Genomic DNA, 53,904 nt, shown 5'->3' on the forward strand with positions numbered 1-53,904 from the left:
TCAATTCCGCCACGGTGAATTTCAGCTTCAGATACCATTTTATTTCTGACGTAATTTTCATTTAAATAATCTAAAACGAAATATCCGTCAGTTTTCAAAACATCAGAAACAGATTTAAATACTTTTCGGTCATCGTCTTCAGAATCAAAATATCCAAAACTTGTAAACAGATTAAAAACAGCATCTACAGGCTGATGGTTTACTTTGTCACGCATATCGTGAACAGCGAACTGGAGGTTTTCATTTTCAAACTGTCTGTTGTGTGCAATACTTTTTTTAGAAAGATCAAGACCCAAAACTCTGTAACCCAATTTGTTTAAGAAAACAGAATGTCTTCCCTTTCCACAGGCGAGATCAATAATTTCTGAATTTTTTGGGAGTTGCAGCTCGGCAGTCAGCTGAGTGATAAAATTTTCTGCTTCAGTATAATCTCTGTTGCTGTAGAGAATATGATAATAAGGTGTGTCAAACCAAGATTCAAACCATTCCATCGTGCAAAAATAAGGATTTTTGTTGGATGCGGGATGTAAGATGCCAGATGTTTATTTACCAGTATTAAAATTATAAATAATCTGTTGGTGATGAAATATGTTCTGAGATTACACATTTTTTATTTTCATCCCGCATCAAACATCCAACACCCAGCAAAAATTACCTATTTTTGCAAAATGAATACAGAAAATTTAAAAATACAGATAAAAACTTTTTTCGGACTTGAGCAGGTGCTTTTTGAGGAGATCAAAAAACTTGGCGGTGCCAATGTTGAGCTTAAAAACCGGGCTGTAAACTGCGAAGGAGATCTTGGATTTTTATATAAAATAAATTATTCTGCCCGTACAGCCCTGAAAATTCTGGTGCCGATTTATGAATTTAAAGCCTTTAATCAACATCAGTTTTATAACAAACTTTCGCAGTTTCCATGGGAAGATTTCCTGGATGTAGACCAGACTTTTGCGATCGATTCTACTGTGAATTCTGAAACATTCAAACATTCTCAGTTCGTTACTCTGAAGATGAAGGATGCGATTGTAGATTATTTTCAGGAAAAATTTAAGAAAAGACCCAATATCGAAACCAGAAGTCCGGAAATCAAATTTCACCTGCACATCGACAGAGAACTGGTGACGATATCAATGGATTCATCGGGTGATGCTCTGTTTAAAAGAGGTTACAGAAGAGAGCAGGGCGAAGCGCCCATCAATGAAGTTTTGGCAAGTGGAATGTTACAGTTGGCTGGCTGGGACGGAAAAGGAAATTTTCTTGATCCGATGTGTGGTTCGGGAACTATTCTTATTGAGGCGGCAATGATTGCACTCGATCTTCCGGCTCAGATTTTCAGAAAGAGATTTGCTTTCCAGAACTGGAATAATTATGATGCCGATTTGTTCGCAAAAATAAAAGAGGTCAGAATCAACCGTGTGAGAGAATTTACCGGAAAGATTGTTGGTTACGATTTAGACGGACGAATGCTGAATGCCGCAAGAACAAACATAGAATCTGCCGAAATGGAAGACATCATCGATGTGAGAAGACAGGATTTCTTTGAGTCCAAGAAAGATTTATTCCCATTGCTGATGGTTTTCAATCCGCCTTATGATGAGAGAATTTCGATTAATGATGATGATTTCTATAAAAAAATTGGTGATACATTTAAAAGCAGCTATCCTAATACGTTAGCATGGCTGATCTCTTCAGATTTGGATGCTCCAAAGAAAATCGGATTAAGACCTTCAAGAAAAATCAAATTGTTCAACGGTAAACTGGAAACGAGATTTTTGCAGTACGAAATGTATGAAGGGACGAAGAAGGTGCATAAACTGGAAAATAGAGAAGAATAAATATGCCTTTTGATTTCTTTGATGGTTTAGGTTTTCTTGCAGATTTATTGAGTGTAGATTTGTCTTTTAAATCTTCTTTAAATACTGAAAAGAACAGTAAATATTCAGAAAAATCAAAATATACTACAGAAATATGGAGTGGAAGCTTTCTTGTGATGGCTTCCGTTTTCTATTTTATTGTTTTTAAAAATCCTATGCCTGAAGAAAATACACAGACTTTGCTAATCTGTATTCTCGCTAGCTTTTTGCTTTCTTTTATTGTGTTTTTCTGCCTTTATCATCTTGGGCTTTTTTATTTTAAGAATTTGTCTAAACTTTTATTATTCAGCATCTCTTTAATTTTACTTAATATCTCAATCGTTTTAATTGTTTATTTTAAACTTATTCTATCTGACAATTAAAAGCACAAATTATTCAAAAATACATTGAGATTTCTTTTCAAATCTTTAATTTTGAAAAATGTTCAGTCAAAAACCCACACTTTCCATTATTGTCGCCATTTTTAACCGAAAAGACGAGCTTTTCGAGCTTCTCAATTCTTTAAATGCACAGACTGATAAAGATTTTGAAGTCATTATCGTAGACGACGGTTCTTTGATTGATCTGAAACCGACAGTTCATCAGTTTGAAGATATTTTAACGGTGAAATATTTTAGAAAGGACAATTCGGGACCTGGGCTGTCGAGAAATTACGGCTCAAAAAGAGCTTCTAACGAATGGTTGGTTTTTGTAGACAGTGATGTGATTGTAGAATCAGATTACATTGAAAGTATTAAAAAAAGTATTGCAGAAATTCCGTGTGATGCTTTTGGTGGTGCAGACAAAGCGCATAAAGGTTTCAACCTTATGCAGAAGGCCATTTCTTATTCTATGACTTCCATTTTTACGACTGGCGGAATCAGAGGGAATAAAAAAGCGGTTTCAAAGTTTCAACCCAGAAGCTTTAATATGGGTGTGAAGAAAGAAGTTTTCGTAAAAGTGGGCGGTTTTTCTGAAATGAGAATCGGTGAAGATCCGGACTTGTCGATGACACTTTGGGAAAACGGTTTTACCACTGCTTTTTTTGATAATATTGCTGTTTATCATAAAAGGAGAGTTGACTTTGGTAAATTCTCAAAACAGGTGTATCAGTTTGGTTGTGCGAGACCAATTCTGAATCAGAGACATCCAAAATATGTGAAAATATCGTTTGCATTTCCGACGCTGTTCTTTTTGGGATATATTTTAGGTGTTGTAGAAAATTTTGTTTTGGGCAGAGGGATTATTCTTGCTTTCTATGGCATCTATACTTTTATGGTTTTAATTCATGCACTGATTGTCACAAAAAATATTGCTATCGCCGGAATGGCGGTTATTTCTACCTACATACAGATGTTCTCGTACGGTTACGGATTTTTAAAATCATGGATTTTACTTAATATTTTAAAGAAGAAACCTGAAGACGCTTTCCCGAAGCATTTCCATAAAAATTAAACGAGAATTCCATTTTTAGATGTAATCGGATCCGGAAGTTCAGTTTCGCCTGTCATTTGAAGAAGGTCAATCTCAATAGTTCTGCAAATAGAAAGCATCGGAATATCAAACATCAGTCCTTCAAACGGGTTTTCAGAATAGTCTCCTACGAGCTCCATAATAATATAAATCCATCCGATTGTGATACAAAATGGGATGGAAGCCCAGATTCCCCAGTCTCCCAATTTTGAAAATTCACTTACCAATCCCAAAGGAAGAAGCATGATAAAAATGATGTTGAAGATAAATGCGGTGCTGGCAAACTGCCTTGGAAGCGGGAATTTTTTGATTCTTTCCGCCTGTCCCTGCAACGTGTAAAACTCAGTGAGACAATCCTGCAACTGCATCTGATTGAAGTCTGAAATTGCATTCATGTTTTTAAGTTCATTAATATCTTTTCCCTGTTGAGAGACAAGATAAGTAGCAAAATTTTTGTAGTGAGACTGCAGTTCACATTCTTCTTCAGACAAATATTTGTTTAGAAAAATCGGTGTTCTGCCATAATCTGAAAATCCTGCCCTGATCAATCTGTTTCTCTTCAGATCCGTATTTTTGATCTTGTCTTCTTCGTCTTTGATGTGTTCCCATTCTGCAGGGATAAGACTTTGTTCACGGAAAGCATACAGCCAAGCAATATGACGGTACACAATTTTTTTTCTGCGTTCTTCCAGATCAAATTTTCCTACCTCTTCATTATTGGTATCAAAAGCGTAGACCATCGCGGCAAAAGATCTGCTTGTATTGACGATACCTCCCCATATTTTTCTCGCTTCCCAAAGTCTGTCGTAAGCCTGATTGTTTTTAAAACCAACCAGAAAAGCCTCTGCTGTACCAATTAATGCCACAGGAACCCATGGAATAATCATCCAGTCCCAATGATACACGTGAAAAAGTATAGCGATTAATGTACACCAGCAGGAAATGATGATTAAATGAAATCCTGATAGGTTGAGAACCTTTTTGTAGTTGACGTATTTTGTCGTGATCATTTGTATATCGTAGTTTGTACAGCCAAGTTAACAAAAACCGTACAAAAAAACCTCTAAAAATAATTCAGAGGTTTTAATTTTTAATATTTCAACATTTCGTCGATTTTCTTGGTAAGCTTTTCAGCATTGGGAAGCATTTCTTTTTCTAAAATTAAATTAATCGGAACTGCCGGAGTATCCAGCGATCCCATCGTTTCAACCGGAGCGTCAAGATATTTGAAACAGTTCTTAGAAATACGGTGTGCGAAGGCTTCAGCAAATGAATTATTGAGTTGTTCTTCAGTTAAAACAATACATTTTCCATGTGCTTTTACTCTTTCAAAAATCAGTTCTTCATCCAGAGGAATGATGGTTCTCAAATCGATTACTTCCACTTTTCCACCGAAGTTTTTCACGGCTTCTTTTGCCCAGTAAACTCCCATTCCGTAAGTGATTACGACAACCGTGTTTCCTTTTTTTATTTCATTTTCGTCAGCTTCAATTACGATTTTTCCTTTTCCGAAAGGTAAAATATAATCTTCAGCCGGCTCGATGGTTTTTGCATCTTCAGTTCCGGGAACTTTGCTCCAGTAAAGACCTTTATGCTCCAGCATCACAACTGGATTTGGATCGTAATAAGCTGCTTTCAGTAAACCTTTAAAATCGGCTGCGTTGCTTGGATAAGCGATTTTTATTCCTTTAATATTGGCTAAAATACTTTCAACACTTCCGCTGTGGTAAGGTCCGCCACCGCCATAAGCTCCAATCGGAACTCTGATAATATTGCTGACAGGAAATTTCCCGTTGCTTAAATAATTTGATTTTGAAATCTCAGTAATCAACTGATTGATCCCCGGATAAATATAATCGGCAAACTGAACTTCAACAATTGGCTTTAAACCAACTGCACTCATTCCCGTCGTAGAACCGATGATATATGCTTCCTGAATTGCTGTATTGAAAACTCTTTTGCTTCCAAATTTCTTCCCTAAAGTCACTGTCTCACGGAAAACACCGCCAATTCTTTCGCCAACATCCTGTCCGTACAGTAGTGCTTCGGGATGTTTCCACATAATCTCCTGAATGGCATGAATGGCTGCGTCCACCATTACGATTTTCTCGCCTCCTTCCGGTTCGCGGGTTCCCACTTCTTCCATAATCGGAGTCGGTGCGAAAATATGCTGCATTACGGTTTCAGGCTTTGGATCTTCGGCTTTTTGAGCTCTTTCGAAGGCTTCCTCAGCTTCCAGTCTTGCTTTTTTGGTAATCTGCTTTAATAATTCTTCGTCTGTACCAGATTCCAGTAACTGATTTCTCAGAATTTCTCCCGGATCTTTTGCTCTGTGTTTGGTCAAATCTTCCTCGTCTCTGTAGAATTCTCTTCGAACTCCGGAAGTATGGTGACCAATTAAAACGGTTTTTGCACAAACTACCAAAGGCTTTCTCTCAGTTCTTACAAAGTCGACCGCTTTTTTCATTACTTCAAAACTTTGAGTAAAATCGGTTCCGTCAACTCTCATTCTTCCCAAACCTTCAAAACCTGCCACAAAATCATAGGCATCTACAGTTCTCGCTTCTTCTTTGGTCACAGAAATTCCCCATTCATTATCCTGAACCAGGAAAATAATTGGCAATTGGTGTAACGCTGCAAACTGAAGTGCTTCACTCACTTCTCCTTCCGTCACAGAATTGTCTCCCAAACTGCAGACAACGACAGGATTATTTTCAAATTCCTCCAGTTTAAAATCCTCAATATATTTGATTCCCTGCGCAACTCCTGTTGTAGGAATGGTCTGCATTCCGGTTGCTGAACTCTGGTGAATCATCTTCGGCATATTTTCGTTTCTGCTCGAAGGATGGGAATAATACGATCTTCCACCCGAAAAAGGGTCTTCGGCTTTTGCCAACAATTGAAGCATCAACTGATAAGGCTCAAAACCAATTCCCAACAAAATACTTTCGTCTCTGTAGTATGGAGAAACCCAGTCTTCTTTTTTCAACTGATAAGCCGTCGCCAACTGAATGGCTTCATGACCTCTCGAAGTACTGTGTACATATTTGCAAACATTTCTGTTTTCCTCATAGATATCTGCCATTGCTTTGGCAAGCATCATGTGGTTGTAAGCTTTAAGTAAAATATCCTGTGAAACTTTTTCGTGAAGTGTATTTTCCATAGAAGACAAAGATAAACATATTTTAGATTTTTGAAAATTATTGCCTAACAATTGATAGGTTGATTGTGTTAGAGCCTGTTTAAATTTCATCAAAATTAATTTCCCAGATCCTAAAGGGAGTTAATTTTGATGAAATTTTTAAGGCATTTTTCCACCCTTAGGGTTGGGGAAAAGAAAAATGCCTTGAAAATTTGTTTTTTAATCATTTTTAGACAGGTTCTAATACTTTAAAAAATGTTAATAAAAGTTTTCACAAAAAAATTGACAAAGCTCAAAAATTGCAGTCAAATTTTATCTACCTACGATTTTAGCAGCAATTATGGTTGGTTGTCTAAAAAATACATTCTTATATTTTCTAAATGTTTTCGAAGCAAATAAAATTATAAAAGATAATTTTTTTAATATTTAAAAATAACAATTCTTAGCTCTCAATGTTAGTAAATCACCGAAGATTCCCAAACCCGAAATTGTGAAAAAGACCAAAATTTACACTAACTTTACATTCTTTTTTAAATAAAAGTCAGACAGAATTTATGTATTTAGTTTTTGACACAGAAACCACAGGTTTACCAAAAAATTTCAACGCACCGCTTTCAGATTCAGATAACTGGCCAAGAATGGTTCAGATTGCATGGCAGTTGCATGATGATAACGGGCAGTTAATTGAAAACCAGGATTATATAATTAAACCGGAAGGTTACGATATCCCATTTAATGCTGCAAGAATTCACGGAATTACAACGAAGATTGCCAATGAAGAAGGTCGTGATTTGCAGGAAATATTAGAGGAATTTTCTAAAGTTTTAGCAAGAGTACGGGTTGTATCCGGGCACAATGTGGAGTTTGATTACAACATTGTAGGCGCAGAATTTTTCAGAAAAAATATTCAGGATAATCTTCAGGTAAAGCCAAAAGCAGATACGATGATTCTGGGAACAGATTATTGTCAGCTTGGCGGTGGCAAAGGTGGAAGATATAAGTCTCCGAAACTGGAAGAGTTATATGAAAAATTATACGGTCATAAATTTGATGAAGCCCACAACGCTGCAGCCGACGTGAATGCCACGGCTCAGGTTTTTTTCGAAATGATGCGTATCGGAATTATTCCGGCTGAGGTATTAAAAACTTCGGAAGATCAGTTAGCGTATTTTAAAACTTTACATCCGAATCCGATCAAACCTTTTGGAATCATTATCAGAAGGCAGGTTGCAGATTTCAACAACAAGAAAAAGCAGTCTGATGTCGGAAGTATTGATGACATTGAATTAGGAAGATATTTTAATTTCGATAACAAAAGTGTTTTCTCAACACTTACGGCGACTTCCAGCATTAATGATTTAATTAAAAAAGCAACAGACGAAAATTTTCCTGCGGTCGGTATAGTCGATTTGGGGAATATGATGGGCGCTTTTAAATTTGTTTCCGCTGTTGAATCTGCCAATTCGGACCGTTCAAAAAAACATAAAGAGTTTTTAGCCAAAAAACAGGAAGCAGAAGAAAATGGGACGGAGTTTAATGAAACGGAACCGGTTTCAGAACCTTTAATTCCAGTTGTGGGATGTGAATTTTATATTTCAGACCGATACGAACAGAAGCAGTTTACCAAAGATGATCCCGACAGAAGAACGCAGGTGGTTTTGCTGGCAAAAGATTTTAATGGGTATAAAAATTTAGCTAAACTTTCCAGTATTGGTTTCCTCAAAGGATTTTATTTCGGTGTTCCAAGGATCAGCCGTGAAGTGATTGCTGAATATAAAGAAGGATTAATCGCTCTGACTTCCGGGATCAACGGAGATATTCCCGATGCAATTTTAAATACGGGAGAACAGAAAGGGGAGGAGCTTTTCAGATGGTGGAAAGAAACTTTCGAAGATGATTTTTATGTTCAGATTCAGAATCATAAACTGCCTGAAGAAGAGCACTTGAATGATGTTTTACTGCATTTCGCAGATAAATATGACGTGAAGATCTTGGCACAAAATCAAACCTACTACACCAATAAAGACGACTCCAATATTCAGGATATTGTAAGCTGTATTAAAGACGGTGAAAAACTTACAACGCCAGTCGGAAAAGGTTTTGGGAAACGGAGAGGATTGGCTGCGGGAGAATATTATATTAAAAATGCCCACGAAATCAAGGAAGCTTTTCTGAACTATCCTGATGCGTTTGATGCTTACGAAGAGTTTACAGGAAAATTCAGTCCTTATACCTTAAAAAGAGATGTTCTTCTTCCAAAATTTGATATTCCGGAACAGTTTATTCACGCTGAGGACGAAATTGATGGCGGAAAACGCGGTGAAATGGCTTATCTCACTCACTTAACGTATGAAGGAGCCAAAAAAAGATATGTTGAAACGGGAATTACTCCTGAAATCAAAGAACGCCTGGACTTCGAACTTGAAGTCGTTGCCAACACCGGTTATCCCGGCTACTTCCTGATTGTGCAGGATTTCTGTAACGAAGCCCGAAAAATGGGCGTTTGGGTTGGTCCGGGCCGTGGTTCTGCGGCAGGTTCTGCTGTTGCCTACTGTACTGGAATTACCAACGTTGACCCAATCAAATACGACTTACTTTTCGAGAGATTCCTGAATCCTGAAAGGGTTTCCATGCCTGATATTGATATCGATTTTGATGATGAAGGCCGTGATAAAATCATTAAATGGGTAGTTGAAAAGTACGGTAAAAATCAGGTAGCGCAGATTATCACGTACTCTGTTTTGGGTGGAAAATCGGCTATTAAAGATGCCGGAAGGGTTTTAGATTTACCGATTCCGGATACCAACAATATTGCGAAATTAATTCCTCCAAGTCCGGGAATGAATATTGCTAAAGCTCTATCGAAATATGATAAACTGAAGCCTGAAGATCAGCAGCTCGTCGACGAGATGAAATATGTTCTGAATACACCGGATGATGCACGCCACGATGTTTTGGCGAGTGCTAAAAAGATGGAAGGCTGTATCAGGAATACCGGAATTCACGCCTGTGGTGTAATTATTACGCCTGAAGATGTGAGTAACATTATTCCGGTGACGATTGCTGCAAAAGATGCTGATATTTTGGTGTCGCAGTTCGATAACTCGGTGGCGGAAAGTGCAGGTCTTCTGAAAATGGACTTTTTAGGTTTGAGAACTTTAACAATCATAAAAGATGCTTTAAAAATAGTTAAAGCGAGACATGGAATTGATATTGATCCGGATTTAATTCCACTCGAAGATGCTAAAACTTATCAGTTATTTAAAGAAGGACGCACGGTTGGGATTTTCCAGTATGAAAGTCCGGGAATGCAGAAGTACATGCGTGAACTGAAGCCTACGGTTTTTGCCGATTTGATTGCCATGAACGCCCTGTACAGACCGGGACCGATTAAATATATTCCAAACTTTATCAACAGAAAACACGGAATCGAAGAAATTGTTTACGATTTACCAGAAACCGAAGAATATTTAAAGGAAACCTACGGAATTACCGTTTATCAGGAGCAGGTAATGCTTTTATCTCAAAAATTAGCCAATTTCACAAAAGGTGAAGCCGATACTTTGAGAAAAGCGATGGGTAAGAAGCAGATTGAAGTTCTGAATAAAATGTACCCGAAGTTCATCGAAGGCGGACGGAAAAACAATCTTGATGAAGGTCCGCTGGAAAAAATCTGGAACGACTGGAAAGCATTTGCTGAATATGCTTTCAACAAATCTCACTCCACCTGTTATGCGTTTATTGCGTATCAGACAGCGTATTTGAAAGCGAATTATCCCGCCGAATATATGGCAAGTGTGATGAGCAATAACATCAACAATACAGAATCGATCACGATGTTCATGGAAGACTGTAAAAGTATGGGTGTTGATGTTTTGGGGCCTGATGTCAACGAATCTCATTACAAATTTTCAGTAAACGAAAAAGGTCAGATCCGTTTTGGTCTTGGAGCTATTAAAGGAATAGGCGAGGGGCCAAGTGAAGGAATTACGAAGGAAAGAGCCAATGGAAGATTTAAAAATATTTACGATTTCTTCGAAAGAATTCTGCCTTCTCAGATGAATAAAAGAGTTGCAGAAAGTTTGGTTGTGGCAGGAGCTTTTGATGAACTGGATTCTTTCCACAGAGGTCAGTATTTTGACATTGATATGGCCGGAAGAACGAATCTTGAAAGATTAATAAGATATGGACAAAGCTTTCAGGAAAGCAAAAACGAGATGGAAAACTCTCTTTTTGCAGATTTTGCTGAGGAAGTTCAGATTGAACAGCCCAAGCTGGCGCCATGTCCGGAATGGCCGAATATGCATAAACTGAACAAGGAAAAAGAAACCATTGGCTTCTATCTTTCTGCGCATCCGCTGGATGAGTTTAAATTTCAGTATCAGTTTATGCAGGGAAGTTTATCTAAAAAAGCTGTCCTGGAAAAAGACGAAGAAGCAAAAGTAGTTACTGATGAAGTTCCTATTCTTGAAAAAGATTCCGTGGATGAGGTGGCAGATTTAATTGAAATTGTTTCTGACGATATTGTAGCCGGTGAAGAGGAAGAAATCATTGAGGAAGTAACAAAAAAAGCAGAGCCAAAAGGAGTTTTTGGATTTTTAAATCTGGATGAGGTAGATGCTTACAAAGAGATCGCTTTTGCCAATAAACAGGAAGAACTGTTTGAAGAGAAGAAAAAAGACTGGAAAACCATTCAGAAAGAACGGGAAAACGGTGGTGGAGGAAAAGAGTACACGGTTGCCGGTCTGATAACGGAGTATGTTGTAAAAGATGGTTTCCGAAGTGGTGAAAAAGTAGCCTTCCTTACTTTGGAAGATTATTCAGGATCTTACTCGTTCCGATTAGGCGACCGGGATTATATGAAACTGAAAGAAAAGCTCGAAGTTCAGCGTTTTGTGATTTTAAAAATAAAATTTGCCCAGGTAAAAGACGGAAGAGTATTTGTAAATGTAAATGATGTAATTGAACTGCAGGAAGCATTTGAAAAGTTTGCAAAGAGCATTTCTTTGGTCATGGATGTGATGGATTTCCGGCCTGAGGATTTAAGTTTTTTCAGAAATATTCTTGAACGTAATCCAGGAAGTCAAAAATTAAAGTTTTATATCAAGGATGTGGATGATGATCTTCAGGTGCAGCATATTGAAGTGCAGTCGGCAAGACATCAGGTCAATTTAAACGGTGATTTAATAAAAAATATTCAGCTTATGAATAAATACGAATTTTATCTTAATTAATTGGGAGGAATATGATGATTATAAAGTGGCTTTTGGTCACTTTTTTTTATTTTTTAATGTTTGGTTACCATTATCTTATAATTTTTTTTGGAAAATAATTTTATTCCTGATCGGAATTTGTTTAATGGAATGGTTAATTAGTATAATGATTTAATAGACTAATAAACAAGATGTTAGAGAAGGTAAATTAAAAATTAACAATTTGTTAAATTAAATGTTTGTTTGAGTATAGATAAAAATAACCTTTATATTATGTTAAATAGTTAAATAATTAAAATAATTTAACAGATATTAATAAAAAAAAATTAGATTTACAGAATGTTTTTTAAATAATTAAAGTATGAAAAAAATTTTATCAACGTGTCTCATATTGCTCTGGGGAGTGATTTCAGCACAGATTGTTGTAAATGAAAGTTTTGAAGGAACTTCGCTTCCTTCTGGCTGGTCTTCAAGTTCCTCAGCCTACCAGACTTTTGGTACGAACGCAGGAGCTGTTTGTGCCGGAGCGAAATCTCTCAACTACAACCTATGGTCGTCGGCGACAACATGGAATGTTACTTATTCCTCATCAACGCCTAGTAATGGAGAATTAACTTATTCTTTTAAGTATTTATCTAAACCTTTTGATGCAAGTACATCAATCAGTGGAAATGTGTCGGCTGATTATTCTGTCAATGGAGGTACGACTTGGGTTACAATAATGCCGGCAGTAACTATTAGTGGAACATCAGCGATTCCATGCACTACTGTATCTGGGACAATTCCTGCTGGGACAATTCCTGCTGGTTCTAATTTTAGATTTCGTCTAAAAGCCGCTCGTACTTCACCTGGTGACTTTTTTGTAGGATTTGATGATGTTCAGTTATCTCAACCTATTACAGCAGCTCCTTCTTGTACCACTGTTTCAGCACCTGTAGCTAATGCTACCGGAGTCTCATTGACGCCTACTTTTACATGGGCAGCAGCCGGAGGTGCAAATAGTTATGTCTTAAGTTTAGGTACCAGCCCTGGAGCATCTGATATTATCAGTAATTTAAATGTTGGTAATGTTACATCATATCCTGTTTCTGCATCTTCTCCACTGTCATATCAAACTCAATATTATTTGAAAGTTACTCCGCAAAATAATATTGGTTCTGCTTCTGGCTGTACAGAGACTGCCTTCACTACTCTAAATATCCCTTGTCCTTCTGTCAGCTTACCCTCTTCTACTGCGACAGCGGTGTCTACCTTACCTACTTTTTCTTGGTCGGCGGTCGCTGGGGCGTCTGGATATAGAATTTCTTTAGGTACTACTTCTGGCGGGACTGATGTTTTGAGCAATGTTGATTTAGGTAATGTAACTGAGTATACCTATAGTGGGCCTGCTTTGAATGTGAGTACAATTTATTATTATACGATTACATCATATAATCCGTCAGTTTCTTCAACCGGCTGTACGGTGAGGTCGTTTACGACTGCGTCTGTAGGAGCTCCAAATAATGATAATTGTTCAGGTGCTGTACTGCTAACAGTAAATCCTGGCTTCACTTGTACAAGTACAACAGCTGGAAACACTCTAGGAGCATCTCAATCTATGGCTGCTGGTGCTTGTAGTGGTACTCCTGATGATGATGTTTGGTACTCTTTTACTGCAACAGCATCTTCGCATATTATATCTCTTACTAATACTGTTTCTACTGGAACGACTAGCAGTACAGATATGTATTTTCAGGTTTTAAGTGGGGCATGTGGCTCTCAAACAAGTTTGCTATGCTCAGATCCTGACTCTAATTTGGTTTCTGGATTAACGCCGGGAATAATGTATTATATTAGAGTTTATTCGTATTATGGAAGTGGATACAATCAAAGTTTTAATATTTGCGTGCTTACAGTCCCTTCTCCACCGGCTAATGATAACTGCGCAAATGCAGCTACTTTAACCATAAATGCGGATATGAATTGTGGAACTGTAACATCCGGAACTACTTTAGGTGCTACAAGCTCGGGAGTTGCTTTAGGATCTTGTTCAGGAACTGCTGATGATGATGTATGGTACAAATTCGTTGCAACTTCAACGGCTCATACTATCCAGCTTAAAAATATTGTTTCAGTTGGAACAGCGTCTTCAACATCGTTATATGCTCAGGTATTTAGCGGTGACTGTGCAACTTTAACAAGCACAAGATGTATTTCCTCTAATACCAACTTTACCTATTTAAGTGGTTTGGTTGCTGGTCAGACTTACTACGTACGAGTTTATAATTCTGAGTCAAATTCAGGAGCAAGTATCTATTCAAATACGTTTGATATATGTATGGGGACTTTACCATCTGCTCCCGCAAATGATGATTGTGCTGCTCCTGTAAACTTAGCTGTTAATGGAACACTTACATGTGCTTCACCTACGTCAGGAACTACTTTTGGAGCAACAAACTCTTCAGTAGCTTTAGGTTCTTGTACAGGAACTCCTGATGATGATGTATGGTATACCTTTACTGCTGTTGGACCTGATCATACAGTACTTCTCTCGAATGTAACTTCTGTAGGTTCATCATCGTCTACAAGTTTATATACTCAGGTATTTAGTGGTGTTTGCGGAACATTAACCAGTATTAAGTGTGGAACTACAAATACAACAGTAGCAAATGGTCTTACTCCAGGAGCTTTGTATTATGTGAGAGTTTATAATTCTACTGCAAATACAGCTACTGCTTTGTATGCAAATACATTTAATATCTGTATAGGAACGCCGCCGCCACCGCCAGCTAACGACAATATTGCTGGAGCTTTAACTTTAACGGTTAACCCAGATTATGCTTGTGGTACTGTAACGCCAGGCACAACAGAATCTGCAACAGCATCTACACCTGCTCCATCATGTACAGCAGCAGGAGCTAATGATGATGTTTGGTTCAAGTTTATTGCTGTCAACGCTGCTCATAGAGTTAGCTTAGCTAATACTTCAGGATCATCAGATATGAATATGGTTATATATGGTGCAGATGGAACAACCGAGCTTACATCTGCAATGGGAGGTGCATGTGCTAATGTAAGTACTAAGAATTTAACAGGATTAACAGTAGGTAATACTTATTTTGTAAGAGTTTATACTAATAGTTCTTCATCAACAACTATTTCAAGTTTTACTGTTTGCGTAGGAACGCCACCGCCACCGCCTGTTAATGACAATATTGCAAGTGCAATAAACCTTGCGCCGAGTGCTACAGGAATTTGTTCTTCATCAGTAACAGGAACAACGACTTCTGCTACACAAAGTACTGGACAAACAGCTCCTGCCTGTTCTGCAACTGGAATTAATGATGATGTTTGGTACTCATTTACCGCAACATCGACCACTCATTTAGTAAATGTAGACTATTCGGATAATGCTACTACTACTCAGGTATATTCTGGTGCCTCCGGAAGTCTTGTTTCTGTAGGTTGTTTTGATGGGGGACAAGGAAATTCCAATGTACTCCTAAATTCACTTACCGTAGGTAATACGTATTATGTAAGAATTTACTCTACAACAAACACAGTAACAACAAGTTCAAATTTCCAGATTTGTATCTCTACACCAGTGGTTCCTGTTAATGATCTTCGAGCGGGAGCGATAGCACTTAATGCATGTGCCGGAACAACTTTGAACGGAAACAATGCCCTTGCAACTGATGAAACCTTACCAGCTTCAACCTGTGGAGAGACGGGTTCTACTGCAAACTATAAAGGGGTATGGTTTACTGTAACTCCTGCTGTAAATGGAGCGGTTGCTGTTGAAACTTGTGGCAGTAAGTATGATACATACTTAAGAATATATACAGATAATTCAGGTACTTTAACTTGTTTTTCTAATACAAGCGGTGTCGGATATGATGACGATTCATGTGCTGAGTCTCTTTATGGTTCATCTAAACTTACATTTAATGGTGTAGCAGGAACAACATATTACGTGTTGCTAACAGGTTATAACGCTTCGCGTATTGGTGAGTATTCAATTAAAGCAACCCAAAATTGCTCTTCTTTAGCAACAAGCGAGATTGTTAGTAATAAAACTACGGAAATAAAAGCTTATCCAAATCCATTCGCTGATATATTAAACATTTCAGATATCAAAGATGTGAAATCTATCATGATTTCAGATATGTCTGGTAAAATTGTGAGAACAATTGTGAAACCAGAATCTTCACTTCGTTTAAGAGACCTTAATGCAGGAATGTATTTGGTGATTTTAAATATGAATGATGGTTCAAGACAGACAATCAAAGCAATTAAAAAATAGACCTTAATAATCTATTTATATTCAAGGCAGCAACTGATTTTTCAGTTGCTGCTTTTTTTTATTAAAGATTAAAAAATATTTAACAATGTGACTTATTTTTTATTAATTTTATTAAACAAAATATTTAAAATTATTTATATGAAAAAATTTTTACTTTCATGCTTTTTGATTTTAAGCATGAGCTTTTCTGCTCAGATTACATTGGGCGGAAGCAGTACAGATGTGGGCGTGGCCCCGATAAGTACGTATTATGGGTATTCCTATGTGCAGCAAATTTTCACCAAACAGGAAATTAATGCTAATGCTGCTGGGAATATAACCGGTCTGAAATTTTATCTTGATCCAAATAATTCTATATCAAGCTCCTCGCAATGGGTAGTTTATTTAGGTCAAACATCAAAAACATCTTTTACTTCAGATTCTGATTGGATTCCATCAACGCAGCTTGTGCAGGTTTTTTCTGGTACGGTGTCTAATGTAAATGGTGTTGTTAACATTGTTTTCCCGACACCTTTTGCGTATGATAATATATCAAATTTGGTAGTAGCGGCCGAAGAAAATTCCGCAGGTTATGATAATAATGCTAATGAAGAGGCTATGTTTGTTTATGCTGGAGCTCAGAATTCATCTATTTACTACAGGGATGATAATGTTGATCCTGATCCTGCTTCGCCGCCGGTGTTTGGTAATTTGGTGAATTACAAGTCGGTTACAACTTTTGAAGGACTGGTTTTAAATCCTATTCCGGCGTGTCCAGTTGTTACTTATCCGGGTAATAATTCTACATTCGTACCTCTGTCACCTGTTATTACCTGGAATAATGTTGTAGGTGCAACCGGTTATAAGGTGTCTGTTGGAACTGCTCCCAACGGAACTGATATTGCAAACCAGATTCCGGTATCAACTAATAGTTTTACGCCTGCTTCGCCACTTTCTCAGAACACTGCCTATTATGTTAAGGTGGTTTCGGTAGGGGCAGCTGGGGAATCTTCAGGATGTACGGAAACTACATTTTCAACAGTGCCTCCAGCGCCCACCAATGATGACTGTGCGACGGCAATAACTCTTGCTGTGAATCCGGATTTAAACTGTGGTTCCGTTACAGCGGGATATACTTTGGGAGCAACAGATTCAGGTCTTGTTCCTGATCCATGTTATGGAGATCCGGATGACGATGTTTGGTTTAAATTCATTGCAACTGATGTAAGGCATAGGATTTCACTTTCTAACGTGATGTCAGTAGGAACTGTAGATGACGACTATGTTATGTTTCAGGTTTTTAGCGGTTCTTGCGGAACTCTTACTGATATAAGCTGCGTTGATTATCTTTCTGAAACTATTACAGGTCTTACGGTGGGTGATACGTATTGGATCAGAGTTTACAGCTATTCAGATGCGGGCAGCCGTCAGAGTTTTAATATATGTGTCGGTGCATATCCTCCTCCTCCGGCAAATGATGCGTGTAGTGGTGCAGTAACGGTTACTTCATATCCTTTCACTTACAATCAGGTTGATGCAGCTGGCTCAACGAACAATGCAGGTTTTATTACTGTTTGTTCACCTTCAGAGATGAATGATGGTACATGGTTTACCTTTACAGGTAATGGAAATACTTATGATATCACAGTGTCTATGCCTGCTGGAAGTGATTTTGATCCTGAAATAGGTGTTTACTCAGGTAGTTGCGGAAGTTTAGTTTGTGTAGATACTGTTGATGATAATGGTTCTGGAGGAGCTGAAAATATTTCAGTTTCCACAACGGCAGGTGAAACGTATTATGTGAATGTTGGGCATTACAGTTCGGGATCAGATGAAGATGAGGGGCCGTTTACAATTGATATTTTAAATGGAAATCTGGCAACTTCTGAAGTGAAATCCAGTAAGAATTTAACCAAAGTATATCCAAACCCTTTCACAGATGTATTAACAATTTCAGATGTGAAAAATGTTAAATCAATAATGATTACAGATATGTCTGGAAAAACAGTAAGAACAATTCAGAAAGCAGAATCTACGCTTTATTTAAATGATCTGAATGCAGGAATGTATTTAGTTATTTTGAATATGAATGATGGTTCTAAACAAACTATAAAAGCAATTAAGCGATAAAAGGCTTTTTGCAGTTTTGATTTCAGGCCACCGGTTTTATTGCTGGTGGCTTTTTAATTTTTATTAACGTAATCGTTTATTTATTTTAAATTTTTATAAATTTGCACTTATATTTATGAATTTGTAATGAATAAACATTTATTTTTATTTTTATTGTTTTTTAGTCTGAGCTTTTGTGCGCAGACCTATTGTGTACCACAGTTTTCCGACGGTTGTGATGATGGTGATCAGATTGATAGCTTTTCTATTCCTTCAGTTTCATTTAATCATGTCAATACAGGTTGTTCTCTTAATGCTTATGGTGATTTTACTACGCAAATCATTAATCTAAATGCGGGAGTAAATTACAATTTCAGTATGACACATGGTTTCAGTGAGCAAAATGTGAAAATCTGGATTGATTTCAATAATGATGGAGTTTTCACAGATGCAGCTCCAGAGTTAGTTGCATCCGGTATAAGTACAACAGTAAACAATCAGGATATTACAGATGGAATACTGAATATTCCGGCGACCGTGGCAGCTGGAACATATAGAATGAGAATTGCAGATCAATATGATTTAATGCCAACTCCCTGTAATATTGGTGATTTTGGTGAAGTTCACGACTATACAGTTGTGATAGCCGCTGCGCCTACGTGTTTAGCTCCTTCAAATCTCAATCTTTCAAGTATCACAGCCTCTTCTGCGGTTGTGTCCTGGGTTGCTTCCCTAAGTTCGCCTTCATCAGGCTACGAATACTACCTCTCCACCAATCCTGTAACGCCGGCATCTTCTGCTTTGGCAACCGGAAGTACAAATTCTCTGAATGCGTCATTGGCATTAGCTCCGTCAACAACATATTATATTTGGGTAAGATCAGTTTGTAATGCTGCGGGCAAAAGCGCATGGTCTGCATCGTCATCTTTTACCAGTTTGTGTGCCGCGATTACTCCATTCTACAGTAATTCCTTTACAGTATTTCCTGGCGATTGCTGGCAGCAGGCGTCGGGAGGAAATTTGGCTTCAGGCTCGACAGGGAACAATATTTACTGGCTGGAAGATGGTTTCTTAAATGTAAATTATACTGGTGCTGCAAGAATAAATTTATTTGATCAAAACAGGGTAGGGTGGCTGAAATCTCCGGCTTTCAATTTATCAGCCGGTAATTATAGGGTGAAATTCAATTACGGTCTTACGTCTTTTAATCAGCCAACGGCTTCTGCAATGGGATCTGACGATATTATTCAGTTTGCGATATCCAATGATGGCGGAGTTACCTGGACTGCTCTGCAAACCTGGACTGCTGCGAATGCGCCATCAAATACGTCAAATCAGTTTTCATTAAATCTTACCTCATATAATTCTGCAAATACAGTTTTTGCATTTTATGGCTCAGACGGAACGGTTGTAGATCCTGAAGACTACGATTTTTTTATTGATGACTTTACTGTTGAATCGATAGGGAGTTTGGCAACCGCTCAGAATTTTAAGGAAAATGATAAAATTGTTGTTTATCCCAATCCTTTCGTAAATGTTTTAAATATTAAAAATTCAGATGAAGTTGAATCTGCTGTAATTACAGATTTTAATGTAAGAGTGATCAAAAGATTTGAAAAGTTCAGTTCAGAATTAAATGTAAGCGAACTTTCATCAGGCATCTATCTTTTAAATTTAAAACTTAAAAACGGGTCTCAGCAAACACATAAAATAATCAGAAAATAATATTTTTAAAGCAAAAAAGACAGGTGACTTCAGAAAAGCCACCTGTTTTTATATGTGATATTATTAAATTTTAATTATTCCGGTTTTACAGGCTGCAGTTCTCCGGTATTCATACTGTCAAATACAGTTGGGAAAAACAGAACGAAGATAAAATAGATTACGATCATTAAAGCGACAAGTGCTACAAGACTAATAACAAGTGCGTTAGGTTTGTTTTTTTGTTTTGGTTCCATGATTTTGAGAATTAATTGTTGAATAGTTTACTTAATAATTAATTCTATGCTAATTTCTTGCCACATTGCTTGCAGTATCGGGCATCATCATCAATATCTTCGTTTCCGCAACGTTCGCAGATGAGTTCGAGATTTTGTCTTTTATTACGCATTTCAGCCGTAACGATTCCTGTCGGCACAGCGATAATGGAATAACCTGCAAGCATCAGAATGACTGCAAAAAATTTACCCATCGGAGTAATTGGGGAAACGTCACCGTATCCAACTGTTGTTACGGTCACAACCGCCCAGTAGATCGACTGAGGAATGGTTTCAAAACCTGGTCTTCCACCTTCCACCATAAACATCATCGAACCTACGATGACTGAAAAAATAATCAGGAACAGGAGGAATATATAGATTTTTCGCGAACTGTTTCTTAAAGCTCTCACAATCACAGAGCCGTCATTCATAAAATCTAAGAGATTAAAAACCCTGAAAACACGAAGCATTCTCAACATTCGGAAAATCAGGAAGTATTTTGTGACTGGAAAGAAGAAGCTTAAAAAGAAAGGTACCAAAGATAGAAAGTCAATGATTCCGAAGAAACTGAAAATATAGCATTTTTTATTTTTTATCACTGCAATACGAAGAATGTATTCAATTGTGAAAAAAATCGAGATAATCCACTCAGCGATGATGAATGTGGTGTGGAATTTTTTGTCGAGCTTCGGAACACTTTCCATCATAATGATAAAAGTGCTCGCAAGAATCAGAGCGAGGAGAATGATGTCAAAAAGTTTCCCGAGCCTTGTATCAGCACGGTTAATGATCCGAAACAAAAATCTCTTCCAAAGTGAATCTCCGGGAACGAGATTGTGCTCTTTTTCCATTTTCATGTTTTTTACAAAGTTATAAATATTCGTTATTTTCGTAGTCAAACTTACAGAATAAAATGACAATAAAAGATGTAATCTCGAAAATTGAAAGAAGAATACAGATTGCGCAGGCTGAGGATTTCGACAATGTCGGTCTGCTGTGCGGTGTTCCTGAGCGTAATGTGAGCGGAATTCTTGTCTGCCACGATGCGCTGGAAAACGTAATAGATGAAGCAATTCTGAAGAACTGCAATTTAGTGGTCTGTTTTCATCCCATTATTTTTTCAGGTTTAAAATCACTGACGGGAAAAAATTATGTTGAAAGAGCTGTTTTAAAAGCCATTGAAAATAAAATTGCTATTTACGCTGTTCATACAGCCTGGGATAACGATTTTTTCGGCGTCAATGCAGGAATCAGCAATCATTTAGGTTTAAAGAATTTAAAAATTCTTCAGCCTAAAAAAAATAATCTTAAACAGTTGAATGTTTATGTTCCACAAGATCATTCTGAAAACGTAAAAGAAGCCCTGTTTGATGTCGGTGCCGGGAATATTGGTTTTTATGACGAGTGCAGTTTTACAACAAAGGGTTCGGGAACGTTCAGACCGATTGAAGGCTCAACACCTTTTTCAGGTGAACAAAATATCCGCGAAGATGCCGATGAGGTCATGCTGTCTGTGATTTTTGAAAGTTTTAAGCAGAATCGAATCATTACAGCAATGAAAAATGCCCATCCTTACGAGGAAGTTGCCCATCAGATCATCAGTTTGGACAATGAAAATCAATATGCAGGATTGGGGATGTATGGCGAGTTTGAAACTGAAATGGATGAAGCAGACTTTTTGAAATTTGTAAAAGATAAATTTAGTTTAAACATCATCAGGCACTCAGATTATACCGGAAAAAAAATAAAAAGAGTAGGGGTTTTGGGCGGTTCAGGAGCCCGTGGTATTAAGCCGGCGTTATCAAAAAAATGTGATGCCTACCTTACAGGGGATTTGAAATATCATGATTATTTTTCTGCAGAATCAAAGATGCTGCTCTGCGACATTGGCCATTATGAATCTGAGCAATTCGTGAGTCAACAATTATTTGAAATTTTATCACAAAATTTTAGTACATTTGCAGTCTTGAAATCTAGCGAAAAAACAAACCCCGTAAATTATTTCATTTAGATATGGCAAAAACAATAGATATTTCAGTTGAAGAAAAATTGAGAGCTTTATACGATCTACAGATCATTGATTCAAGATTGGATGAAATCCGGAATACAAGAGGAGAATTGCCAATCGAAGTGGAAGATCTTGACATCGAAATTGAAGGCCTTGAGAAAAGAGCTGAAAAATTTCATGCTGAAATTAAAGAGCAGAACGATCAGATAAACACCAAAAATGAAGTGATCAATCACGCAAAATCTTTAATTGAAAAATACAAATCTCAACAGGATAACGTAAGAAACAATAAAGAATTTGAAGCTTTAGGAAAAGAAATTGAATATCAGGATCTTGAAATTCAGCTTTCTGAAAAAAGAATCAAAGAATTCGGAGCTAAAATAGCACACAAAAACGAAACTCTGGATGAGTTGAATGCGAAGATTGAAGATCTTAAAAATCACCTTAAATTCAAAAAAGAAGAGCTTGAGGATTTGGTTTCTGAAACTCAGAAAGAAGAAGATTACCTTCTTGAGCAGTCTAAAGAATATGCATCTAAAATCGATGACAGATTATTGGCTTCTTACCACAGAATCAGAAACAATTCATTAAACGGTCTTGCTGTTGTAGGCCTGGAAAGAGGTGCACCGAAAGGATCATTCTTCACCATTCCGCCACAGAAACAGATGGAAATCGCTCAGAGAAAGAAAATCATCATCGATGAGCATTCAGGAAAAATTCTTGTTGACGACGAGTTGGTAAACGAAGAAATCGAAAGAATGAAATCTGTGATTAAGTTTTAATTCAGATTTTTTATAAAATAGAAAACGGCTTCAAATTTTGGAGCCGTTTTTTGTTGATTTTTGTGACTGAGAAAAATTCCTCTCGATTGGAACGGTGGCGAAAAAAAAATTTTGATTTTTTGACGGGGTAGTTAGGTTGCTATTCAAGATATATCCTCGGAGATTCATCTTTAAACCTAAAAAAAACCGCCTCAAAAGAGGCGGTTTATATTTTTAATCATGATGCTCATACATCTTATTATACAGGTCAATAAATTTCTCTTTAATCGCCTTTCTTTTCAGTTTTAAAGTTGGGGTTAAAAGTCCGGCTTCAATGCTCCAGATTTCCGGTGTCAGCTCAATCTTCTTAATTTGTTCCCAGCTTCCGAGATGCTCATTGATGTCATCCATTTCCTTTTTAATTCTTTCTTTAAGCTCTTTGCTTGCGGCAATTTCTTTTGGCGTAGTTCCCAGGTTGATGTTGTTTCTCATCGCCCAGCTTTTGGCAAACTCAAAATCAGGCTGTACCAGGGCAGTCGGCATTTTTTCACCATCGCCGACAACCATAATCTGTTCGATGAACTTTGATGCTTTCGCTAAATTTTCAATCGTCTGCGGAGCAATGTATTTTCCTCCGGAAGTTTTAAACATTTCCTTTTTACGGTCGGTGATCTGCAGAAATCCTTCACCATCGATGTGACCGATGTCTCCGGTTTTGAAAAATCCGTCCTCTGTGAAAGTTTCTTTGGTCTGCTCTTCATTTTTAAAATAACCTTTAAAAACCGATGGTCCTTTCACTGTAATTTCACCGTCTTCCTGAATTTTCACCTTCAAATTATCTAAAGGATGACCCACAGTTCCCACCTTCATTTTACCAAAAGAATTTACAGAAATGACAGGAGAAGTTTCCGTTAAGCCATAACCTTCGAGAATAGGAATTCCAGCATTCTGAAACATTAAATTTAATCTCGTTGACAAAGCTGCCGAACCGGAAACCAGTGTGATGATTTCACCTCCCAAACCTTCTCTCCATTTTTTAAATACCAGTTTATCAGCTATGATTTCCTTTAAACCGGATGGCTTTGAAACCGTTTTCTTTTTCTGAATTAAATCCAGTGCCCAGAAGAATATTTTCTGCTTGAACCCCCCTGCGGAAGATCCGGTAGCATAGATTTTATCATAAACCTTTTCTACAAGTCTCGGTACAACGCTCATGTAATGGGGTTTTACTTCTTTTACATTTTCGCCCATCTTTTCGATGCTTTCAGCAAAGTGAATTGAAAAACCGCTGTACTGGAAAAGATAAAACAGCATTCTCTCAAAAATATGACAGATCGGAAGGAAACTTAAAACTCTGGTATCTTTATAGTCTAAACTTTTCTTTCTCGGAATTCTCGGGATAGACCCCAAGACATTGGACACAATATTTTCGTGCGAAAGAATTACTCCTTTAGGTTTTCCTGTGGTTCCCGAGGTATAAATAATCGTCGCCACATCATCCGGATTAATCGCCTTTGCGAGATCTTCCACTTCCATCTGTGTAGAATCGTCCTCGCCAAGGTCTAAAATTTCTCTCCAGTTGGCAGCACCGGAAATCGCATCAAAAGTAAAAACGCCCTGCAAACTTGGGATGTTGTGTTTCACCTTCATCACTTTATCAAGCAAAGCTTTGTCTGAAAGGAAGCAGTATTTAATCTCTGCATTGGTGAAAATAAATTCGTAATCTTCGGGAGAAATACTCGGATAAACGGGCACAGAAATCACACCGATTTGTGACAGTCCAAGATCCATAATTGCCCATTCTGTACGGGAATTGGTGGTAATCAAAGCAATCTTGTCGCCGGGTTTTATACCCAATTTCAACAGTCCGCGTGATATTTTATTAGCTTCGTTGATAAATTCCTGGGTAGAAGTTTTCTTCCATTCGCCGTTATATTTTGTCACAAACATGTCTGCTTTAGGATAATTTTCCAAAGCATGCTGAGGTATATCGAATAATCTTTTGATTGTCATGATCCGTAAGTTTGATTTTAATATTTTTAAATATAAGGATTTTTTTTAAATGGAATCATTTGTTCTTTAAAAATGAAATTTTAATAAAGTTTGACGGATCTTATTGCCTTTTTCAGAAGAGGTTTGATTATAATTTAAAATTTTACTGATGAATATAATTTACGTCAGGCTAAAGTTTTCATATTTGACCAAAAAGTGTAAATTAGCGACCATATAATTCAAATTTTTTATGGACTTTAATTTATCAGAAGAACAGCTGATGATTCAGCAGGCAGCGAGAGATTTTGCACAGAACGAACTATTACCGGGCGTAATTGAAAGAGACCGTGACCAGAAGTTTCCTGCCGAACAGGTTAAGAAAATGGGGGAAATGGGGCTTCTTGGGATGATGGTAGACCCACAGTACGGTGGAGCAGGGATGGATAGCGTGTCTTACGTTTTGGCAATGGAAGAAATTGCTAAAGTAGATGCTTCTGCAGCCGTGGTAATGTCTGTAAACAACTCTTTGGTGTGTGCAGGTCTTGAAAAATTTGCTTCTGAAGAACAAAAGGTAAAATATCTTACTCCTCTGGCAAGCGGGGAAGTGATCGGAGCATTTGCTCTTTCTGAGCCGGAAGCCGGTTCTGATGCCACTTCACAGCAAACTACTGCCGTAGACAAAGGAGATCACTATTTATTAAACGGTATCAAAAACTGGATTACCAATGGTGGTACTGCAACCTATTATATCGTAATTGCACAGACCGATCCTGAGAAAAAACACAAAGGTATCAATGCATTTATCGTGGAAAAAGGCTGGGAAGGTTTCGAAGTTGGTCTTAAAGAAGATAAACTGGGAATCAGAGGAAGTGACACGCACTCTCTGCTTTTCAACAATGTAAAAGTGCCTAAAGAAAACAGAATCGGCGAAGATGGCTTCGGATTCAACTTTGCGATGGCTGTTTTAAATGGCGGTAGAATTGGTATCGCATCTCAGGCTTTAGGAATTGCTTCAGGAGCTTATGAACTTGCTCTGAAATATGCCAAAACAAGAAAAGCTTTTAAAACTGAAATCATCAATCATCAGGCAATTGCTTTCAAATTAGCGGATATGGCAACGCAGATAACTGCTGCAAGAATGCTTTGTTACAAGGCTGCTGTAGAGAAAGATGCCGGAAAAGACATCTCAGAAAGTGGTGCAATGGCGAAACTGTATTCTTCTCAGGTTGCGATGGATACTACGATTGAAGCTGTTCAGATTCACGGCGGGTACGGTTATGTGAAAGAATACCACGTAGAAAGAATGATGCGTGATGCAAAAATCACTCAGATCTATGAAGGAACATCAGAAATTCAGAAGATTGTAATTTCGAGAAGTATCTCAAAATAATCTCATCTTCAATAAAAATAGCAAGGGCTTTCAGAATTCTGAAAGCCCTTGCTGTAACTAAACACAAACTTTTATATAAAATTATGGTCAATTGCTTAACCGTAATGCGATGCAAAAATACAAATCAAATTTCAATTATTCTCATTGAAACATTAAAATTTAATTAAAAATTATTCCACAGTATTGCCGATACTTTTGTTTCTGTTCTTTTTATAAAAGTAATAACCGATTCCTGCGATCAGAAAAAGAGGCCAGAATGGAACAAAGAATAATAAAATTCCTGTAAGAACTTCCCAGCCGGAGCCAATGCCCGACGAGAATTTCCCTCCGAAACTTTCAGGTTTTGAAGCTGCAGCAGCGGCATTTTTTTCGTTACCATAAAGAGTAATTTCAATGTCGCATTTTGTTTTAGGGTAAAATTCGTCTCCCGAACTTGCAATAGTCTTGTCAATCACATTTCCTGCGTGTGCACTTACATCTTCTACAAAATATTCAAATTTATCCAATGGAATCTGGATTTTCAGGTAAGCAGTTTTTGTATCGTCACTGTTCATGCTTACGTTTTCACTTTTCAGACTTCCGTCGTATTTTCTAAGCTGATCTTCGATGTAATTTTTTGCGCCATACGTATCATCAACTCCAATTTCAAGATTGGCGGTTTTCTTTAAAGCGTATTTGGGTTCAGATTTAGGTTTTTCACAACTGTTATTTTTGTAAATAATCTTAGTTTGCTTAATTACTTTCGGCGCCGGAACATTCACAACAATTTTCTCCTCTTTTTTCTTCGCAGAATCTTTATCAGCAACAGTTTTAGATTCAAATTTCACATTCGAAATTTTTTCACCTAAAGAATCTACAGAGGAAGCTGTTTTTTCAAACTTATCTTTTAAATCCTGTGAAGTTTTATCAAATTCTTTGATTTTTACCTGCGCAGAATCTAAAGCTGCTGCCGTTTCGTTTTGAATTTTTTCAGCCTTGTCGGAGAATTCTGTAAAGCTGCTGTCAGCAGATTTTATGGTTTCACTTAGAGATTCTGTAGTACCATCTCCCTTTTTACACATAATAAATGTACTTGATAATGCAAGTAGCAGAATAGCTTTTTTCATAACGGTTAATTTTGTTGATGTAAAGCTACCAGGTAATTTTCTGTAATGTTTGTAAAGGAATTATTTTATTGGTGTAAAATTTTAAAGTGTTGGTTTTTAGTGTTTTGTAAAATTTGTTTTGTTGTTTTACAATTTTTTTTAAGTTAAAAAATCATTTTTTAAAATATTAAAAAGTGGTAATGACTTTAGATAGCATATCACTTTTTTAACAAAGATTCTAATTCTTTGATAATGTTTTCCAGTTTGGATTCGTTGATTTTGTCTGTAATTAAAGAAGTGTAATGATCTCCATTTTCAATATCTTTAACAATAATTTGCCTTGAAACAAAATTCTCAGATTTAGACCTTTCAAACATAGTTACAAACAATTGATTTCTGAATTGTTGTGGAGACATTTCTACCTTTCGCTTTATTCTCATCTTAATTGGAGATATGTCACAGTAATAATAGAGAATTACGTTTTCCTCCTTTACTAAATAATTATTAATTATTTTGATGAACTCAATTAAAGATTTGTAGGAGTTGTATTCGATTTCTTCATTCATTAAAATTATTGAAACATCTATAATTTTAATTCCGAAGATGGAGCTGTAGTTTGAATGTTCCTGAAAAATAACTAAATACTCATAACCTTCATCGGTTGTGAATTTAAATTCCTCATCCAAAACAGAAAATCATTTAGTTTTTGGGAAATAAATATCTTTCTTGGCTATGTAAGAAGCTTTTTTTTCCTGCTTAGTCAAACGTGCTTTCCTGAAAAAATCAACTAATTTTTCAGAAGGATTTTCGATATTTATTTTTTTTGTGTTCATGTGACAAAGATATGATTATTTTTTAAATGTTTGATCTTTAGTATTGTTGTAGATTTTTTTAATGAAATCAGACGTAGTGCAAATGAACCTTATACTTTATTGACAAAAAAATCCGCAGAAAAACTTCCACGGATGATATTTTTAATCTAAAAAACTCAATTAAGCGTTCTGAAACTCACTGATAAAATGCAGTTTTACATTCGGGAATTTCTCCTGCGTCATGTGAATGGTGAAAGAAGAATCAGCTAAGAAAACCAACTGATTGTATTTGTCTCTTGCCAGAAATCTCTGCTTCAGTCTTGCAAATTCCTTAAATTCTTCAGACTTTTCATCTGCTTCTACCCAACATGCTTTGTGCATGGAAAGTGGTTCGTAGGTACATTTTGCACCGTACTCATGCTCCAGACGGTACTGAATTACTTCATACTGAAGCGCACCCACGGTTCCGATGATTTTTCTGTTGTTCATTTCAAGCGTAAACAGCTGCGCAACACCCTCGTCCATCAGCTGATCAATACCTTTTGCCAGTTGTTTGGCTTTCAATGGATCATTATTATTGATATATCTGAAATGTTCAGGAGAGAAACTCGGAATTCCTTTGAAACTCAGTTTTTCGCCGCCCGTGAGAGTATCGCCAATTCTGAAACTTCCTGTATCATGAAGTCCGACAATATCTCCCGGGAAACTTTCGTCAACCACTTCTTTTTTATCAGCAAAAAATGCGTTCGGAGATGAGAATTTCATCTTTTTGCCCTCTCTTACCAACAGATAATTTTCATTTCTTTTAAATGTTCCCGAAACAATTTTCACAAAAGCCAGACGGTCTCTGTGCTTCGGATCCATATTCGCATGAATCTTGAAAACAAACCCTGTGAAAGTGCTCTCTTCAGGTTTTACTAAACGCGTATCGCTCTCTTTCGGTTGTGGCATTGGGGCGATGTCGATAAATGCGTTCAGCAATTCACGGACACCAAAATTATTCAAGGCTGAACCAAAGAAAACCGGCTGCAAATCTCCTTTCATATAATCTTCACGGCTGAATTCAGGATATACAGATTGTATTAAATCCAATTCTTCACGTAAATTTTTTGCTGCTTTTTCGCCAATTACTTCGTCGATTGAGGGATCATTAATGTCATCAAACTTAATCGCTTCCCCTACTTTCTGTTTTTTCTCTTCCAAAAACAACTGAATATTGTCTTCCCAGATATTGTAAATTCCCTGAAAATCAGCGCCCATACCGATCGGTAAAGAAAGCGGACAAACCGTTAATCCCAGTTTCTGTTCAACTTCATCAAGCAGATCGAAAGCATCTTTTCCTTCACGGTCAAGTTTATTGATGAAAACCAACATCGGAATGTTTCTCATTCGGCAGACTTTCACCAACTTTTCTGTCTGTTCCTCAACTCCTTTTGCAACGTCGATTACAACGATTACGGAATCTACGGCAGTCAGAGTCCGGTAAGTATCTTCAGCAAAATCTTTGTGACCCGGAGTATCCAGAATGTTGATTTTGTGGTCTCTGTATTCAAAAGCCAACACGGAAGTCGCTACGGAGATTCCTCTCTGACGCTCAATTTCCATGAAATCGGAGGTCGCTCCTTTTTTTATTTTATTGGATTTTACTGCACCGGCTTCCTGAATTGCCCCTCCAAAAAGCAGCAGCTTTTCCGTTAGAGTGGTCTTTCCGGCATCGGGGTGAGAGATAATTCCGAAGGTTTTTCTTTTTTCTATTTCTTTGATTAAGTCTGACATATCGTATTTTGAATTTGCAAAAATCGGGAATTTAATCGGATTTTGAAAATTGGATTTTTGATTCAGTTTGAACCACAAAAGTCACAAAAGATTTAGGTAGCTGATCACTTTGAAAATGCAAGTTTAAAAAGGTTTGGGAATAAATCTATGAAAGTTTTAATGTAAATACATTTGACACTTAAGTCAGATAGAGTTGTTAATATTCATTATGAAAGAACATGTAAGATTAAAAATCAAAGATTTTTGTACGGGTGGAAAATCATGTATAATGTTACAAATGCTTTCCTTTTTTATGAACCACGAAGTGGTTTAATGTGAGTAGCCGTGGGTGAAATCCATGGGAAAAAATGTACAGTATCATCAGAACCATGGAGTGGTTCAATATGAATAGCCGTGGGTGAAACCAATGGAAAAAAACATGATCATCTTCAGAACAACGAAGTGTTTAAATGATAATCTGCAGATCGCAACGCCAATTTGCAACAGACTGATTCTGCCTTTTCTTAAATTAAACCTCACTCAGCTTCTTTAAATTTGATTTTTTCTTAAGGAAATATGCCAATCCAAACCCAACAAAAACCATGGCGGCACTGAATGGAAAGATAAACCGCATTCCGAAAAAGTCCGCAACACTTCCAATAATCGGACCTGCAACGCCGAGAGAAATATCGATAAAAAGTCCGTAACCTGCCAATGCAGAACCTTGATTTGACGGTGCAACACTCTTGATAGCCATCACTCCTAAAGCCGGAAAAATTAATGAAAATCCTAATCCCGTAACACCGGCACCAATCAAAGCCATTTGTGCATTCGTTGCAAAAGCGATGATGAGAATTCCGATGGTTTCTACAAAAAGGCAGGCGATGGCAACTTTTATTCCGCCATAATTATTGATGACATTGCTGAAAACCAATCTTCCGGCAACGAACAGTCCTCCGAAAATACTCAGACAAAGCGCACCGTTATTCCAATGAAAATGGTTGTAATATAAAGTGATGAATGTAGAAATACTTGCAAAGCCGATTCCGCCTAAAGCCAGACAAACGCCAAACGGAGCTACTTTCCCTAAAACTTTCCAGAATGATTGCGTTTCTTTTTGATTGTTATTCGTTTTGTTGTCTTTCGTTTTAGCAAATAAATATCCTATTATTCCTAATAGAATAGACAGAATTCCGATTCCGTAAAGACTGAATTTCTGTTCAATAACAATTCCCAATGATGCACCAATTGCCAAAGCTCCGTAGCATGCAACACCGTTGTAGGAAATGATTTTTGCGGTATGTTTTTCTCCCAAAGCCATAATTGCCCAGTTGATCGGACTTGCACCTACCAATCCTTCGGCACAACCTGTCAGCAGACGTGTGATGATGAGAAAACCCAGACTTAAAATGGGAGATAATTTAAAATAGTAAGCGATAATCAGAAAAATTCCGGTTGCAGAAAAACCAATCATGCTCAGTAATACCGCTGGTTTCGGACCTTTCCCATCAATCATTTTACCTGAATAGGCTCTCAGGAAAAACGTGGAAATATACTGTAAACTGATTACCAATCCTGCCACCAAAAGACTGAATCCTAAACTTTTACTGATGAATATTGGAAGAACCGAAAGTGATAAGCCGATGATAAAATATCCTACAAAAGTAAAAGAAACATAACTTATCAGTTGTAGATTGATATTTTTAGGCTGAATTAATGAGGAATCCATGTGAATAGAATAAGCTGCAAAGATAGTTTGATTAAACTTCACAATGAAGCAATTGCGATAGAAAAAAGATATGATCTTATTTCTCATGATCATTATTCAAATTAAAAGCAGGTTCGAAATCATCAAAATAAAGCAGCAGTAAACTTTCACATGATTTGACCTCTTTTACTCTGTGTTCACTTAAGGATAAATTTTTAAAAATGAGTTGCTCAATCTCTACATCTTTTTCACCGACTCTTTCTATAGGTACTAATTTTTTTATTTTAAGATTTTTATCAGTTGTAATTTTATAGATTCCAATCCTTTCAGAAGGATTTGATAATCTTAAATCTCCGAAATCAGAATCGAACATTACAGTAGGATATCTGAGCTTTCTAATAGATTTATCATCAAAATCCTCAAATTTAAGATTGGAATATTGATTTTTATATTTTTCCAAATTTTTGAATAAATTGATGTAATGCTTAATTACTTTGCTTTCTTCCTCATGATTATTATGATAACTGAGTCGAATCATTCTGCTACATCCATTTACCCAAAAAAGATTATTCACATCTTTTTTTAAAATTATCATATATTTTTCTCCGGCTTTTAGGAAAACAGAACAGTCTGTTGAGTGTATCCCAAATTTGTCATCAGTTGCACCAAATGCATTCAGAAAAATAAATTTTTGACCTTTAATTATTTTATCAAATTTAAGTTCAGCTTTATAAAATTCCCGATTAAAACCATTTTCAGATATTAAAATGCTGTCACCATAGGCTTTTGTAATTGTTATCACACCTACAAAATCAGCTTCAAAGTAATCTTGAGCAATACTCTGTTGCGTACCACATCTGCAACCAAATATTTTTGTAAAAAATAAAAGTAAGATGAGAAATACAGTTTTTTTCATGGTTTAATTTATTTAACAAACGTTTAAAATCGAGGATTTATTCTGTAATTATTTATTTTTTTTACTCTGCACTGTTCTATACATTAAGAATGTTTACAGTAATTCAATTATCTTTGTTCCTCAAAAAAATCATCATCATAAAATGGAAAACTCAAAATACCCGAATTATATTTTCGACTGGCTGGGAGGGCTAATCCTCTTTTTAGGATATGTAATCGGAAGTATGTTTGTCGGTTTTGCTGGACTTGCCGGAAAATTTATTTTTAAACTGGATTTCGTGCAGAAACCATGGTTTTTAATGATTTCAAATGCAATTGTCTTTTGCCTGATGATTGCTGCATTCGATTTTTTAATGGTGCGTCAGAAAACTGGAAAGAAATTGAATTTTAATTTTTCACCAACCAACTTTTACACTTATCTGTTAATTTTCCCGATGATGCTGGGAATGATGTTTATAGGTGAATTTATCACTTCTCAGATTCCTACAACCGGACCTTTTTTCGGAGATTTTTATAAGTTTTTTGAAAGAATAATGGAAGGATTCATCAATGATCCCATTATAATGGTCATCATGGCGGTCATCATGGCGCCGATTTTTGAAGAAATTATTTTCAGAGGAATTATTCAGAAAGGTTTAATTAATAATGGGGTAGAACCATGGAAGGCCATTTTGCTGGCGAGTGTTTTATTTGGACTGATTCATGGAAATCCTTGGCAGTTTGTGGGTGCAACTTTATTAGGTTGTGTTTTGGGTTTGGTGTATTACAAAACAAAATCCCTTCTTTTGCCCATGCTTTTGCATGGTTTTAACAATCTCTGTTCGGCCGTTTTGATTTTTTACACTCAAAAAGAAAGTTTTGCAGAAGCCTTTGAAATGCAGGGTTGGATGATTCTTGTAATTGGAATTGTACTTTTTTCAGTATTTTTCTATCTCTTTGCATTTAAAAATAAAGTTCGTTATACAGAATCTTAGATAACCTTGACGCATGAGCCACAGAGTTTAGTTTTAAGTTTTTGCGCTTATTTTAAGGCACATTATTAGAAAATCAAAGATTTTTATTTTTGGAAACTTTTAGATTTTCCTCATTTTAATTTTACAAAAATCTTTGATTTTTCCTCTTATGTGATCTAAAATATTCTAAATCCTAATAAAAATTCTTCTTTGACTCATGTGTCAAAACCAAACTATAATCATTAAAATTCGATAAAAATTCTGGTTAATAAAATAAAAATGGAAATATTAGTAGCCACCCACAATCTTCATAAAAAAGAAGAAATACAACAGATTTTAGGAAATGATTTTACCGTAAAAAGTCTTGCAGATTATGATCTTCACGACGAAATTGTTGAAGACGGAGATTCTTTCAATGCCAATGCCTTAATAAAAGCCAAATACTGTTTCGAAAAAACAGGAATTCCAAGTCTGGGAGACGACAGCGGTTTGGTTGTGGAATCTTTAGACGGAAGACCCGGAATTTTTTCTGCCCGATACGCCGGAGATCACGATTTTGCAAAAAACATAGAAAAAGTTTTAAGCGAAATGGAATATATTGAAAACAGAAAAGCCTATTTCATCACAGTTTTATGTTATTATGATGGAAATGGTGCCCAATATTTCGATGGCAGAGTTCATGGAAATTTACTGACAGAAAATAAAGGTCACAAAGGTTTTGGCTACGATCCGATTTTTGTTCCTGAAGGTCACGAAATTACCTTTGCTGAGATGAATCCGGAAGATAAAAACAAAATCAGCCACAGAAAACAGGCCTTGGATTTGTTTCTGGATTTTTTACAGGCATAGGTTGAGGTTGAGGTTTGCGGGCGATCAATTTTCATCTTAACCTAAGCCTTAGCCTCAACCTTTTATCGTACATTTGCTTTAATAAACTATTGATTTGAGTACTTATTTAACGATATTAGGTTTTAATTCTGCAATACCAACGGTGAATACTTCTCCCACGGCGCAACTTCTGGAAATGGAAGAACGCTGTTTCCTCATAGACTGTGGCGAAGGAACGCAGGTGCAGCTGAGAAAAGCAAAGGCGAGATTTTCAAAAATCAATCATATTTTTATATCCCATCTACATGGTGATCACTGTTTTGGTCTGCCAGGACTGATTGCGTCTTTCAGGCTTTTGGGAAGGGAAGTTCCGCTGCATGTTTACGGTCCGAAAGGAATTAAAAAAATGCTGGATACCATCTTCACCATTACCGAAACGCACAGAGGTTTTGAGGTGATTTATCATGAACTGGATAAAGATTATTCAGAAAAAATCTACGAAGACAACAGGGTAGAAGTGTACACCATTCCGCTTGACCACAGGATTTACTGCAATGGTTATCTGTTTAAAGAAAAACCGAAAGAACGTCATATTAATATAGAAGAAGTTTCAAAATATCCTGAAATTGAAACCTGCGACTATCATAATCTGAAAGCAGGAAAAGATTTTGTTTTGAGTGACGGATATGTTTTGAAAAATGAAGTTTTAACCACAAGTCCTGCGCCATCCGTTTCTTATGCGTTTTGCAGCGACACAAGATATTTAGAATCTGTAATTCCGATTATAAAAAATGTGACGGTTCTGTACCACGAAGCTACATTTTTGCATGATTTAAAGGAAATGGCAGATTACACCGGTCACACGACAGCTTTGGAAGCAGCGACAATTGCCAAAAAAGCAGAAGTTGGTAAGTTAATTTTAGGGCATTTCTCCAACCGTTACGGAGATTTGACGGTTTTCACAGACGAAGCGAGGACGGTTTTTCCAAACTCATATCTTCCCAAGGCTTTGGAGTGTGTGAAAATTTGAGAAAAATTTAAATAGTAAGATATCTTGTAGTTATGTTTTAAGATTAAAAAAATCTATTGGACAGTTTGTTTAATGAATATTTAAAATATTAACTTAATCAAAACTTAATAACTTCAAAATCTTAAGAGTTTAAATTAAAAAATGGTATTTAAATAATGAAGTTGAATTTTTCAGAATTAAAAGATTTTCTTGACGAAAAAGCAGATGTTTACAACAATACGGAATTCATTAATGATGATCCGGTTCAGATTCCGCACCGTTTTTCTTTGAAACAGGATATCGAGATCGCTGGATTTTTGGCTGCTACAATTTCGTGGGGAAACAGAAAGTCTATAATTAAATCTGCTGAGAAAATGCTTGACATTATGGGAAATTCTCCCTATGATTTTGTAATGAATTACTCTCAGAAAGATTTAGATTTTATTAAAGACAAAAGTATCCACAGAACTTTTAACGGAGAAGATTTTGCTTATTTCATTACACAATTTCATAAAATTTATACTGAAAATGAAAGTCTTGAAGATTTGTTTTTAATTAATGAAGAGGAAAATAATTTTCAACATTCAATAGAGCGGTTCAGACAGAAATTTTTAGGAATTGAAAAACACAGAACGCACAAACATGTAAGTTCACCTTACAAGAATTCTACCTCAAAACGAATTATCATGTTTTTGAGATGGATGACCAGAAAAGATAACCGCGGCGTAGATTTTGGAATCTGGGAAAATATTGATCAGAAGTTTTTATCGATTCCTCTGGATGTGCACACCGGAAATATTTCAAGAAAATTAGGTTTGATTTCAAGAACTCAGAATGACTGGAAAACCGTGGAAGAATTAGATGTAATCATCAGAAAATTTGATGAAAAAGATCCTGCGAAATACGATTTTGCATTGTTTGGATTAGGAGTAACGAAGGAATTATTTTAAACAGAAAAATAATGAAAACATCACACGAAAATATAGAATTGCTCGAAAAACTTGCAGACGGCATCACTTCATGGATTGGCTCTATACCGTCTCTCATTATTCATACATTACTTTTCCTTACCTCATTTTTACTACCCGTTTTCGGTGTAGTAGATTTTGATAAAATGCTTTTGGTGCTCACGACGGTTTTGTCTTTGGAAGCAATTTATTTATCCATCCTTATTCAGATGTCGGTAAATAAAAGCAATGAAAAAATTGAAGACATTCAGGAAGACATCGAAGATATTCAGGAAGATATTGAAGAGATCAGCGAAGATATAGAGGAAATTAGTGAGGATTTGGAGGAAATCAGCGAAGATATTGAAGATATCCAGGAAGATATCGAGGAAATTAATGAAGATGAAGACGAAGAAGACCACAATGAAAGAGCTAAAAAAGCTATTCTTAAAAGCAATGTAAATTCCAATAAAAACGAAATTAAATTTTTAAAAGACAAAATCGCCGAACTTCAGAATAAAATTGATGAACTGAAAAAGGATTAAAACTAAAGAAATAGTACACCACACGAGACCAATTTACTGATTGGTCTTATGTTATTTTAAAATTAGAATCGAATTAAAATTCAATTAAAATGCAGTAATTTACAATATTGTTATTAATTATCTGTAACATAATGTGTTTTAAATCAATAAAATTTGGTATTTTTGGACAAACAATCTGAAAATGTTAAATTATAGATCAAAAAATTACCTTTTATTTTTACTTTTAGTTTTGTTTTCTTCTCAAATTTTTGCCCAAAAGTCTGGAAGAAAAGTTTTAACCGAAAACAAGAGTAGTGAAAGTATGAAAGCAGGCGCATTTATAGATGTAAATGTTGCTACATATACTCCAAGCAATTACACTATTGAGCAACTGATTAAAAATGTATTGATTTCCGGAGGTTCTTCATGCGCACCACCCAATGTTAGTAATGTTACGGTTTCACCAAACCAGCTTCATACAGATACCGAAAGAGCCTGGGGTTATTTTCATAAAGGTACTACCAATTTCCCTTTTAATGATGGAGTTGTTTTGGTAACAGGAAAGGCCAGAAGAGCGGGTAATGTGCTGGAAGGAAATCTTGGTGATACCGTACCGGGGAGTACCGGAAGCGATCCGGATCTTGTGACGGCTATTAATCCTTCAGCAGGACTTAATGATGCTGTTTTTATAGAATTTGATTTCGTTCCGAACAACTCCCAGATTAATTTTAATTATATTTTTGCCTCTGAAGAATATACGTCAACGTTCCCATGTGGAGTTTTCTCTGATGGTTTTGCTCTTCTGTTAAAACCAAACACACCAGGATCTACTTATACTAACATGGCTATATTGCCGGGAGGTAACGGGCCTGTGAGTGTTACGAATATAGTACCCGGGGGAGTAGGTTTTGCTTGCGGACCAATAAACGCAGCCTACTTTGGCGGACTGAATACTACAAATATCGAAACTAATTTCAATGGACGTACTATTCCGCTAACAGCTACTGCAACGGTAACTCCCGGTCAGTCTTATCACTTTAAAATGGTTTTGGCAGATGCTTCAGATTCAGGTTATGATTCCGCGGTATTTATTCAGGGAGGATCATTTGATCTTGGGATGACCATTGTAGATCCTAATGGTAATCCTATTCCGGAAAGTATTAATGTCTGTGATAATACACCTACAGTACTGAAGGCTCAGATAACTGTGCTTCCAGGTACTACATATCAATGGTTTAAAGATGGGGTACCTATTCCCGGGGCAACATCAATGACGTATACAGCGACTACTCCGGGAGTGTATAAAGTTCAGGTTACAGTTCCGGGAGCCTCATGTCCTGTGGAAGCTCAGGTAACCATTATTGGCGGCACAAGTCCTGTTATACAAAATGCAACCTTAAAACTTTGTGCTACACCAAGTAATTCTACTTTCAATTTAGATTCTGCTAAGCCTTCAATCAGTACAACTGCAGGAGCTGTATTTAAATTTTACCTGCAGCAGGCAGATGCAGTTGCTGGAAATGCAAATAATATTACTGCAACAACTGCATTTAACGGAACAGATGGACAGATACTTTATGTAAATGTTTCAAACGGAGCTTTCTGTTCCAGAGTGGCAATGCTTACATTAAGAAAAGAAGAAACTCCTGTAGCGACAGTTACAGCTCCAAGAATCAAAATATGTAACGGTGAGTCTGTAGTACTTACTGCTGCCGGAGGGGTTACCTATCAGTGGGGAGATAATTCGGCAAGTGGAGCTGTGAGAACCGTAAGCCCAAGTGTAACAACTACGTACAGTGTTTATGCAATCGGTGCACAAGGTTGTAAATCTTTGCAGCCAGCCAGTATCACAATCGAAGTTGTTCCTGCAATTACTTCAACACTTACCGGTGGATGGATTTGTAATGGTGATAATATTACACTTGATGCAGGTGCAGGTCCTAATTACACATATCAATGGAGTAACGGTGCTACAACACAGACTATAACAGTAGGAGCCGGCGGTATTTACGGAGTTACAATATCCAATGGTGTTTGTACAAAGCTCTTCACCACAGAAGTGAAAATCGCGGTTCCGCCAACCATTACGAACATTAATTATGCTAATGATAACATCACCATTTCAGTAAGTAATCCAAGCAACGGCGCACTGGAATATTCGTTAGACAATGGACTGACATGGCAGAATTCAAATATTTTTACCAATGTTCCTAAAAACAAGCTCGTTTTCATTCAGGTGAGAGTAAAGACGACGAGTTGTGTGGGCTATCTTGAGTATTACACTTTCAACATGCAGAATGTAATCACACCAAACGGTGACAATGTGAATGATATCATTGATTTCAGAGGTGTAGCGGGTAATAAGAACTTTACAGCTCAGGTTTCTGACCGTTATGGTAGAGTAGTATACAGATACGAGAAAGTAAGACCTTATTGGGACGGTTTCTTCCAGGGCAAGAAATTATCAACATCATCTTACTGGTATCAAATCACTTTTGAAGATCCTGCAAGTAAACAGACAACGGTAAAAACGGGTTGGATTTTACTGAAAAATATTGAATAAAATTTAGTTTAAATAATAGGAAAGCCGGCAGAAATGTCGGCTTTTTTATTTCACGACAGTAAAAGTTTAGTTTTCAATAATTTGTAAAATAAAACTTATAGCAATAATCATTAAATGACTTAAAAAAAAATGCTATTTTTGTTGAAAATAATGTAAAATGATCATTAGAAGTACAAGAAATTTATTTTTGACTTTGCTCACGATATTATACTCAACTGTATTGTTTTCACAAGACAGGAGTAAACAGGTTTTGAAACAGCCCACATCTCAGACAATGAAGGCAGGAGCGTTTATTGATATTAATACACCAAATTATCCACAGTCTTCATTTAGCATTACACAATTAATCACCAATGTACTGATTGCGGGGAATACGACCTGTACTACCCCAAACGTAAGTAATGTTGTAGTGTCTCCGAATCTGGCTGTGAGCGATCCAAACAGAAGTTGGGGGTACTTTAACAAAGGTGGAACCAATTTTCCATTCACCAATGGTATTGTTTTGACGACAGGTTATGCAGCAAGAGCGGGGAACTCTTTTCAGTCCGGTCAGTTAAGCAATATTCTCCCGACTCAGGATGATGCAGATTTGGCAGCTGTACTGAATCTTCCTCCGGGTGCTTTAAAAGATGCATCATATATAGAATTTGATTTTGTACCTACTGCCAACACAGTTTCATTCAGATATTTATTTGCCTCAGAAGAGTACGAAGGGAATTTTCCATGTACCATTACCGACGGTTTTGCACTTTTGCTGAGACCAGTCTCTGGTGGAGCTTACACAAATCTTGCAGTACTACCTGGAGGAGCAGGCCCTGTAAGTGTCACCAATATTATTCCTTCAACCTATAACTGCGGACCTAAAAACGCTCAGTATTTTGGAGGTCAGAATACAGCTAATATAGAAACCAATTTCAGTGGAAGAACAGTTCCTTTAACTGCAACTGCAACAGTAGTACCTGGTCAGGCTTATCATTTTAAAATGGTTTTGGCAGATTACCAGGATTCTGCTTATGATTCGGGCGTGTTTTTAGAGGCGGGATCTTTTGATATCGGTGTTCAGATTCTCGGTCCCACTGGCGTTCAGCTTCCTGCATCAATAAATGTATGTGATAATGCGCCACAAACATTTACAGCTTCTGTACAGAATCCAAATGCAACTTACCAGTGGTTTTTAAACAATGTTGCAATAGCTGGCGCTACAACTGCTACATTTACTGCTACACAGCCGGGAGTTTATAAAGTAGAAGTATTGTTCCCCGGCAGTACCTGCCCAGGCACAGCTACAGTAACGATAGTTGGAGGGACTTCACCCACAACTCAAAATGCAACACTCACGGCCTGCTATGCGCAGGGAAATGCAATATTTGATTTAACAAGTGCAAATGCTGCTGTAAGTACTACCCCTGGAGCTACGTTTTCATATTATTTAAATCAAAATGATGCTAATGCGGGAAATGCAAGTACAATTCAGACTCCAACAGCATTTCCGAGCCCTGGTAACCAGACTATTTATGTTTTGGTTAAAAATGGTTTCTGTTCAAAAGTAGCGCAGCTTCAACTCATAAAGGCGCCGGAAATCACGGCAAATATTGCACAGCCTACTGTTCTTACCTGTACAAATTCACAGATCACACTGAATGGTTCCTCATCTGTTTACCCAGCAGGTTCTGCCTTTGCGTGGACTACCACTGGGGGGAATATCGTTTCAGGGGGAAATACATTAAATGCAGTTGTAAACACTGCAGGAACATATACTTTAACAATTTCAAATACTTATCAACCGGGAAATCTGACCTGTACTGCAGTTTCAAGTGTTACGGTTACGGGCGACAGTGCGCCGCCTTCACCTACATTAACGGCATCCAAAATTCAGATTTGCTCTGGTGAATCTGTTATTCTTACCGCCGGAGGAGGTGTTACTTACAACTGGAATGCACTCCCAGGTACTGGAAATACACAGGCTGTAAACCCAACAACTACTACTACCTATTCAGTGACTGCGGTGGGAGCGAATGGCTGTCCTTCTGCAAATCCAGCTACTATAACAATTGAGGTTTCACAACCCATCACTGTGCAGAATGCATCTTTACTAAAATGTTATTCTCCGAATGGAATTGTTTATGATTTAACTGAAGCTCAGCCACAGATTACTTCCGCCGGAAGTGCAACATTTGCATATTACCTTCTTCAGTCTGACGCGAATCAGGGAAATAACAATACTATAAATGCTCCAACAACTTTCACAAGTCCTGGAAATCAGACAATTTATGTGTTAGTTAAAAACGGAGCCTGTTCATACGTTGTTACACTTCAGTTACAGACAACAGCTGTTACCACATTAAATATTGCTGCACCTATAACAATTACCTGTACAACACCTCAGATTACATTAAATGCATCCGGCTCAACAATTCCGGCTGGTTCAACGATCGCCTGGGCAGCCACGGGAGGAGGAAATATTGTTTCGGGAGGAAATACTTTAAATCCTGTTGTAAATGCAGGAGGAACATATACTTTAACGGTTTCAAATACAACACAGCCAGGAAATCTTACCTGTACGTTTACTTCAAACGTTAATGTTGTGCAGGATACCACAGCACCATCGACGCTTGTTACAGCCACTGCTCCTCAGATTTGTCCGGGAGAATCTGTTACACTTACAGCATCTGGCGGTGCTACTTATATTTGGACAGGTTTAGCTGGAACTGGAAATACTCAGACGGTTACACCTGCTGTTACAACTTCATACACCGTTACTGCGGTAGGAGCGAACGGCTGCGTGTCTGCTCAACCTGCAACGATTACAATCATAGTTGGTCCGCCCACGCCATTCTTAACTGCATCTAAAACTAAAATCTGTGCAGGTGAATCTGTTACGCTTACTGCAACAGGAGGAGTTACCTACAATTGGGGAACTTTACCGGGTAACGGAAGTACTCAGGTTGTGAGTCCTACCATCACAACTACATATCAGGTAATCGCACTGGGAGGAAACGGATGTACTACAAATATACCTGCCACAATCACGGTTGAAGTAGTGCCAGCTATTGTATCAAGTCTTCAGGATGTACTTGTTTGCGCAGGTGATAACGGGACTTTGGATGCAGGTGCCGGGCCGAACTATACTTATATCTGGAGTAATGGTGCAACAACACAAACTATTTCTACGAATGTTCCGGGAACTTATTCAGTAACCATCAGTAATGGAACATGTTCAAAAGTTTTCACTGCACAGCTTCTTAACCCTCAGTTGCCACAGTTTACCAACATCAGTTTCGCTGATCATATTTTAACTGTGTTTGCAACGAATCCGAATAATACTGTTTTAGAATATTCAATTGATAATGGTGTGACATGGCAAGCCTCGAATATTTTCTACAATGTAGATAATAACATGAGTTACAACATCAGAATCCGAAATAAGGATGCAGACTGTAGTAATTTTATAGAGTTCTACACTTTTGTTGTTATCAATGCCATTACACCAAACCGTGACGGCATTAATGAAGGTGTTGACTTCAGCGGTATAAGCAAGTATAATAATTTTGCAGCTTCTGTATTTGACCGTTATGGTGCAGAAATTTTCAACGCCTCAAAATCCGGGCTTACGTGGGATGGTACTTTGCGGGGAATGAATATTCCTACGGGAACGTACTGGTACAAGGTACAGTGGGAAAATCCGGCAAGCAAGAAAATGGAGATGAGAAACGGCTGGATCTTAGTAAAAAACAGAAACTAAATAATTAATAACCTTTCAATTGAAAGGTTATTTTTTTTGATAAAAAAGTTAATTATTAATGTGTTTTAGATAAAAAGTAATTAAATTTGTTGAAATGAAAAATTGTATGAAGCAATATCTACTACTATTATTTTATGTTTTAATGAGCGTGAATCTTACTGCACAGAAAGTTTCACCGAGAAAACCTACAAAAAAGGCATTTTCTGAAACTTCTAAAAAAGCAGGTGCATTCATAGATGTTAACGTACCAACATATCCGGAATCAGCATTCACTCCTTTGCAATTAATAAGGGATGTTCTTATATCATCAGGACCTGGATCGTGTTTTGTTCCGAATATTTCGAATGTTACGGTAACTCCCAACACAACTGCGACGCAGGCAGATAGAGCCTGGGGTTATTTTCACAGAGGAACTACAAACTTTCCTTTTAAAGACGGAATTGTTCTGTCAACAGGATTCGCCAGAAGAGCAGGGAATCAGTTTGAAGATTTCCTAGGTGATAATAATTTTGGAGGAAGCGATCCTGATTTAGCAACCGCCCTTGGTGTAGCGGGTGTACTTACGAATTCAGCGATTTTGGAATTTGATTTTGTTCCTACAACTTCGCAGATTAAATTTAATTATTTACTGGCTTCGGAAGAATACAACGGTACTTTTCCATGTAATTATGCTGATGCTTTTGCCTTATTGTTAAGACCTGTAGGTAGTACCGCACCTTATCAGAATATGGCAGTTTTACCAGGTGGATTAGGCCCTGTGAGTGTGACTAATATCCGTCCGAATATACCAAACGGATGCGGAGCTGTTAATCCTACTTTTTTTGCAGGTTACAATACTGGTAGTATTGAAACTAATTTTTACGGAAGAACAATTCCTTTAGAGGCTACTGCCAATGTAACCGCCGGAATTCCTTATCATTTTAAGATGGTTATTGCAGATTTTGGTCCATTCGGAGCAGATACCAGTTATGATTCTGCAGTCTTTCTTGAAGGAGGTTCCTTCAACATCGGCGTAGAGCTTCAGGATCCTAGTGGTGCTGTAATTCCTAATGAGATTAATGTCTGTGACCTGGTTCCAACGGTAATCAATGCTTCTGTAAATAGTCCTAATTTAACCTATCAGTGGTTTTACAACGGTAACCCAGTTCCAGGCGCAACTTCTACATCAATTACAGCAATTGACCCGGGAACATACACGATTGAAGTTACACTTCCAGGAAATCCATGTCCGGGAACTGCTTCAGTGAAGATCAACGGAGGATCTACACCACTCGCGCAGGATGCTACGCTGTTGCTATGTACAACGCCCGACATCACAACATTTGATTTAAATAATTCCAAACCACTCATCAGTCCTACCGCAGGAGCCAACTTCAGGTGGTACGTGAATCAGGCAGACGCATTGGCATTTAACAACAATTTTATTCAGACTCCATTAAATTATAATGGAACTGATGGTCAGATTTTATATACCGTAGTTTACGGAGCAGAATACTGCAGAAAAATGGTAGAGCTCACCTTAGCTAAAGAAGCAAGACCGGTAGCACAGGTGACTACTCCAAAAATAAGAGTTTGCGCAGGCGAAACCGTTACGCTTACTGCATCGGGAGGAAGTACGTACAACTGGGTGAACTTCCCTGGTACAGGTGATACTCAGTCAGCAACCATTTTCCAGACCACTACTTTTGAAGTTTATGGTGTAGGACCTTTGGGCTGTCAGTCTTTAATTCCGGCAAAAATCACTGTTGAGGTGGTTCCTGTACCTACAACACCGCTTCTTGATGTTGAAATGTGTATCGGAGACACGATAGAGCTGGATGCAGGAGCAGGGTCAGGATTCAGCTATCTTTGGAATACTGGTGAAGAAACCCAGAAGATTACCGTTAATCAGTTAGGAATTTACACAGTAACCATTGATAATGGAATCTGTTCCAAAACTTTTGAGGTGAAGGTAGTGGCTGCAGCAACACCGTTTTTCTCACAGTTGAGCTATGAAAACAATACAATCACTGCGACAGCAACAATTCCTAACATCAACAATATCCCGAGAGCGGCAGAATATTCTTTAGACGGAATTTCGTGGCAGGATTCAAATGTATTTCCTAATCTTTTAGATAATACGAATTATACTCTGTACGTAAGAACGAAAGGAACCACCTGCGTCGGTACGGTAGAGTTCTTCACATTCCACATTACTAATATTATCACGCCGAATCAGGATGGAGTAAATGATGTGATTGATTTGTCTGCCCTTGTAAACTTCAAAAACTTCAAAGGCTCAATTTATGACAGATACGGAACTGAAATGTTCAGGTTCTCAAAAGAAAATCCTATCTGGAACGGAACTGTAGGAGGGAAAAGATTACCTACCGCAACCTACTGGTACAGATTCAATTTTGAATATAACAAAACCAAAACTCAGATGAACTCCTCAGGTTGGATCATGCTGAAAAACAGAGAGTAAATCTTTGTTATATCATACAAAAAATGCCTTCAGATTTTTCTGAAGGCATTTTATTTGTACTGATAATTTACAGATTATCTTTCCAGAGTTTTGTAAAAGAAATAAAGTCGGCGACGCTCAGTTCCTCGGCTCTTTTATCTAAAAACTCATGAGTCTTCAAGGCCTCCGGGATATTTAAAATTTTAAGTGAATTAGACAGCTTTTTTCTCCTCTGATTAAACCCGGCTTTTACAATCTGCTTAAACAGAACTTCATTTCCAGCTAAACCCTCTTTAGGATTTCTCGTTAATTTAATGACTCCCGATTTCACCTTTGGCGGAGGATTAAAAACATTCTCATGTACCGTAAACAGATAGCTTACGTCATAATATGCCTGAATTAAAACAGACAGAATTCCATAGTCTTTGGTACGCGGAACAGCGGCAGTTCTTTCCGCAACCTCCTTCTGAAACATCCCCACCATTTCGGGAATTATTTGATAATAATCAATAATTTTAAAAAGAATCTGAGAAGAAATATTGTACGGGAAATTTCCGATGATTGCGACTTCTTCATTATTCAGAAATGCGAAATCCTGTTTCAGAAAATCGCCTACAAAAGTCTCTTCAGTTGTTTTGTCATAATTTTTCTTCAGATATTCGATCGATTCATGATCTATTTCTGCGAGATAAATTTTTTGCTCTTTCTCTAAAAGATATTTGGTAAGAACACCCATTCCCGGGCCAACTTCCATTATATTTTTATAATTCTCAAAACTCAGACCTTCAACTATTTTTCTGGCGATATTCTCATCCGTCAGAAAGTGTTGGCCGAGATGTTTTTTTGCTCTTACACTCAAAGTATTTATGATTTTGTTAACAGTGAAAATATATTTTTCGGGTCAAATTTCGGAAGATTTTTTCTAATTTAGCCAAAAATTTTATTCTTAATGGCAAGGACGGCAGACGATTTTAATAAAAACAGGCTTAGATCGAGTAATATTACCGTGGTCGTAAGTATTGCTTTAGTACTTTTTTTATTGGGCTTAATGGGATTAATTGTGATTAATGCCAAGAAGTATTCAGATTATCTGAAAGAACAGTTGGTGGTAAACGCTTTCTTTGATCAGAATTATGATGCAAAGGATTCACTTAAAATTGCGAAGAACGAGGAAGAAGCTGTAAAAAAGATCCAGACAATCGCTGCTGTAAAAAAAGCAGTTTATATTTCCCGCGACAGAGCGGTGGAAGAAGCAAGAAAAAGCATGGGTGTAAATACCAGTGCCATATTTGATGAGAATATCTATCCGGCATCTGTAGAGGTAACGATAAAACCTGAGTTTACAGATTCCTTAAAGATAAACGAGGTCATGAAACAGCTGAGAACTGTTCCGGGAATTACTGAAGTGAATAACGATACAGATGCTCAGAAAGTTTATACCGGTCTCAATAAAGTTTTGAAATGGATCTTAGGTTTTTCACTGATATTTCTGGTTTTAGCAATTGTTTTGATTAACAATTCTATCAGACTCAAGATTTTCTCAAGAAGATTTATCATTAAAACCATGCAGTTGGTTGGTGCCAAAAGAAGATTTATTCTAATACCATTTATTAAAGAATCTGTCATTTTAGGATTGATCGGTGCAGCTATCGGTCTCCTGGCAGTTTCCGGAATATGGTATTTCTTCACAAGCATGATCGAAATGCCTTTCGTACAGGATACCACCGAATATTTCTGGCTTGCAGTGGGAGTTTTATTTGTAGGAATATTTATCTCAATTATAAGCACTGTGGTAGCAACCTGGAGATTCTTGAGATCAAACGTAGACGATTTATATTATTCATAAATAATGAGCAAAAAAACAACAAAGTTTTCCGCTTCCAATTTTGGAAAGGAAGACAAAACACCTGAAGAAAATATCTTTTACTTCGGTGCACAGAATTATAAATGGATGCTCATCGGGCTGGCTTTTATCATTGTGGGATTTCTTCTGATGATGGGTGCTGATGCCAATACGGTAGATGGTAAATTAGATCCGAATGTGTGGAATGACGATATATTCTCAATCCGCAGAATCAGAATAGCACCTTTATTTATCGTGATAGGATTCGCAATAGAAGTCTATGCAATTCTTAAAAGAAAATAAGCAGTCAGGTAAAACACTTCATGAGCCATCCAGATTGACTCAAACTAACAAAAGTCGGTTGCCCAGCAATTGACTTTTTCTATAATACTAAAAAGAGGTGTGAGCTGATATAAATTACTCATTACTCATTATTTATTACTCATAAAAATGGATTTAATTAAAGCAATTATCATTGCCATCATCGAAGGACTTACAGAATATCTACCCATATCTTCCACCGCACACATGGGCTTCACAGCCAGTTTGATGGGGCTCGAAGAATCAGAATTTCTCAAAATGTTTCAGGTTTCCATACAGTTCGGAGCCATTTTATCTGTGGTAGTTGCTTACTGGAAAAAGTTTTTCGACCTCAAAAATCTTCAGCTGTATTACAAATTAGCTTTTGCCGTAATTCCGGCTTTGGTTTTAGGTTATATTTTCGACGATATGATAGAATCTGTGCTTGGAAATCAAATCGCCATCTCAGCGGTATTGGTTTTGGGAGGTGTTGTTTTACTTTTTGCCGACCAGTGGTTCAAAAATCCTGTAATTCACGACGAAAAAGAAATTTCAATCAAAAAAGCAGTTACCATAGGCTTTTGGCAATGTTTAGCAATGATGCCCGGGACGAGCAGAAGTGCAGCTTCCATCATCGGAGGGATGACGCAGGGTTTATCGCGAAAAGCGGCAGCAGAATTTTCATTCTTTCTGGCAGTGCCGACTATGTTGGCGGTAACGGTCTATTCGGTTTTTGTGAAAACCTGGGGTAAGGGCACTCCAACAGCTGCAAAAGGGTATGAAATGATTTTAGAATCTCAGGATCACATTACTATTTTCATCATCGGAAATATCGTAGCATTCATCACCGCACTCATCGCCATCAAAGCATTCATCGGAGTTTTAAATAAATATGGATTCAAACCTTGGGGCTGGTACCGTATTTTTGTGGGGATTGCATTGCTGATTTATTTTTACTATTTTAAGTAAATGAAAAAAAGTTCTTTTGATCCTGATAATAAGATTGTAGAAAAAATACTTACAGATACAAAATATTTTGTAATTTTTGTTCTGATTGGTGCTGTAATGTTTGGTTTTGTGTTACAAAAATGTAATAGAGACTCAAATGAAAGTGAATTGCAATTGCAGTCTTTACAAAGAATTTTACAATATCAGAAAGAATCATCCGTTATTGACAAAGGGATTGATGCTCAAAATAGAAATAGGCCTTTCATTACTTTTTCAGATAAAGGGAAACTGGAAATTGGTAATAATTTTCTAAAAAAGGTGGAAGTGGGAGATTCTATTTCAAAGAAGAAAAATACTACAACTTTCTACATCTATAGATTGAATCAAACTTTTGAGTATGATTCTTTTGAAGATTCACAAGGAAAATATAATGATTAATTAACTGAAAAAATATTTGGGCAGCTACTTCCGTCCTCCGTTCCCGCTTTTTAGTGCCTAGGCTTTCCCTTCGCTTACAAAAAGAGCTCCACTCAGGCCGGGCTGCGAGAAATCGAGAAACGAGATTCATCGATTCAAAGTGAAATAGAAAGTAAGAGATAGATTCGACGTAAAAAATATTGTAGTAATTTTGCATTTTATTGTATTTAAAAAAAAATCATTCGCCGATTACTCATTACCGATCACCTATTACTCATAAAAAATGACAGCCGAACAACTACAATCAGGATACATATTTTTATTAGACAAACCACTTGACTGGACTTCCTTTCAGGCTGTAAATAAGTTGAAATATAAATTAAAGCGTGAATTTAATCTTCCGAAAAAATTCAAAATCGGGCATGCCGGAACTTTAGATCCAAGAGCAACAGGACTGTTGATCGTCTGTACAGGAAAATTCACCAAAAAAATCTCTGAAATTCAGGATGCTCCCAAAGAATACTGGACAGAAATTAAAATCGGTGTCCAGACCGAATCCTACGATACCGAAAAACCGGAAATTCTTCATCGGGATTTTTCTAAAGTTACCGAAGAGCAGGTAAATAAAGCATTAGAAAAATTTTTGGGAGAAATAGATCAGAAACCACCTGTTTTTTCGGCAATTAAAATCGATGGAGCAAGAGCTTATAATCTCGCAAGAGCAGGAACTGAAGTGGAGATGAAATCCCGGAAGACAACCATTCATTATATCAAAGATGTTGAAATTAATTTTCCGATCGTCAGTTTTACAGTTGGGTGCTCAAAAGGTACCTACATCCGAAGTTTGGCTCACGATATAGGTCAGGAATTGGGTGTCGGGGCGTACCTAACCCAATTGAGACGGACAAAAATAGGAGAATACTGTATTGAGGATGCAACAGCTGAATTCCTGAATAACGATTACAGATTTAATACCAATGATTAGAATTTTCTGGTCACTGTTATTTTTGATCTTATCTCTGAAAACATTTTCTCAGGAAAAATCAAATAAATTAGGACTGTTCGGAGTGGTGGAAGCGAATGTTGGTTTCGATGTCGCAGCCATGATCAGAGAAAGTCAGGTGACAGATGAATATGAAAGACAAAAACTGGATCCGGGAAGATTCAATTACGGTTTTGCGGCACAGTTAGGATACCAGCCACTGAATTGGTTTGCGTTGGGAACCGGTGTGAGATACAGCTATGTAGATCCCAACTTTCATGTGATGTACTGGACATTGCAGCCATTTTTTATCGTCAGTAATCCAAAAGATGAAGAATTCACTTACATTTCCGCAAATTTTGGAACTCAGATCAATCGCACAGCCTCCGAAAATGCAAAGCTGATCGGTCTTTCAGTGGGATTCTTTGAACCTGTCACAAAGAATTTCGGGAACAAATTTCAGATCAATCTGGAGGTTCAGAATTTTGATGGAAACAGTACATTTTTTGTAGGGTTTTCATACGGTATTGCAATCTTCTCTAATAAGAAACTTTAAAACATGGAAAAAACACGCATCAATAAATACCTTTCAGAAGTGGGCTATTGCTCAAGAAGAGCTGCTGATAAGCTTTTGGAAGAAGGGAGAATAAAAATTAACGGCCAGATTCCGGAGCTGGGAACAAAAGTTTCAGATGAAGATCTTATAGAAGTTGATGGAAAAACCATCCGTGAAACAGAAGAGAAACCTGTTTATCTCGCATTCAACAAACCACGCGGAATTGTCTGCACCACAGATTCAAAGCGTGAAAAAAACAATATTATTGATTTTATAAATTATCCTAAAAGAATTTTTCCGATTGGGAGATTAGATAAAGCCAGTGAAGGTCTTATCTTTCTCACCAGTGACGGTGACATCGTCAACAAAATTCTCCGGTCAAAAAACAATCACGAAAAAGAATATATCGTGAGAGTTGATAAACCGATTAATCCAAGGTTCTTAGATAAAATGAGAAATGGGGTTCCGATTTTAGATACGGTAACGAAGAAATGTGAGGTAGAGAAAATTGACGATATGCATTTCAGAATTATTCTTACACAAGGCTTAAACAGACAGATCAGAAGAATGTGTGAATACCTTGGATATGAAGTGAAAAAACTGAAACGCATCAGAATTATGAATATTTCCCTTGATATTCCGGTAGGTAAATGGAGAGATTTTACTGATACAGAACTTTCTGAGATCAATACGTTAATAAGAGAATCTGCTAAAACACACGAGTGAAAATTTTGCACATTTTATCACTTTTCAATTAAATTAAGTACCATATTTTCGTAGTTTTTCATAGAAATTTTCTATAAAATACATCTTGTTATGTATTAAGTAAGTATATTTGTACACACAACAAATCAAACACACTTAAAAAAAATACCAAGATGAAAAAAATGCTCTACTTTGTAGTGCTGGGTTGTTTTGTTGTGCCCAGTCAGAAGCTATTCTCTCAAGTGGGAATAGGAACAACGTCGGTAGAAGATAATCTTTTGCTGAAAGTACATTCACCAAACAAAGGTGTTTTGCTCCCAAATCTGAATATTCCAAATCTTTCACTCGCGTCACCAGTCACCAGTCCTGCTTTAGGTCTTTTAGCTTATAACAAAGCTACCGGAAAACAGGGTTTCAATTTCTGGGATGGTGCAAAGTGGAATGAACTTGTAGATACCCGTAATGTATATTCTGTGCTGGGACTCACAGTGTCCTACAGTACCTCCAATTCTGCTCCGCTACTTATCAACACACCTAAGGGAGCTGTAAACTATCCTCAGGATTCTGTGCCCGGAACAATATGGTCTGAGGTGGATGGTTTATCTAAAGATATTACAGTTACACAGGCCAACAACAGTATCGTAGTCATTACTGAAGGTATGGTGCAGGCTAATAATAGTGTTACCAGCTCATCCAATACTTTTACGTACGCTGTCGGGATTTTCGTAGACGGAAAGCTTGCCGGAGTGAGAAATTATTCTACAAGATATTCTACTGTAAACCAGTACGATTATTTTTCTATCAATTCGGTTTTGAAAAATTTGAGTGTGGGAAATCACACTGTTAAAACTTATGTCAGCGTTAGAGTAAATGATTATTCTTCTGCTACCGAGTGGAAATTTGGCGGTTCTGTAGGGGTAGCTTCCCTAAACGCAGAAATGACGAAGATTAATATGTACATCAAACTCACCGAAAAATCCTAAAACATCTAAGATGAAAACACATTTTTTAAGATTCCTATTGATTATTCTGGGAATAAATCTCCACGCGCAATCCGGTTCTGTAGGTATAGGTACAGAAACACCAAATTCTTCCGCTATTTTAGATTTGGTTGCTACTGATAAGGGTCTAATGCTGCCAAAGATTTCGCTTAATGCCTCTAACGTTTCAGATGCCAGTTTTTTGGCTGCGCCACCTACAGTTTCATTGTTAGTTTACAATACGAATGCATCATTTCCGGGTGGTAAAGGACTTTATTACTGGGATGGTAACAGATGGACATTTTATTTTAATTCTGCAAACCTCAATCTTCTTTTGGGAATTACAAAATATTATTCAAAAGTTTATCCTGGAGGAACCTATACGTTTTCTTATCCTGGGGAATCACCGTATTCAAACGGAACCCCTTTGGTATTACCATGGATAAAAGTCCCTGAAAGCAGTGATTTTGATATTGTAATTGATCGTGCTGAGAACAACACTGTGATTACTTTTACAGGAATGGTTCAGGTGGGTACAGAATCTACTAGCGCAAATGTGAATTACGGATTGGGGATTTTTGTAGATAATAAACTGATTACCTCAAAAGCCGTTTCACTGAATGGAGATACCAAATGTCCTTTTCAGGAATTTACGATTACCGGTGTATTGGATGATCTGCCTGTAGGAAATCATAAAATCACACTTGGTGTTGCCAACCGCACCGGAAATGTGTCGAGTGAGCTTACTTATTACGGCAGAAAAGCTGGAGGATGTCTTAATCTTACAAATGATGAAGCACAGATCAGTGCTATCGTTTTAATTAACCAACCATTACCATACTAACATCATCATGAAAAAAATTATATCTACCATACTAATGTCAACAGTACCTGCGGTGTTTTTTTCACAGGTTGTAATGACAGATAAAGCTGCTCCTGTTCTTGATAACAGCGCTGTCCTGAAATTAGACTCAGACAGCAAAGGTGTTCTCTATCCACGAATACCTCTGAATTCCAATCTGGATGTATCAACAGTTCCTGCGCCGTCAGACGGAACGGTTGTGTTCAATACGAAATCAACTGCGACTTTGCCTCAGACAGTTGCATACTATGATACAGGGAAATGGAATGCGCTCTTGACAAAAGATCAGCTTGCTTCCAGATTGGATCTTGTTAATTTGAGTTCCATATCATCTCCGGGAAATATTGCAATTACAGGTTTTTCGCCGGGAAATTTCAATATTGGGGATTCTGTTTCTAATAGCTGGATTCCGCTTCTCATTGAGGATAGTAAGACATTTACCAGGAGTACGAATTCCTTCGCTTTTACATTAGAAGGAATGGCACAGTTAGACAAAGCTTCAAACAGTTATTTCGAATATGCAATAGGAATATTTGTTGATAATAAACTGGCTGTTGTAAGAAAATACCATAAGCATAACGAGAATTTTACCTGCTCTTGGCATAAATTTGTTCTCAATGGTGTAGTCAACAATTTGCCCATCGGAAACCATACAATCAGTGTGAGAGCAAGAAATATAGCTTCATCTTCCTCATCTCCTTCCCAAAAAATTATATATGGTGGGGTAGCGCAGAACTCCAGTTCAGGAAATCCGCCGTGCGATAATATGAGTAATTTTATGTCTAAAATCTCCCTTAGTACCACAATTGTGGAATCTGTAAATTAATCTTTTTTTTTTTTTTT

41 protein-coding genes (1 of these 41 cut by a window edge) are annotated in these 53,904 nt (G+C 37.1%); 28 read left to right on the top strand and 13 right to left on the bottom strand.

Going from position 1 to position 53,904, the window contains the following annotated elements; all coding sequences use genetic code 11:
- Positions 1 to 491, bottom strand: the 5' portion of a protein-coding gene (locus ASG21_RS06195) for a class I SAM-dependent methyltransferase (RefSeq protein ID WP_056077116.1). The gene continues 235 nt to the left of window position 1, outside the view; only the first 491 of its 726 coding nucleotides appear in the window; its start codon is at positions 489 to 491; the stop codon falls past the left edge of the window.
- A 177-nt stretch (positions 492 to 668) separates the two neighbouring features.
- On the opposite strand from ASG21_RS06195, the gene ASG21_RS06200 reads away from it, so the two are divergent.
- From ASG21_RS06200 to ASG21_RS06210, 3 genes are read left to right on the top strand one after another with little or no spacing between them, the layout of a single operon-like run.
- Entirely contained in the window at positions 669 to 1,838 is a 1,170-nt protein-coding gene (locus ASG21_RS06200; RefSeq protein WP_056077118.1) for a class I SAM-dependent RNA methyltransferase, read from the top strand.
- 2 nt (positions 1,839 to 1,840) lie between these two features.
- The gene (locus ASG21_RS06205; protein ID WP_056077120.1) at positions 1,841 to 2,239 is read left to right on the top strand and encodes a hypothetical protein; all 399 of its coding nucleotides are present in this window, start codon (positions 1,841 to 1,843) and stop codon (positions 2,237 to 2,239) included.
- Positions 2,240 to 2,297: 58 nt separating this feature from the next.
- Positions 2,298 to 3,311 carry a glycosyltransferase gene (locus ASG21_RS06210; protein ID WP_056077122.1) on the top strand — a complete coding sequence of 338 codons (1,014 nt, stop codon included), beginning with the start codon at positions 2,298 to 2,300 and terminating at the stop codon, positions 3,309 to 3,311.
- Here ASG21_RS06210 and ASG21_RS06215 read toward each other — a convergent pair.
- Positions 3,308 to 4,339, bottom strand: coding sequence for a bestrophin family ion channel (locus ASG21_RS06215; protein WP_056077123.1), 1,032 nt, complete (start codon positions 4,337 to 4,339; stop codon positions 3,308 to 3,310). The genes ASG21_RS06210 and ASG21_RS06215 overlap by 4 nt on opposite strands.
- Positions 4,340 to 4,419: 80 nt before the next feature.
- On the bottom strand, positions 4,420 to 6,492 hold the full coding sequence (locus tag ASG21_RS06220) for an alpha-ketoacid dehydrogenase subunit alpha/beta (protein ID WP_056077125.1): 2,073 nt from the start codon (positions 6,490 to 6,492) through the stop codon (positions 4,420 to 4,422).
- 533 nt (positions 6,493 to 7,025) lie between these two features.
- On the opposite strand from ASG21_RS06220, the gene dnaE reads away from it, so the two are divergent.
- Positions 7,026 to 11,705: a DNA polymerase III subunit alpha gene (gene dnaE / locus ASG21_RS06225; RefSeq protein WP_056077128.1), complete on the top strand. Its 4,680-nt coding sequence runs from the start codon at positions 7,026 to 7,028 to the stop codon at positions 11,703 to 11,705.
- Between the two features lie 1,392 nt (positions 11,706 to 13,097).
- Here the strand turns inward: dnaE and ASG21_RS20175 are convergent.
- Positions 13,098 to 13,262, bottom strand: a complete 165-nt coding sequence (locus ASG21_RS20175) for a hypothetical protein (protein WP_185113712.1) — start codon at positions 13,260 to 13,262, stop codon at positions 13,098 to 13,100.
- Positions 13,263 to 13,569: 307 nt separating this feature from the next.
- Between ASG21_RS20175 and ASG21_RS20180 the strand changes: the two genes are divergently transcribed.
- The 3 genes from ASG21_RS20180 to ASG21_RS06240 all read left to right on the top strand — a co-directional run bounded on the left by ASG21_RS20180 (position 13,570) and on the right by ASG21_RS06240 (position 19,779).
- Positions 13,570 to 15,966 carry a T9SS type A sorting domain-containing protein gene (locus ASG21_RS20180; RefSeq protein WP_157844512.1) on the top strand — a complete coding sequence of 799 codons (2,397 nt, stop codon included), beginning with the start codon at positions 13,570 to 13,572 and terminating at the stop codon, positions 15,964 to 15,966.
- Between the two features lie 138 nt (positions 15,967 to 16,104).
- Entirely contained in the window at positions 16,105 to 18,075 is a 1,971-nt protein-coding gene (locus tag ASG21_RS06235; protein ID WP_056077132.1) for a T9SS type A sorting domain-containing protein, read from the top strand.
- Between the two features lie 126 nt (positions 18,076 to 18,201).
- Positions 18,202 to 19,779, top strand: a complete 1,578-nt coding sequence (locus ASG21_RS06240; RefSeq protein WP_056077133.1) for a GEVED domain-containing protein — start codon at positions 18,202 to 18,204, stop codon at positions 19,777 to 19,779.
- A gap of 74 nt (positions 19,780 to 19,853) precedes the next feature.
- Here ASG21_RS06240 and ASG21_RS20185 read toward each other — a convergent pair whose 3' ends face one another.
- Complete coding sequence (locus ASG21_RS20185) at positions 19,854 to 20,012, bottom strand: hypothetical protein (RefSeq protein WP_157844513.1); 159 nt, start codon at positions 20,010 to 20,012, stop codon at positions 19,854 to 19,856.
- 44 nt (positions 20,013 to 20,056) lie between these two features.
- Entirely contained in the window at positions 20,057 to 20,884 is an 828-nt protein-coding gene (locus tag ASG21_RS06245) for an ion transporter (RefSeq protein WP_056082192.1), read from the bottom strand.
- 62 nt (positions 20,885 to 20,946) lie between these two features.
- Here ASG21_RS06245 and ASG21_RS06250 point away from each other — a divergent pair, with 62 nt between their 5' ends.
- Positions 20,947 to 22,044 (top strand): Nif3-like dinuclear metal center hexameric protein, encoded by a 1,098-nt coding sequence (locus ASG21_RS06250; protein ID WP_056077135.1) that lies wholly within the window; start codon positions 20,947 to 20,949, stop codon positions 22,042 to 22,044.
- A 2-nt stretch (positions 22,045 to 22,046) separates the two neighbouring features.
- Positions 22,047 to 22,823: a hypothetical protein gene (locus ASG21_RS06255; protein ID WP_056077136.1), complete on the top strand. Its 777-nt coding sequence runs from the start codon at positions 22,047 to 22,049 to the stop codon at positions 22,821 to 22,823.
- A 213-nt stretch (positions 22,824 to 23,036) separates the two neighbouring features.
- On the opposite strand, the gene ASG21_RS06260 is transcribed toward ASG21_RS06255, so the two are convergent.
- Positions 23,037 to 24,815, bottom strand: a complete 1,779-nt coding sequence (locus tag ASG21_RS06260) for a long-chain fatty acid--CoA ligase (RefSeq protein WP_056077139.1) — start codon at positions 24,813 to 24,815, stop codon at positions 23,037 to 23,039.
- Positions 24,816 to 25,044: 229 nt separating this feature from the next.
- On the opposite strand from ASG21_RS06260, the gene ASG21_RS06265 reads away from it, so the two are divergent.
- Positions 25,045 to 26,184: an acyl-CoA dehydrogenase gene (locus ASG21_RS06265; RefSeq protein WP_056077141.1), complete on the top strand. Its 1,140-nt coding sequence runs from the start codon at positions 25,045 to 25,047 to the stop codon at positions 26,182 to 26,184.
- Between the two features lie 170 nt (positions 26,185 to 26,354).
- Here the strand turns inward: ASG21_RS06265 and ASG21_RS06270 are convergent, their stop codons facing one another.
- The 5 genes from ASG21_RS06270 to ASG21_RS06290 form a co-directional block, all read right to left on the bottom strand.
- The gene (locus ASG21_RS06270) at positions 26,355 to 27,290 is read right to left on the bottom strand and encodes a DUF4349 domain-containing protein (RefSeq protein WP_056077143.1); all 936 of its coding nucleotides are present in this window, start codon (positions 27,288 to 27,290) and stop codon (positions 26,355 to 26,357) included.
- 197 nt (positions 27,291 to 27,487) lie between these two features.
- Positions 27,488 to 27,955 carry a hypothetical protein gene (locus ASG21_RS06275; protein WP_056077145.1) on the bottom strand — a complete coding sequence of 156 codons (468 nt, stop codon included), beginning with the start codon at positions 27,953 to 27,955 and terminating at the stop codon, positions 27,488 to 27,490.
- 306 nt (positions 27,956 to 28,261) lie between these two features.
- Positions 28,262 to 29,857 (bottom strand): peptide chain release factor 3, encoded by a 1,596-nt coding sequence (locus ASG21_RS06280; protein WP_056082199.1) that lies wholly within the window; start codon positions 29,855 to 29,857, stop codon positions 28,262 to 28,264.
- A 508-nt stretch (positions 29,858 to 30,365) separates the two neighbouring features.
- On the bottom strand, positions 30,366 to 31,565 hold the full coding sequence (locus tag ASG21_RS06285; RefSeq protein WP_056077147.1) for an MFS transporter: 1,200 nt from the start codon (positions 31,563 to 31,565) through the stop codon (positions 30,366 to 30,368).
- A gap of 76 nt (positions 31,566 to 31,641) precedes the next feature.
- Positions 31,642 to 32,460 (bottom strand): hypothetical protein, encoded by an 819-nt coding sequence (locus ASG21_RS06290; protein ID WP_056077149.1) that lies wholly within the window; start codon positions 32,458 to 32,460, stop codon positions 31,642 to 31,644.
- A gap of 142 nt (positions 32,461 to 32,602) precedes the next feature.
- Here ASG21_RS06290 and ASG21_RS06295 point away from each other — a divergent pair, with 142 nt between their 5' ends.
- The 8 genes from ASG21_RS06295 to ASG21_RS06330 all read left to right on the top strand — a co-directional run bounded on the left by ASG21_RS06295 (position 32,603) and on the right by ASG21_RS06330 (position 45,489).
- On the top strand, positions 32,603 to 33,433 hold the full coding sequence (locus tag ASG21_RS06295; protein WP_056077152.1) for a type II CAAX endopeptidase family protein: 831 nt from the start codon (positions 32,603 to 32,605) through the stop codon (positions 33,431 to 33,433).
- 252 nt (positions 33,434 to 33,685) lie between these two features.
- Positions 33,686 to 34,261: an RdgB/HAM1 family non-canonical purine NTP pyrophosphatase gene (gene rdgB, locus ASG21_RS06300; protein ID WP_056077154.1), complete on the top strand. Its 576-nt coding sequence runs from the start codon at positions 33,686 to 33,688 to the stop codon at positions 34,259 to 34,261.
- 94 nt (positions 34,262 to 34,355) lie between these two features.
- Positions 34,356 to 35,270 (top strand): ribonuclease Z, encoded by a 915-nt coding sequence (locus tag ASG21_RS06305; RefSeq protein WP_056077156.1) that lies wholly within the window; start codon positions 34,356 to 34,358, stop codon positions 35,268 to 35,270.
- Between the two features lie 161 nt (positions 35,271 to 35,431).
- On the top strand, positions 35,432 to 36,199 hold the full coding sequence (locus ASG21_RS06310) for a TIGR02757 family protein (RefSeq protein WP_082482442.1): 768 nt from the start codon (positions 35,432 to 35,434) through the stop codon (positions 36,197 to 36,199).
- An 11-nt stretch (positions 36,200 to 36,210) separates the two neighbouring features.
- Complete coding sequence (locus ASG21_RS06315) at positions 36,211 to 36,741, top strand: DUF1003 domain-containing protein (protein ID WP_056077159.1); 531 nt, start codon at positions 36,211 to 36,213, stop codon at positions 36,739 to 36,741.
- A 181-nt stretch (positions 36,742 to 36,922) separates the two neighbouring features.
- Positions 36,923 to 39,283 carry a choice-of-anchor L domain-containing protein gene (locus ASG21_RS06320; RefSeq protein ID WP_056077161.1) on the top strand — a complete coding sequence of 787 codons (2,361 nt, stop codon included), beginning with the start codon at positions 36,923 to 36,925 and terminating at the stop codon, positions 39,281 to 39,283.
- A 157-nt stretch (positions 39,284 to 39,440) separates the two neighbouring features.
- Positions 39,441 to 43,025, top strand: a complete 3,585-nt coding sequence (locus ASG21_RS06325) for a choice-of-anchor L domain-containing protein (RefSeq protein ID WP_056077163.1) — start codon at positions 39,441 to 39,443, stop codon at positions 43,023 to 43,025.
- 106 nt (positions 43,026 to 43,131) lie between these two features.
- Positions 43,132 to 45,489: a choice-of-anchor L domain-containing protein gene (locus ASG21_RS06330; protein ID WP_056077166.1), complete on the top strand. Its 2,358-nt coding sequence runs from the start codon at positions 43,132 to 43,134 to the stop codon at positions 45,487 to 45,489.
- Between the two features lie 67 nt (positions 45,490 to 45,556).
- Here the strand turns inward: ASG21_RS06330 and rsmA are convergent, their stop codons facing one another.
- Positions 45,557 to 46,327: a 16S rRNA (adenine(1518)-N(6)/adenine(1519)-N(6))-dimethyltransferase RsmA gene (gene rsmA, locus ASG21_RS06335; protein ID WP_056077168.1), complete on the bottom strand. Its 771-nt coding sequence runs from the start codon at positions 46,325 to 46,327 to the stop codon at positions 45,557 to 45,559.
- A 90-nt stretch (positions 46,328 to 46,417) separates the two neighbouring features.
- Here rsmA and ASG21_RS06340 point away from each other — a divergent pair, with 90 nt between their 5' ends.
- From ASG21_RS06340 to ASG21_RS06385, 10 genes are all read left to right on the top strand, one after another.
- Positions 46,418 to 47,314, top strand: a complete 897-nt coding sequence (locus ASG21_RS06340) for a permease-like cell division protein FtsX (RefSeq protein ID WP_056077170.1) — start codon at positions 46,418 to 46,420, stop codon at positions 47,312 to 47,314.
- Between the two features lie 3 nt (positions 47,315 to 47,317).
- Positions 47,318 to 47,614, top strand: coding sequence for a DUF3098 domain-containing protein (locus ASG21_RS06345; protein WP_056077172.1), 297 nt, complete (start codon positions 47,318 to 47,320; stop codon positions 47,612 to 47,614).
- Positions 47,615 to 47,761: 147 nt separating this feature from the next.
- The gene (locus tag ASG21_RS06350; RefSeq protein ID WP_056077174.1) at positions 47,762 to 48,580 is read left to right on the top strand and encodes an undecaprenyl-diphosphate phosphatase; all 819 of its coding nucleotides are present in this window, start codon (positions 47,762 to 47,764) and stop codon (positions 48,578 to 48,580) included.
- Positions 48,581 to 48,997 carry a hypothetical protein gene (locus ASG21_RS06355; protein ID WP_056077176.1) on the top strand — a complete coding sequence of 139 codons (417 nt, stop codon included), beginning with the start codon at positions 48,581 to 48,583 and terminating at the stop codon, positions 48,995 to 48,997.
- Positions 48,998 to 49,259: 262 nt separating this feature from the next.
- Positions 49,260 to 49,961, top strand: coding sequence for a tRNA pseudouridine(55) synthase TruB (truB, locus tag ASG21_RS06360; RefSeq protein WP_056077178.1), 702 nt, complete (start codon positions 49,260 to 49,262; stop codon positions 49,959 to 49,961).
- Complete coding sequence (locus ASG21_RS06365) at positions 49,954 to 50,514, top strand: hypothetical protein (RefSeq protein WP_056077180.1); 561 nt, start codon at positions 49,954 to 49,956, stop codon at positions 50,512 to 50,514. Before truB ends, ASG21_RS06365 begins: the two co-directional genes overlap by 8 nt.
- Positions 50,515 to 50,517: 3 nt before the next feature.
- Entirely contained in the window at positions 50,518 to 51,240 is a 723-nt protein-coding gene (gene rluF, locus ASG21_RS06370; protein WP_056077182.1) for a 23S rRNA pseudouridine(2604) synthase RluF, read from the top strand.
- Positions 51,241 to 51,392: 152 nt separating this feature from the next.
- Positions 51,393 to 52,202, top strand: a complete 810-nt coding sequence (locus ASG21_RS06375; RefSeq protein WP_056077184.1) for a hypothetical protein — start codon at positions 51,393 to 51,395, stop codon at positions 52,200 to 52,202.
- A gap of 10 nt (positions 52,203 to 52,212) precedes the next feature.
- A complete protein-coding gene (locus ASG21_RS06380) occupies positions 52,213 to 53,043 on the top strand; it encodes a hypothetical protein (protein WP_128414227.1) in 831 nt (276 codons plus the stop codon).
- Between the two features lie 7 nt (positions 53,044 to 53,050).
- Positions 53,051 to 53,887 (top strand): hypothetical protein, encoded by an 837-nt coding sequence (locus tag ASG21_RS06385; protein ID WP_056077188.1) that lies wholly within the window; start codon positions 53,051 to 53,053, stop codon positions 53,885 to 53,887.
- Positions 53,888 to 53,904: the final 17 nt, after the last annotated feature.

It is taken from the genome of Chryseobacterium sp. Leaf394 (assembly GCF_001424105.1).
GTDB lineage: Bacteria > Bacteroidota > Bacteroidia > Flavobacteriales > Weeksellaceae > Chryseobacterium.

Coding starts and splice junctions, on each gene's coding strand:
- ASG21_RS06350 (WP_056077174.1), top strand. CDS start 47,762: ATGGATTTAATTAAAGCAATTATCATTGCCATCATCGAAGGACTTACA.
- truB (WP_056077178.1), top strand. CDS start 49,260: ATGACAGCCGAACAACTACAATCAGGATACATATTTTTATTAGACAAA.
- ASG21_RS06290 (WP_056077149.1), bottom strand. CDS start 32,460: ATGAAAAAAACTGTATTTCTCATCTTACTTTTATTTTTTACAAAAATA.
- ASG21_RS06345 (WP_056077172.1), top strand. CDS start 47,318: ATGAGCAAAAAAACAACAAAGTTTTCCGCTTCCAATTTTGGAAAGGAA.
- ASG21_RS06340 (WP_056077170.1), top strand. CDS start 46,418: ATGGCAAGGACGGCAGACGATTTTAATAAAAACAGGCTTAGATCGAGT.
- ASG21_RS06375 (WP_056077184.1), top strand. CDS start 51,393: ATGAAAAAAATGCTCTACTTTGTAGTGCTGGGTTGTTTTGTTGTGCCC.
- ASG21_RS06280 (WP_056082199.1), bottom strand. CDS start 29,857: ATGTCAGACTTAATCAAAGAAATAGAAAAAAGAAAAACCTTCGGAATT.
- ASG21_RS06380 (WP_128414227.1), top strand. CDS start 52,213: ATGAAAACACATTTTTTAAGATTCCTATTGATTATTCTGGGAATAAAT.
- ASG21_RS06270 (WP_056077143.1), bottom strand. CDS start 27,290: ATGAAAAAAGCTATTCTGCTACTTGCATTATCAAGTACATTTATTATG.
- ASG21_RS06285 (WP_056077147.1), bottom strand. CDS start 31,565: ATGGATTCCTCATTAATTCAGCCTAAAAATATCAATCTACAACTGATA.
- ASG21_RS06260 (WP_056077139.1), bottom strand. CDS start 24,815: ATGACAATCAAAAGATTATTCGATATACCTCAGCATGCTTTGGAAAAT.
- ASG21_RS06200 (WP_056077118.1), top strand. CDS start 669: ATGAATACAGAAAATTTAAAAATACAGATAAAAACTTTTTTCGGACTT.
- ASG21_RS06355 (WP_056077176.1), top strand. CDS start 48,581: ATGAAAAAAAGTTCTTTTGATCCTGATAATAAGATTGTAGAAAAAATA.
- rluF (WP_056077182.1), top strand. CDS start 50,518: ATGGAAAAAACACGCATCAATAAATACCTTTCAGAAGTGGGCTATTGC.
- ASG21_RS06365 (WP_056077180.1), top strand. CDS start 49,954: ATGATTAGAATTTTCTGGTCACTGTTATTTTTGATCTTATCTCTGAAA.
- ASG21_RS06215 (WP_056077123.1), bottom strand. CDS start 4,339: ATGATCACGACAAAATACGTCAACTACAAAAAGGTTCTCAACCTATCA.
- dnaE (WP_056077128.1), top strand. CDS start 7,026: ATGTATTTAGTTTTTGACACAGAAACCACAGGTTTACCAAAAAATTTC.
- ASG21_RS20185 (WP_157844513.1), bottom strand. CDS start 20,012: ATGGAACCAAAACAAAAAAACAAACCTAACGCACTTGTTATTAGTCTT.
- ASG21_RS06205 (WP_056077120.1), top strand. CDS start 1,841: ATGCCTTTTGATTTCTTTGATGGTTTAGGTTTTCTTGCAGATTTATTG.
- ASG21_RS06315 (WP_056077159.1), top strand. CDS start 36,211: ATGAAAACATCACACGAAAATATAGAATTGCTCGAAAAACTTGCAGAC.
- ASG21_RS06330 (WP_056077166.1), top strand. CDS start 43,132: ATGAAGCAATATCTACTACTATTATTTTATGTTTTAATGAGCGTGAAT.
- ASG21_RS06325 (WP_056077163.1), top strand. CDS start 39,441: ATGATCATTAGAAGTACAAGAAATTTATTTTTGACTTTGCTCACGATA.
- ASG21_RS06210 (WP_056077122.1), top strand. CDS start 2,298: ATGTTCAGTCAAAAACCCACACTTTCCATTATTGTCGCCATTTTTAAC.
- ASG21_RS06265 (WP_056077141.1), top strand. CDS start 25,045: ATGGACTTTAATTTATCAGAAGAACAGCTGATGATTCAGCAGGCAGCG.
- ASG21_RS06220 (WP_056077125.1), bottom strand. CDS start 6,492: ATGGAAAATACACTTCACGAAAAAGTTTCACAGGATATTTTACTTAAA.
- ASG21_RS06320 (WP_056077161.1), top strand. CDS start 36,923: ATGTTAAATTATAGATCAAAAAATTACCTTTTATTTTTACTTTTAGTT.
- ASG21_RS06295 (WP_056077152.1), top strand. CDS start 32,603: ATGGAAAACTCAAAATACCCGAATTATATTTTCGACTGGCTGGGAGGG.
- ASG21_RS06240 (WP_056077133.1), top strand. CDS start 18,202: ATGAATAAACATTTATTTTTATTTTTATTGTTTTTTAGTCTGAGCTTT.
- ASG21_RS06250 (WP_056077135.1), top strand. CDS start 20,947: ATGACAATAAAAGATGTAATCTCGAAAATTGAAAGAAGAATACAGATT.
- ASG21_RS06255 (WP_056077136.1), top strand. CDS start 22,047: ATGGCAAAAACAATAGATATTTCAGTTGAAGAAAAATTGAGAGCTTTA.
- ASG21_RS06235 (WP_056077132.1), top strand. CDS start 16,105: ATGAAAAAATTTTTACTTTCATGCTTTTTGATTTTAAGCATGAGCTTT.
- ASG21_RS06245 (WP_056082192.1), bottom strand. CDS start 20,884: ATGGAAAAAGAGCACAATCTCGTTCCCGGAGATTCACTTTGGAAGAGA.
- ASG21_RS06385 (WP_056077188.1), top strand. CDS start 53,051: ATGAAAAAAATTATATCTACCATACTAATGTCAACAGTACCTGCGGTG.